The sequence below is a fragment of the Bradyrhizobium sp. BR 10261 genome, assembly GCF_019455395.1.
Lineage (GTDB): Bacteria > Pseudomonadota > Alphaproteobacteria > Rhizobiales > Xanthobacteraceae > Bradyrhizobium > Bradyrhizobium manausense.
In genome coordinates, this window is sequence record NZ_JACOFQ010000003.1 from 112315 (window position 1) to 167424 (window position 55110).

A 55110-nucleotide genomic window follows, 5' to 3' on the forward strand; every position below is an offset into this window, starting at 1 on the left:
GCGACGTCTCCAAGGATGGCGATTGCCGCAGGATCGTGGCGGCTGCGAGCGGCTGGGGCAAGCTCGACATCCTCGTCAACAATGCCGGCACCACCAAGCACGTCGCTTATGGTGATCTCGACGGATTGTCGGCGGACGATTTCCAGCGCCTGTACGGCGTCAATACTGTTGGTCCATTCCAGATGGTGCGTGCCGCGCGCAGCCTGCTCGAGGCCGGCGCGAAGGCATCGGGGCGAACCTCGGCGGTCGTCAACGTGTCCTCGGTCGCGGGCATCAACGGCGTTGGCTCATCGATGGCCTATGCCGCGAGCAAGGGTGCGCTCAATACCCTCACGCGATCGCTGGCCGTCGCGCTTGCGCCGCTGATCCGCGTCAATGCGGTCTGTCCCGGCTATATCGATACGCCCTGGTTCACCAAGGGCCGCGGCGAGGAAGGCGCAAAAAAAGTGCGTGACGCCGTGTTGGCGAAGGTACCGCTCAAGGTCGCCTCGCGTGCCGAGGACATCGCGCAGCTCGTCTGCTTCCTGGCGCTGCCGACCTCCGGCAACATGACCGGCGAAGCCGTGCGCATGGATGCGGGGATGCATTTGATTACGTAGTTTTCGGCGCGCTCTCTCCGCGTCATGGCCGGGCTTGACCCGGCCATCCACGTGTTGCCGCGCGGACCGAAAGACGTGGATGCCCGGGTCAAGCCCGGGCATGACGATGCGGAGGCAATGTGCCCTGCGGCGCTTTAAGGCGCTACCCCTTGATCACGCCACTTGCCACCAGCCGGTGCCAGATGAACAACACCACCACAGCGCCGATCGTGGCCATGATGAAGCCCGCGCCCTGATCGGGACCGTAATGGCCGATGGCCTGGCCGACGAAGGTCGCCAGAAACGCGCCGGCGATGCCGAGGATGGTGGTGAGGATAAAGCCGCTCGGATTGTTCGGTCCCGGTGCCAGAAAACGCGCGATGAGGCCGGCAACGAAGCCGACGATGATGATCCACAACAGGCCGCCCATGCTCATGTCAGTGCTCCCCTTGCCAACGGCATGATCCGGGAAAGTGTGCAGCGGTTTTCCGAAGAGATCATGCTCAAACAATAACCTAAAGCGCGATTGTGATTCATCCTAATCTCATCGCGCTTTAGATCGGAGTTCGATTAAATTCGTCCCGAGAGCTCGTTCTCGGTCGGCAGCCGCCCGTCCGGCGTCAGATGATCGACCACCTGCGGCAAATACTGGCTGAGGCCCGAGAGCAGCTCATCGCGCGACAGGCCGCTTTGAGCCGACAGGCTCTGGATCTGGTCGGCGCCGAGCGCATTGGCGAGATCGCCGGGTGCGATCGGCTTGTTTTCGCCCTTGCCGACCCAAGTGTTTGCGGTCTCGCCGTGACCACTCTGCTGGAGCTGGTTGAGGAGATCGCCGAGGCCGCCACTGAGCACGGTGCCGGCCGCGCCACCCGCGAGCAGGCCGCCGAGGCCACCCTTGAGAATATCACCGAGGCCGCCACCACCGCCGAGGGCACCACCCGGGCCTGCATTCGCAGGTGGGGGAACAGGTGTCGGCGCCGATTGCGGCGCGGCGCCAGGCTGGCTTGCGGTCATATGCTTGAATGCCTTCCAGGCGAGCAGGCCGAGGATCGCCATGGTCATCGGCGACATGCCGCCGGAGGAGGATTGTGAGCTCGGCGTGCTCGGGCCACGGGGCCCGTTCTGCATGCCGTTGAGGACATCGAGTAGACCCATGGTGCTCTCCTTTGGCGTTCTCGTTCGGCGAGCTCTCGCCGCTGACAGCGCCCCCGGAGCGAAAACATATGGGCCTCTCATGACGGTTACAAGGCAGCTGCGCCGTGGTCGCGATGGGCAGCCGGCCCCGCCTCTGCTATCGAGAACGGGTCATTCGGGGAGCAAGTCAGGTGGTGACGAATCGACCGATCGTTGTGGCAGGCGCGGGCGCCATCGGCTGTTTTGTCGGAGGTCAGCTCGCCGCTGCCGGTCGCCGGGTCGCACTGCTGGTGCGGCCGCGGGTGAAGACCGAGATCGAGCGGTTCGGCCTGCGGCTGACGGATTTCGACGGCTCCGAGACAAAGCTCGATGCGGGACAGCTGGCGCTGTCGGAGGATCCTGCGATCTTCCACAGTGCCGGCATCGTGCTTGTCACGGTCAAGAGCGCCGACACGGCTGACGTCGCGGACCAGATCGCGCAGCACGCGCCGCAGGATGCCGTGATCGTGTCGTTGCAGAATGGCGTCGGCAACGTTGCCATTCTGAACGAACGTCTCGGCGAACGCCGCGTGCTCGCCGGCATGGTGCCGTTCAACGTGGTCGCGATGGGCGAGGGACGTTTCCATCGTTCGACCTCGGGCGACATTATTGTCGGCGAGGACGCGGACAACACGGCGGCGGCGCTCTCGGTACCCGGTCTCAAGACGCGTGCCAACCGCGACATCACCGCCGTGCAATGGGGCAAGCTGATCATCAATCTGAACAATGCGCTCAGCGCGTTGTCCGACATGCCGCTCGCGGCCCAACTGGCAAGCCGTGACTGGCGACGGCTGTTCGCCGACCAGATGGCTGAAGGCCTCGCCGTGCTCAAGGCCGCCGGCATCACGCCGGCCTCGGCGACACCGATCCCGCCGGACTGGACGCCGACCTTGCTGCGACTGCCCGACATGATCTTCAACGCGATCCTCGGACGCACGATGAAGATCGATCCGCAGGCGCGCTCCTCGATGTGGCAGGATCTGAAGCAGGGCCGCAGGACCGAGATCGACTATCTGCAAGGCGCGGTCATCGCGCTTGCTGAGCAGAATAATGTCGAAGTGCCGCTGATGCGCCGCATTGTTGCGCTGATCAAGGAGGCGGAGACATCAGGCAAAGGCCCGCCGCGGCTTTCGCCGCAGCAGATTCGCGGCGTGGTTTGAGAACGACGGAGGAACCAATGAGGCGTTGCCTTAGGATCGGGCTCGCGCTGACCGCGCTCTGCGAGGCATCGACGCTCGCTTACGCGAGGCCACCGACCGTCATGAATTCTCCCGGCTATGACGCGCGCCTGCAGGAGAGCCGCAAGGCGCTGAACGGTTCGACGACAACTCCTGAGCTCGCCACTCCACCGGTGTCCAAACCTAAGCGCTCGAAGAAGATCCATACGCACTAGGATTTGGTGCGGACCTGCATCCCACTCCGTCATTGCGAGCGCAGCGAAGCAATCCAGAATCCCTCTGCGGAAAGACTCTGGATTGCTTCGCTGCGCTCGCAACGACGGATGTGGAGACAGCTTACCCCTTCTTCGCCGGCTTGCTGGGCGTCGGGCTGAACAGCTTCTTCAACTCGCTCAGACTTTCCGACAGGCGCGGCCATTCGCAGGTGAAAGAGCCCTTGGTGCAGGGCGCGCCCTTCTGTCGCAACACCTTCGGCCGCTCGACCGGAACGGGCACGCGCTCGACCTCGGTGCGCAGCGCGACCTGCTGAAGCTGCTGCACTTGCTGTTCCTGCTGCTCGTGCTGCTGCCGCGCGGTCGCCCGTGCCGCTTCATTGCTGCGGCGCTGATTGGCGAGATAGGCAGTGTAGGATTCGTCGATCCTCTTCTGCTCTTCCGGCGTCGGGTTGGGACCTGCGATGTCGAAGCTGCGATCCTGGAGGAAGTCGTAATAGGTGTAGCCGCCGCCTGCCTTGCGGCGGCCCGCGAACTTTGCATTGCAGTCTGCCAGTGCTGCGGTCTTTTCGGCCTTGCTTGCGGATCTTTCGGCAGCGTCGGCGCATTCCTCGAAATCGACAGGCGCGCGCTTCCACCATTGCGCCTGGGCATGCGGCAATGTCAGCAGAAATAATCCTGCTGCGGCAACGAGAAACTGCGCCGCGCGACGCGATGCAACTACGTCAGACATTCTAAGAGAGCATTCCTTGCGAAACTCAACCCAGACTGATTCGTGGCTGATTTTTGCCTCTTTCTCGCCGGCTTGTCACCCATGGAACCCGGGAATTTCATGGCTGGGCTGCTGACATTTTTTGCTTGACGTGGCTCGGGAGTCACAGCCCCGCAGCACATGATGCGCTTAGAATTTTATTCGGTTCGATGCGACAGGGACATGTTCGTCATGAGAGCGCTGAGCTGGATGGCTGCAATCGCTTTGGTGCTGATTTGCGGCCCTGCGCTGGCCGCGGAGGACGAGGTCCCTCACGACAAGCCGGTGAAGATCGTGGCCGATGCGCGGCTCTCGGTCGGCGGGCAGGGGCTGTTGCCGCTCTATCTCTCCAGCGACTGGTCGATGCCGTTGCCTGCGATCTCGCGCGCCGTCATCGTGCTGCATGGCCGCCTGCGCAATGCCGACGAATACTACATCTCGGCCCACACCGCGCAGGTCGCTGCCGGCGACGATGGCAAGAGCGCGCTCATGATCGTGCCGCAGTTCCTGGCGCAGGTCGATATCGACGCCCACAAGCTGCCCAGCGATATGCTGCGCTGGTCGCTGGTGGGATGGGAGGGCGGCGAAGCCGCGCTTGCGCCCAATCCGGTTTCCTCTTTCGCGGCGCTCGATGCAATCCTGGCAAAGCTCTCCGACCGCCGCATCTTCCCGAACCTGAAGCAGGTCGTGATGTCAGGTCATTCCGGCGGTGGCCAGGTCGCGCAACGCTACGCCATCGCCGGCAAGGGCGAGACCGCGCTGTCGCGTCAGCATATCGGCGTTCGCTACGTGGTCGCCAATCCGTCGTCCTATGCTTATTTCAGCGGCGAACGGCCGGTGCCGGCGATTGCCGCGTCCTGCCAGGGCTACAATGTCTGGAAATACGGCATGGACGGGCGGCCGCCTTATCTGGCGGACGCAGCGCCTGAAGCGCTGGAGCAGCGCTATGTCGAGCGTGACGTGATCTATCTGCTCGGCACGCTCGACACCAAGCCCGCGGCGGACAAGAGCTGCATGGGCGAGGCACAGGGCCCCAATCGCTACGTCCGCGGTCATGCCTATGCCGACGCGATGGCCAAGCGCGGTCACGGCACGCCCAATCACAGGGTGTGGGACGTCGCCGGTGTCGGCCATGACGGCGACAAGATGCTGACCTCGAAATGCGGCCTCGCCGCGCTGTTCGATATCCCTGGCTGCGGCGCGGAGCGCTGATCTGGATGTCTTGAAGGCTGGCATGGGCGCACGCCGAATAAGATCGTAAAAGGACCAAACGCCATGACGATTACCATCGCAGCGAACAGCGTGCCGAAACCGCCGGCCGATGTCATCAAGGGTTTCAGGAATGCGCCGACCTCCATCATTTCCGACAATCTCAGCCGGCTGCCGGGCGCGGTCGGGCTGAAACCCTATCATCGCAGCGGCAAGCTGGTGGGTGCGGCCTTCACGGTGCGCACCCGGCCCGGCGACAATCTCGCCATCCACCGCGCGCTCGAGCTGGTCGGCCCCGGCGACGTCATCGTGGTCGATGGCGGCGGTGACGAGACCCGGGCGCTGGTCGGCGAGATCATGAAAAACATCGCGCAATGGCGCAAAGCCGAAGGCTATGTGATCGACGGCGCGATCCGCGATGTCGCGGCCTTCGCCGCCGACGACTTCCCCTGCTTCGCCCGCGCGGTGATTCATCGCGGCCCCTACAAGAACGGCCCCGGCGAGATCAACGTGCCCGTTACGATCGGCGGCAGCGTGATCTCGCCCGGCGACATCGTGGTCGGCGACGAAGACGGCGTGGTGTCGTTTCCCGCCGCCGGCGCCGCGGCCCTGCTGGAGGCGGTGCGCGTCCAGATCAAGCGCGAGGACGACACGCTGAAGGCAATCCGCGAGGGCCGCTACCAGGGGGCCTACGGGAAGTCCTGAACACGGCGCCGCTTAAGTCAAGGCATGGCCGGATCGATCCTAGACCGAACTCGGCCATCGCTACGTTCAAAGTGCTTTTCGCGATCTCTGTTTCGGTCAAGGCTCTCATATTTCTTATGCTGAGGTTGCTTCGCGTGGTGAGGAATTGCTTAACTGTCTTGCCTGGCGTTCTCGTCCTGTTGGTCTCTGTCGCCTCCGCCGATAGCGAGCGGCGAATGACGGAAGAGGTCTACGCAAAAGCGAACAGTCTCTCCCCTGACGCGGTCCGAAGCCGTTTTGCTGCCAGTGGAGTGCTGCGATGCCCAGGTGGAGATAGCAGCGCTCAAGTGACTGGAGCGCGCGATGTGATCACGACCGCGGCTCACGCGTTTCGAGACCTTTGCAAGCCGCCGATGTCGCCGGACAAATGCATATTCGAGTACTATCTGGGAGCGGAGAAGCGGGCCGTTCCTTTGTCCGCAAAATTGTGGATGGGCACTTGCTTCGAACACGGGGCGAAAGCTGTTGCCGGCGATTGGGCAGTCGCAAAGCTCGCCTTTCCCGCAGAGGTCACGCCTTACGAGATCTATGAAGGGGCTGACATCCTTGTCGAGCTGGAGCGTGTCCTGGCGGCTGTCGGTTACGATATCGAGGCCGCAGGAAAGGCGGACAGATACGGGCCGTTCAACAAGACAATGCAGGAATGTCAGATCCGCGACGTAAGGGACTGGTCCATATTTGAAACGAACTGCGAGTTCACAGTCGGGGCATCGGGTAGTGCGCTGCTTCGTCTGCTGGGCGGCCGAATGACCCTGTTCGGCGTTCTCAGCGGCGACTATCACGATCAAGCATATTGCCCCCGCGGTCGCTGCGAGTTCAGGAGCCGGCAATGGTCCAGCGTATACGTGACCTTGAAAGGCGAATTCAAAGACCGGCTTCTGGCCGCGGTGAGCCAATCTGCTGCAAAATGAAACCTAGAAGGCAGCGGGGGCTTCCGATTCGGCGCTCGCTTTGATATGAACAGCTCCAGGCAACCCGTCTCATGGGCGGGTTCCGCGGTCCCGTAGCTCAGCCGGATAGAGCGGCGGTTTCCTAAACCGTAGGTCGCATGTTCGAGTCATGCCGGGATCACCATACAGATCAATGGGTTACATCGTAACGCCCTCCAGGTGACCCGGGTTTTAGGGGCAACTTAGGGGCACACAGCCCAGCTGATAGCTCAACTGCGGTTGCGGCCGGGATGGTCACAGCCCGCGCGCCGGTTCCGAAGCCCAACAGAGCCGACCGATTTGCAGGGCGCGATCCATTGCATACGCATTGCGCGCGCGCAGGACATACCCGCTTACGCTACATCGAAGAGGCTAACCGCATAAAGCTCGCCGAAAATGCGGCTGCGAAGATCATTTCCGGAACGGGTGTTGGCTCACCTTCGAAACCGGTGAGCCAAACTGACCGTCAACCCATTGAAAATACTGAAGAGGCAAGATGAAGTGGCGATCTCGGCAGGACTGATAGAACCCAGCTAATTCAATAGCTTGAGACCAAGGTTAGGCAGTTTTCCAGCCATTGCTTTCAATATAGAATTTCCGTGACTGCCTAACCGGGCTGGGCGGGTATGGGCCGGTTACTTCGGCAATCTCAGCAGCGAACTTCTTTTTGTGTTGCTCACCCTTCCTTCGTCCATCTCTCCTGATTTCATTGGTGGTACAATTTGTTTCACCAACGGAATCCTTTTCAGACTGCACATGCTCCCAAATCTCCTTGCGCCGGCTTTGTCCGAAACACAACCGCACAACCGAATAAATCTCTCTAAGGTTGCATATAGGAACAAACGGTTTCAGAATTGGAACTGTTTGTAGATGGTTTCGTTATGCCGGTCATAACGAAAGGAGGGCGCGCCGTGGCAGAGCGCCGCAGAGTAAAGCAGACCCTTTCGCTTGAAGACCGCCTTGCCGAAGAGGCGAGGCGCCTCCGCGAGGAGGCCGAATCGCTCCCTCATGGCCCTGTGCGCGAAGCCGCCCTTCGCAGGGCGCGACAGGCAGAGACTGGTTCGCACATAAGCGAATGGCTGAGGTCGCCCGGGCTGCAGGGGCCGAAATAATTATAGGAACGCCAGATTACTTTGGTACTTAGGAACCTCGCCCATTGCGGGGTGATTCGATGCTTGAAATGCTTTTGATAATGTCCGGCGTCGGGACGGCGCTGATTGCCCTCACGATAGTTGCATTTGAGTGGCGCGCGCTGGTCGGTTATTGGCGCGAGCTAGGGCGCAGGCATCCGTAAAGCTCTGGTGCTTCTGAAGGAAGGCCCCTAAGTCGACGCGCGGCCCAAGGAACGCCTCTCGGGCAAAGAGGATTGATATCTCGGTCTGTGGCGCGATGCCCTAGATCCCTCTAGCTTCGCGACATCCACCCGGGACGGTCCATCGTTCGAACGCGCGTTTGACGATGGACCGGTTCTCGCAAGCTTGCCGCAGCCTTTTTCCTAGGAACGACCGGCAAGCGACGGGATTGTTGCTGTGCTCCGGCTCCATGCCCCCGTGGCCCGGAGTAGTCCAACGGCCTCATTCCTCATTGTCCTAAACGCTAGTCGCGGTCGTGGTGGTGATGGTGTTCGTGGTGCTCGTGCCCGCCCCCACCTCCGGAATGGGCAATAGCTTTTGACGTGAGGGAGGTGGACAGCAGCATGGTCATGATGGGCGGTGTGACCGCTGCGAATTTTCCGCAAGTCTTCAAAAACTCACGCCGATCTTCGTCTTCCGAGGGCATGGAACCTCCTTTAGTTGCTAGGCGGCTGCGTTGTTCAGCTCAAGAGGCGATCTTCTGCTCAGCCTCAAGGACGCGTCCGCGAAGTGCTTCCAACTCGGCAATTTGAGCAGCGAGCGCTTCGAAGCGGTGCAGAAGAACAGCGGCAGCGGCCTCGGCTCGACCGCCGAAACTGCCCACCTCGGGCAAGTTAGCCAATTCGAATGGAGCGGCCGATCGTATTGACGCTGGGGAATTCTGGAAATGATGAAGACCAGTCATGGCCGGACCTTCCGAGCGGGCGCAAAGGAAATGAATAGGAGGGGCCGCGCCGCGCTTAGTATTTAAATCACATCACAAGTCAAAAATAATAATTTTGATTCAAAAAATAATCACGAATTATAACGCCCTAGCCGGGGGCTCCGTCGTACCTTTTCAGTGCTTTATCTCCCGCTCCTTCCAATCCGCTGTCTGCCCGAGCTGTTTAAGCCGCTCCTCAAGGTCGCGCTTTGCCGCGCTCAGTTTGACAGCAAGCGTCCGATCCACGTCCGTGTGCAGCGCCCAAAGCTCATCAATGGACATCGCGTCAAGGTGATCTCTATCCATGCCACCCCCTGCAATGCGTGCTTGGGAGATGCCCAGCTTTACACTTACAATTAAAGTTCCAATATTAAGTAATATTAAATGAGAAATATATAGGCAATTTTATGGTCGCCATATTCGCCGTCGCCTTGCTGGATGGGCATGACCTCGACGTCTGGCAGCGCCAGCGGCACGTCGTGCGGTTGAAGCGCCACACACGACAGCGGCCCGTAGTTCTCCGGCCGGAGAACAAAGACCCGGGCCCCGTAGTTCTGCGGACAAGAACATTTTGCAGGTTATATGGAACCGCATTTGTTCTCGTGGCGTGTATTTATAAGCGGAACACGTAGAAGTATGGCCCGCGTGTGAGTTGGGCCGCCTCAATCCCTTAGATAGTCCAGGAACGACTGGCAAGCGACGGGATTGGTGCTGTGCTCCGGCCCCATGCCCCCGTGGCCCGGAGTAAATTCCAACGGTCCCAGCCGCCGCCAAAAGCTGGGGCCGTTTTCTTATGTGGACCGGGCGCCCGTCGAAGGGGCGGCCAGAGCATACAGAGCTGTTGGAGCCAAATCTTTCACCGTGAAAGATTTGTTGGCGCAGCCTTTCATGCCACTATCCGATGCTGCGCCGATCGTGCGGACTGTCGCGGCACCGGCCGCAGGATCTGTCTCAGGGCAGCGCCTGCGGCCGTCGCTTGAGTGACCGCCAAGCCGGTCCGGCTCAATCATCAACTTTACACTTCGTCGCGGCGCCAACCACATTTGTCAGGGCACATTATTCGCGACCAGCCCTTTTACCGGGCCCGCGCTGGCTTCCCGCTCCAGCAAATTTGGAGGCAGTCATTTAGTGCGCGGGCTCGGAAGTTGCACTAATTGGCAAGGGCGATGTGTTTATCGGATGCCCCATTGTTCGTGAAAATACGTATTTGTTTTGATGATGACACCACAGCCGAACCTCTACAGAGGCAGCCATGACTCTTGAGCAGTTCAGGGATTCACATTGCGCGACTGAGCGCCAGGCGGCGCTTGCCAACGCATTCGATGGCGCAGTTCTTCATACAGTGAAAATGGGCACGTCTATTCGGCTCGCCTCGAAGTTGGCAAACGCGACACTGCAATTTGGCGGCTCCAGCGTCGGTCATAACAATCTCGCCAAAGCGATCGGCTGCAGCCCGCGCACGGTTGCAAAGGCAATTCGCGAATTGCTTGAGAACGATTTTATCTCGTGCGCAGGGCACACCGTAGACGGCGCGCCGATCTACATCGCAAAAATCCGGGAACACGCTGAGGCGTATCGCACGTGGCACAAGGCCCGGTGCGAGGCGCAAGCCAAAGCGTTGCGGGCGAATACTGAGTTCGTTCCTCCCGCCTACCGGACTAACCACCGAGCGCTTCCAGCAGATTCAGTTTGCTGCCGGGTAGGGCGGTGTTTCATCGGAGGAGTCTGTCGCCGACTTGCGTAAGGTGGCCAGCCTTTTGGCGGACGCGAAGGGGAACGAGAACTCCCTTACGCGCCTGCTTGATGCAAACAACATCAAGTACAAGGACCGCAACGGCCAGGTTATCAGCCTCAATCAGCTTCTTACGATAGCTGGCGGTCTGATCAACAAATTCGACTCAATTCCAGAAAAGACAAAAGCCGCGCAGATGCTTGGCCTGTCTGAGAGCTGGGTTGAAGCACTTCGCAATGGCAGCAAGTCCTTTGAGGATATCGCACAGGGCGCGAACGCTGCAGGCGCCGTGATTGACGGCGCCACTGTTGCCAAGGCCGCCGAGTTTGATCGCGCGTGGAAGCAGTCATCGGCCCAACTCGCTGCACAGTTTAAATCGACAGCAGCGGACATTGCTGGCTGGCTGGACGGTCTGATCGAAAAAGCCAACGAATTGGTGAAGACCGCGCTTGCCTCTCAGAACGTTCAGACTGGAAGCGGGCAGGAAACATTCAACAGGTGGGCTGACGCAGCGGACATCCTGCAGAAGGACTTGCGCGGTCTGCCTCAGGACGTCGACCAGGTTATCCGCGAGATAGAGCGCTACTGTCGCGAAGCCGCGCGCAAGAAGCTTGCCGTTGCAGCAATGACAAAGCTCGAAGGCGGTTTTGACATCAGATTGCCTAACCAGCCCGACGAGTTAGGCAATGATGACGGTAACTCATTGAAATCGTTGTTGGCAGAAACTGTTTGGCGATCCCGGCAGGAATCGAACCTGCAACCCTCAGAGTAGAAATTCGCTACTCATTCGGCTGATAATGGGCCGTCTGGTGCGGCCGTCGATAACTTCCGAGAAGAGCTGTTATTGGAAACTATCTTAAACACGACCTCCTTCAGGATAGGCGGCAGGTCCGGCGTCGGAGTGGCCGCAATCTTTCGGATGGTGTCCACAGGCACCAGCACTGCGAGCCCAGTTGGATCGCGCGACCGATGTCCTTTGCGGGACAGTTTATAGTACTCGATCATGCGCTCCGGCGTACGCAGATAACGGGCTCTCGCGTCAGCAAGCCAACGTCCATCAGAAGGACGCCGACAATGTCTCTCAAACAGCCACAGGATCCTCATTGCGCCCCTGTCGCCATACCCCTTTTTCTCTCAGGCCCGAGTTGGTGGTGTGACGATGAACCCGGTAATATGCACATCGTCACCATAAGCGATTGCGATCACAACTGTTAGATGAGAAGCACCTGCCGAGCACACGCGCCACCTGAGCGGGCTGCCAAGTATCTGACCCGCGCGGAGTGGGGATGCCTTGTGCATTCAGACCCGCAGCAACGGCTCGCAGACTGGTCATGCCGCTATCCTGCAGCGCCTTGATTGCGGGCATGATCTCCGCCGCACGCGAGTCGGCCCGCTGCTTGAGGGCAGTTGCGGCGGCATCCCTGCAAGAGGCAGACAGCGCACCCGGACGCTTCCCGCCGAGTTTGATGCCTCGGTCCTTGGCCGCCGCCATCGCGGCCTTAACGCGCTCGCTGATCAGGCGACGCTCCTGCTCGGCGACCAGCGCCAAGATGCCAATGGTGAGTCGGTTGGCGTTCGGCATGTCGGCTGCCACGAAGTCTACGCCAGCCCTCTCCAGCCCTAGTAGGAAGTGCGCGTCGCGGGAAAGTCGGTCGAGCTTGGCGATTACGAGCTTAGCGCCGTAGAGGCGGCACATCCTGAGCGCCTCATTGAGCTGGGGACGGTTGGCCTTCGCGCCGCTCTCGACCTCAACGAACTCCTTGAGCAGCGTCCACTCGCCGCCGTTCAGGAAGCCGGCGACCGCGTAGCGCTGAGCCTCTATCCCCAATCCTGACGCGCCTTGTCGTCCAGTGCTCACCCGCAGATAGGAAACCCACTTGCCACTGGTCATCGTCACTCTCCATCAAGCAGTCTTGAAGAGTTGTGACGGTCTTCAGTTTGACCGTAAATCTTCCTGCTCAGGTGAGCTCAGCGCTTTCTGCAGGTCACCCATCAGCGGCTCGCTCGCGCGGACTGGATGATCAATCAGTCAGAGACACACACCTCTCCGTTGCTCTTCGGCGCGCTGGGCCTCGCTAGGCCGATGGTGAGTTGGCTAGTATCCGCCGATGCCTCGACTATTCGAGGTTTTTGGTGCGGCGTCATAACCGCTATCTGATGGGGAGAAGCGGGCATCCCGGCCAAGGTTAGCTTTGGCGTAACCGAACTCTCCTCAACTTGTTCGGCTCCCAGCACTGCTACTTGATGCCGCGAGATCGGAAAGCCCGTTACTTCAAAGGTCGGAAGGCGCAACGTGCATGCATTAGCTTGATGTGACGTTGCACCGGCAATGGAGGCAATGGCAGTTGCGATCAAGATCAGATTTTTCATGATAATACCCCACTCGGATCAGAGATATTTCCATCACGAATTCCATAGTCACCTTAGTTCTAGGTCGGCGACGCAATATGTGAACTTGTTCACTAGCGGCGACGCCAATTCTGTTCGCACGCACTACTGTTCTTTTTGAAGTGCGACGCCCCCGACGGAAGAAACCCCGCCCCCAGTCATGGGAAGAACGGAAGTCTTGATTGGGGCGGGGGGCTAAGTGCACTCAAAGCGGCGGGCCGAAAGCCTGTCGCCGGTCTGAAATCCTACGCTGCTGGTTAGTTTGGTCTGTTCGGTAAGGCACGTTCGCGGAAAGTATTTTAAGACAGCGTCCTGGACCGTAGTTTTTCGGGATACTCGGCGACAAACACTAAAGGAGGCTGTTCTCAGCGGCGGTCGTTAGCCGGAGACGGCGACACGACAGCAATCGCCATCTGAGATGGAGCATCGCCGTGATCACCGCGATCATTGATCGAGAGTGCATCTCTCTCGGCCGGCCCATCGCCGAATTCAACCGGATTTCAGCGCCCCCGACGGCTCGATCTCCGATCGCCTCAACTCATCCGCCAGCCATCCGCGCTCAAGAGGCGCGCTCGGCGCAATAGATCAGAGCGAGCGCACAGCCATCCGGCGCGTGTTTTTGAAGGTGATCTTTTGGAGCCTCACGCGGCCGATCAAAAAAAGCGCCAAGGCGAGCCCGGTGGCAAATAGGCGATCTGTTGGGGATCGGCTGGTTCATGAAGCGGCATCCGGGGCTCAACATGCCAACTTGGCGTCTTGCTTCATACTTACGTGTCGGGCATCACCATGAACCCGGCGCCGAGGTTGGGCGTATGAGGTGTGTGTATGTTCGCTGTTACGGGCGAACTGGACCTGCCTTGTGTGAGGCTGGGACCGCTGCTTTCCGGACTTGCTGCCCTAAAATCAATGTTCACACGGAACCGAACTGCCAGCTTCGGCATATTGTATTTTGGAACTCGAACCCAACGGTTAGGACCCGTATCCTGAGCAGCCGAGCGGAGCCAACCAGTCGAAGTGCTGGAACTGGTTTCGCACGAGCGACCAGCGCCGCGGCGGGGGCGAGCCCTCGATGATCGCCGGCATTACCCGCCAGATCATGCGCGACCATGTGATCGATCCGAAGCGCGTATACGTCGCGGGTCTGTCGGCCGGCGGGGCCGCCGCCGCCATCATGGGCGCAACGTATAGCGACCTGTACGCGGCCGTCGGTATTCATTCAGGCCTCGCGTGTGGAGCCGCGAGCGATCTTCCCTCCGCGTTCGTCGCCATGCGACAGGGAGGCGGCTCCAAGGCAATTGCGGACGGCAAAACTTGTGTGCCGACCATCGTTTTCCATGGCGATCGCGACACTACGGTGCATCCAAAGAATGGCGATCAGATTATCGAGCAGTCCGCCAGGGCAACGAGGCCGACGACGAAGGTACTTCGCGGACGCGTACCCCACGGCCATGCCTATACGCGCACCGTCCTGATCGACGGGGCCGGTCGGGCGATTTCCGAACACTGGAACATCGATGGCGCCGGACACGCGTGGTCAGGCGGCAGCCCCGCCGGGTCCTACACTGATCCGCAAGGGCCGGATGCGACGAGGGAAATGCTGCGCTTCTTCCTCGAGCATTCGCTCGGTGGGTAGTCTGGCTTGTTCTCAGACTGACGCCGTTGAGCAGGGGTCGGGAAGATCGCCAGTTAGACGTTTGTTGATTGGAGTTGCTACCTGAAATCATCGTCGACATCGCAGAACGTGGATTGATCTCAGTTCATGCGGGACTCCAACAATGCACGGGCTTGGAACGCCACGTCACAAAGCCTGTTGTCCTTTGAGAAATGACCGTTGTGGTCGCACCCCCATTTTCTTGGAGCGTCAGATGAGCAAACGCAAACCGGCGACAGGGCCAAAGCGCGCCCGCATTCCGAAAATGGCCGCGCGGGCCCAACGGAACAAGCAGGCCATTGTTAGAAGCCCGAAAGAGAATTTACTACAATCTGCTGCGGCTGTCTCGATCGAACCGCCTCCTGAGCTTCATGATGATCCTAAACACGAGGTTCCTATCATTGCGCCTCGGGCGGATGCCTTACCAGATGACCTCAGTCAGAGAATAACGGATAGCGATCCAACGAAAGGCTTTGCTTTAGCGACGGCAAGCATGCAGGCGTATCAAGCGAAGCTTCTTGAGATAGCCGGGGCCAACGCGCAATTTGCTTTTGAATTCGGCCTGAGATTCGCCACCATCAGGTCACCAACTGAATTTTTCGGCGTCATTACGGAGTTTACAAGCAGACGGGTCGATATGTTCGCGCAGCATTCGAAAGAACTGGCGGCATATCCGTTCTGGCGCATCGAGCCGCCCCGAGAGCTCACGGCTCTGCCGGGACGATAACTGCAAGCCGCACCTGCCGCGGCAAGGATGGACGCAAATGCGGACCGCAGCTGCGGGTGATGCAGCCGGCCAGGTGGTCATACGCCATCAGTTGAAGCGTCGGCACGTCCTGGCGTTCTTCGAGAAACTGCCGCCATGCCTCGTCGGTATTGAGGCTTGCGCCTCATCGCACTATTGGTCCCGTGAGCTGGAGACATTGGGGCATACGGTGCGGTTGATGCCTCCGGCCTACGTGAAGCCCTACGTCAAGCGGCAGAAGAACGACAGCACCGACGCGGAGGCGATTTGCGAGGCGGTCACGAGACCGAACATGCGGTTCGTGCCGGCCAAGACGGTCGAGCAACAGAGCTGTCTAATGCTTCATCGTGCGCGCCATCTCTTCATCCGCCAGCAGACTGCCGTGATCAATTCAATCCGCGCCTATTTTGCCGAGTTCGGGATCGTCGCCCCTGTCGGGCGCCAGGGTGTCGAGCAGTTGCTGGAAGTCGTCGCCGACACTGATGACCGCCGGCTGCCGGAGGTGGCCCGCGCGTGTCTTGCGGCTCTCGGCAGCCAATTGCGGGCCCTGAAGGCCCAAATCCTGGAGTTCGACCGCCGCATCATCGCCTGGCATCGATCAAATGCGACGAGCAAACGGCTGGACGCGATTCCTGGCGTCGGGCCGGCGCTGGCAACGGCGTTGGTCGCGAGCGTTGCCGATGCCAACGCCTTCCGATCGGGACGGGACTTCTCGGCCTGGGTTGGGCTCGTGCCGAAGCAGAACTCGAGCGGGGGCAAGGACAAGCTTGGCAGTATCGCTGACGCTGCCGTAGTAGTACGACTGCGACACGACGAAGCTCTCGGGCGCGACGATGCCACCGAGCACGCCGTTAACGCGGGCGACCAGCTTCGCGCGTTCGCTCGTCGGTAGTTCTCGCGACGTCGGGCAAAGGCGCGCAATGCGGCGTCGATATCGAACTTCGCATCGAATCTCTCTTGAAGATCCTGCTCATATTCGACATCCAGCTCGTATCCTTTCCACTCGGTGCGCTCGTGAAAATCCTGCAACCTGCTGGCAGTCCACTCGAAGAGCCGCCATCATGCCCGCATATCCAGCTCCAAGAACCACGACGTCGTAGGCTTCATGACTTGATCCGGGTGATCGGGACATCGATTGCTTCCTCTGCGCACGCTTCTGTTTGGAGAAGAGGCTAGGCATAGCGCGACGCGGCCATGGCGAGCACTGCGACTGCGAGAAGAATAGCCGCGCCGCGATACGCCATCGCCAATTGAGATCGCACCTTTGGCTGGTCCCCCGGGGACGTCCGCAGCCTCCGCAACGCGCTACGGATGACGGTTATTTGAATAACGAGCGCCACGATTGCCGCCACGGCGCCTGCGCCCAAAAGCTGCTCCGTGGGCCCAAACGAACCCTCATGCAATGCCTTCCAAAGGTAAGCACCTGACAGCACCGCCACGGCAGCCGCGCCCAACTGCGGAGCGAACAGTTGCTGACCATCATTCCCCGTCATCCGAGCGCATGCGAAAGTCGAGCCGGCCCAGAACGTGGCAGCGAGAATGTGGAGCGAAATGGCTATAAGCAGAACCGGCTGCATAGGGATCTAGACCTTTTGCACGAAGCTATTTGGATATACATGATGTATATTGAAATTCAAGAGGCGGAACGTGCCTAAGCGTGCCTATGTCAGCGTGGCGCGGGCTGAGGCCGCCGCGGCGAAACGGAACCAGGTCGTTCAGGCCGCTGCGCGGTTCCTTCGCGAGGAGGACAGCATCACCACCTTTTCGCTCGACGCAGTCGCAAAAGCGGCAAAGGTGACGCGCTTGACCGTCTACAACCAATTCGGCTCGCGCCGTGGGCTGCTCGAAGCAGTGTTTGATGATATCGCCCGCCGGGGAGGGCTCGCACGCCTGGAGGACGCCGCTGCCCATTCCGAGCCTGAAAAGGGCCTCGAGATGATGGTTCGGATCTTCTGCGAATTTTGGGACAGCGACCCCGCGGTGGCGCGTCTTCATGACGCCATGGCGATTGACCTGGAATTCGCCCAAGCGCTCGCGGCGCGGAACGAGCGTCGGCGGCCGCTCATTGGAGAATTGATTGCACGAATAGCTGCCAAAGACACGCCGATCAGCGCCAAGCGCGATGCTGTCGATCTGATTTACGTCCTTACCAGCTGCGCGACCTTTCGGATGCTCTCGGGAGCGAGATCCGTCTCCGCCATCTGCGCCTTGCTCACGAACGCCACGAAGGCAGCGGTGGCCAAGATCAAGTGAAGGGCATACAAGCGGCCGGGTTGAATCCCGCCGTGAAAATCGACAAGCCAAACCAACCAGGTCAGTCGCAGTCGACGTACCCTGATGGAAAATCGTCCGCGGCTGATTTGCTTCGCTGGTGTGAAAATTGCTAACAGAGGCCGCCGGGCTGGAAGCGCACCTTCCAGACCGGCCATGTTTGCCTGATCCGGAGACGATGATGCCTTTCGACTTGATCCTGCGCGGCGGGCGGGTGATCGACCCCTCGCAGAAGCTCGATGCCGTGACGGATGTCGCGTTTTCGGGTGGCAAGGTCGCTGCGGTCGGCTCCGGGCTCAGGGCGGATCCGGGCACTCAAGTTCGCGACGTCTCGCAGTTCATCGTGACGCCCGGGCTGATCGACCTCCACACCCATGTCTATTGGGGCGGCACTTCGCTCGGCATCGATGCCGAGGAGTTCTGCCGCAACTCCGGCGTCACCACGTCGGTCGACACCGGCAGCGCCGGCCCCGGCAATTTCGCCGGCTTCCGCAAGCATGTGATCGAGCCGAGCCAGGTCCGCATCCTCGCTTATCTGCACGTCTCCCATGCCGGCATTTTCGGATTCTCGCACCGGATCATGGTCGGCGAGAGCGAGGAATTGCGGCTGATGAATCCGATCGAGGCGGCCAAGGTGGCGGACGCCAACCGCGACGTCATCGTCGGCATCAAGGTGCGGGTCGGGCTGCACTCCTCGGGCACATCAGGCGCCGTACCGCTCGATATCGCGCTCCAGGTCGCCGACGAGATCGGGATGCCCCTGATGGCGCATATCGATCATCCGCCGCCGACCTATGAAGAGGTGCTGTCGCGCCTTCGCCCCGGTGATGTGCTGACCCATGCTTTCCGGCCCTTCCCGAATTCGCCGGCGACCGCGCAAGGCACGGTGAAGAAGGCGGTGCTGGACGCGCGCGAGCGCGGCGTGCTGTTCGACATCGGCCACGGCAAGGGCTCGTTCGCGTTCAAGACCGCGCGCGCCATGCTGGCCAACGGCTTCTATCCCGACACCATCTCGTCCGACATCCATCAGCTCTGCATCGACGGCCCGGCCTACGACCAGGTGACGACGATGTCGAAATTCCTCTGCATGGGGATGCCGCTGTCGGACGTGATCGCGGCCTCGACGGAGAACGCCGCCATGGCGCTGCGGCGGCCCGCACTCGGCACGCTCAAGCCGGGCAGCGTCGGCGATGCCACCCTGATCTCGGTGAAGCAAGGCCAGTTCGATTACGAGGACGTCGTCGGCGAGCACCTCGTCGGCGATCGTAAGATCGTTTCGGAGGGCGTCGTCATCGGCGGCCGCTGGTGGCATCCGAACTAGGTTTGCTCGCGGTAGAATTGCAGCAACCGCGCGCCTGCCGCTGAGAGCCAGTCGGGCGCGCCAGCAATGTAGCCTTCGACCTGGCCGCTCGTCCCGACAAGATAGGTGATGGGCATGCCGAGGATGGGAAACGTCGCTGTCGATGCTTGCGCGGCTGCGCCATAGGCATCGACATAGCAGGCGAGGTTCTTTACGGCGAGGCCGGCGACGAATTCGGTGATCTTGCGCAAATCTCTCGTGTCGGTGCAGACGGCGACGACATCCAGACGGTCGCGTTGCGACCCGGCGAGGCTGGCCAGCACGGGCAGGTCGAGCCGGCAGGCCGCGCACCACGTCGCCCAGAAGTTGACGAGGGTGATGCGTCCCGGCTTTGCCGTCACCACCACGTCTTTTCCATGCAGGTCCTGAAGCCGTAGCGGCGGCATCGCCGCGCGCGGCCGCACCACGGTGAACTGGCTGCGCCCGGCTTCGAAGATCGGTGGCCAGCTTCCCTGCGCACGGCTTGCTCGCAGAGAGGCAAGAAACGCTGGCACGGCGATCAGGAGCGATCGCCGCGACAACGCGTGGCGTGGCTCACGCATGGATATAGGCCCAACCCCTCAGTTGCAGATCCACGACGCGCCCGATGCCGAAGGGCACGAGTCTCGCGCCCGGGATCAGCGCGATCGAGAGCTGCTCCTTGGCTTCGGCGATCGCCTTGGACGAAGCGCACATGCTGTAGGTGAGGTCAGGCAGCGACTGCTGCACCGTCGCCAGCGGCTCGGCCAGCGGGCTCTTGTCCGCCCTGAAGACGTCGATGCCCTTGCCATTGGCGACGACCTCGATCAGCAACTTTGCGCCCCTGTCGGCAAAGTGCTTGGCGAGATTGGCCGAATAGCTGATCGCGTGTCCCATGACATAAGGCTCGTTGCTGTCGATCAGGATCACGACGCCCTCAGCGAGGCGATCCTCCCTGGCCGCGGCTGCGCCGCCGGCCGTGAGGATCGCGGTGCCTGCGAGCAGGCCCCTGCGGGACCATCTGATGGCAGAGATCATGGTGGCGGTGCGGCCGTTTAGAACCGACGCGGCGCGATCGGCGCCTTGCTGTTGCGACCCCACAGCACGAACAGGCTGAGCGCGAGCAGCACAATGTTGAGCGGCGTCACCTCGGCCTCGCCTCGCGAAAGGTGAAAGACGAGTGCGATCACCTGCAACACCGAGCAGCCCAGCGCGGCGAGCACCGTCAGCCGCGGCAGGATCCGCGTCAGAGCCGGCAGCAGAATGCCGACCCCGCCGGCGAGATCGACAAGCGCGATGGAGCGAACGAAGGTTTCGGAATACTGGCCGGCCCAGGGCATCATGGCGGCCAGCTGGGGAATGGGCGTGGTCAGCTTGACCAGCCCCGCGCCGATGAAGGCGAAGGCGATCAGGGCCTGAGCGATCCAGAGGCCGATACGAAGGGCGCGGCCGGAGGGGGCGGTCTCGAAGGTGGTGGTCGACATGGTGGGTTCTCCAGATTGTGAGGGCTGCCACCATTTGATGGTTTCGCTTTATTTGATCATTATATGGTCCGGGAGTAGTTCATTTCCTGAATGTTGATGATCTGATGGATTCCTTGGTCAGCATGCGGGTGTTTTGCCTGGTCGCGGAGCTGAAGAGCTTTGCCGCGGCGGCCGATCGTCTGCGCATTTCGCCCGCCATGGCGAGTAAGCACGTCATGCAGCTCGAGAAGCGGCTGGGCACGCGACTGCTCAACCGGACCAGCCGGCGCGTCAGTTTGAGCGAGAGCGGCACGCTTTATTTCGAGCAGGCGCGCCAGATGCTGGATTCGCTGGACGAGGTCGAGGCTGCTGTCAGCAAGGCGACCGTCGTGCCGCGCGGCACGCTGCGGCTGACCGCGCCGGTGTGGATGGCGAACACGATCTTCGTGAGCGTGCTGGCCGACTACCAGGCGCGCTATCCCGAGGTGCGTCTCGACATCGATCTCAGCGGGCGGCTGGTCAACCTGGTCGAGGAGGGATTCGATCTCGCCTTGCGCGCGACCGGCGCACCCGACGAGGCGCTGATCGCGCGGCTCATCACCAACGTGCCCTTTTACATGGTCGCAGCACCCGCCTACCTCAAACGCGCCGGGCGCCCGAAGAAGCTGAGCGATATCGCCGGCCAGGCGCTATTGCACTATGCGCTTTATCCCGGCGAGAGTTTCTCCTTCGCGGGCGAACACGGAACTGAAACCGTCAAGTTGAACCCGGTGCTGCGCAGCGGCAACGAAACGCTGCTGCACATGGCGGCGCTGGAAGGCATGGGCCTCGCCTTCCTGCCGAAATGGCTGGTCGCTGAGGACATCGCCGCAGGACGACTGGAGCACGTCATGCCCGGGCACATCGTCTTCGTCGGCAAGCTGTTCGCAGCCTATCCGAGCCGCAAATATCTTTCCGCGAAAGTGAGGACCTTCATCGACTTCATTGCCGCCGACAAGCGAATGAAATAGCGGCCCTCTACAACGATCTCGCGATCAACAGCTTCATGATCTCGTTGGTGCCGCCATAGATCTTCTGGATGCGGGAATCGATGAAGATGCGCGAGATCGGATATTCCTGCATGTAGCCATAGCCGCCGAACAGCTGGAGACATTCGTCGGCGGTTTGCACCTGCTTGTCCGAGCACCAATATTTCGCCATCGATGCCGTGACGGTGTCGAGATCCCCGTCGACCAGGCGCTCGATGCACCAGTCGACGAAGACGCGCGCGATCATGGCTTCGGTCTTGCGTTCGGCCAGCGTGAAGGCGGTATTCTGGAAATCCAGCAGTGGCTTGCCGAACGCCTTGCGCTCCTTGGTGTACTCGGTGGTGAGCTTGACGGCGCGTTCCATCGAGGCGACGGCGCCGACCGCGAGCGCGAGGCGCTCCTGCGGCAGCTGCTGCATCAGCTGGACAAAGCCCTGGCCTTCCTCCTTGCCGAGCAGGTTTTCCGGCGGGACGGTGACATTGTCGAAGAACAATTCGGACGTGTCGGAGGCGTGCAGGCCGATCTTGTCGAGGTTGCGTCCGCGCTTGTAACCTTCGGCGCCTTCGGTCTCGACCACCATCAGCGAGATCCCCTTCGCGCCCGCTTCGCCGGTGCGGGCGACCACGATGACGAGGTCGGCGGCCTGGCCGTTGGTGATGAAGGTCTTCTGGCCGTTGATGACGTAGGAATTGCCCTGCTTCTTCGCCGTGGTCTTGACGGCTTGCAAATCCGAGCCGGTGCCGGGCTCGGTCATGGCGATGGCGCCGACCATCTCGCCTGACGCCATCTTCGGCAGCCAGCGCTTCTTCTGCTCCTCCGAGCCGTAATTGAGGATGTAGTGGGCGACGATGGCGCTGTGCACGGAGACGCCGGTGGTCAGCTCCGGCACCGTGCTCTCGAGATCATCGAGCACGGCGGCGTCGTAGGCGAAGGTTGCGCCGAGCCCGCCATATTCCTCGGGCACGCTTGCCAGCAGCGCGCCCATCTCGCCGAGCCCGCGCCAGGCGAAGCGGTCGACCATCTTCTGCTCGCGCCACTTTTCGGCATGCGGCGCCAGATCCTTGGCGAGATATTTCCGGAACTGGTCGCGGAAGACGTCGAGCTCTTCGGTCATCCAAGAGGAGCGGTAGGCCATGGTCACCCTCGGTCGATCTTGTCGCAGGCGCGTACGCATCACGCGTGCCACAACGGTCACGGCGGGCGCAAGCCCGCCCGCCGTGGTACGCCAACCCCGGGTGCCGATGCCAGTGTTTTCAGGCTGCCGGCTATCCGGCCTGCGCGGTCTTGCCGCCATCGACGACGAACTGTCCGCCCGTTGTATAGGGATGATCGTCCGAGGCGAGCACCAGGGCAAAGGCCGCGATCTCCTCGGGCGTTGCCACACGCTGCATGCCCGGAACGTGCGATTTGGCCCATTGCGCAATGGCGATGTGCCAGGCGGCATCCGGAAGATTTTCCATGCCGGCGAGCCTGCGGATGAACGGCGTATCGGTCGTGCCCGGGATCAGCGTGTTGATGCGCATGCCATACTGGGCGTATTCGAGCGCCGCGGCCTGGACCATGCCGACCAGCCCGCGCTTGGCCGCGGAATAGGCCGAACGCTTCGCCGACGTGGCGATGGCGTTGGATGACGAGGTGACGACGATCGATCCGCCCTTCTGCATCATGTGCGGAATCTGGTACTTCATCGCCAGGAACACGCCGCGCAGATCGGTATTGATCACATCGTCGAATTCGGCTGCGCTGTACTGATGCAGCGGTTTCTCGATGGAAATTCCGGCATTGTTGAAAGCGACGTCGAGGCGGCCATGAAGTTCGATCGTCTTGTCGACCAGGGCCTTGACCTCGGTCTCGTTGCGAACGTCGGCGCGGACGAACGCGGCATCGCCGCCACCGGCCTTGATCTCGTCTTCCACCTTCGTTCCGCGCTCGACATTGCGTCCGCAGAACACCACCTTGCCGCCTTCGGCGGCGAACATCAGTGCGGCGGCGCGGCCGATGCCGGAGGTGCCGCCGGTCACGATGACGACCTTGTCGGTGAAACGCTGACGGCCGCTCGGCTTCTGCTGGGGCAGCGCCGCGCCCTGGCCGAGCGCCACGCCGCCGACAAGGCCGCCGAGGGCGCTCGTCAGCATGCCCAGCACGGCGCCGCCGACCAGATGGCGCCGTTTCATCGGAGAGGACGCGGTGCTATGCTGCGTTTCGGTCATTTCGAACTCCCGGCCCGACAATCTAAACAGTGTTAAGATAGATAGCCGCCAATCTGAACAGTGTCAAGTTACGCATGACGAAACCAATCGCGCCCGCGCGCGCCAAGCCGAGCCGCAAGGTTCCGAAGCCGGAAGCCGGCTATCATCATGGTGAGCTTCAGGAGGCCCTGATCGCGGCCAGCGAGGCCATTCTCGCCGAGCAAGGCGCCGAAGGCTTCACCTTACGCGAAGCCGCCCGCCGGGCCGGCGTGTCCCCGGCCGCGCCGTCGCATCATTTCGGCAATGCGCAGGGCTTGCTGACCGAGGTAGCGATCCGCGGCTATGAGGCGCTGGCCGGCGCGCTGCGGGATGCCGCATCCCGCAAGCAGGGCGCGCGCGAAAAACTCCATGCGCAGGGCCTCGCTTATGTCGAATTCGCGCTGAAGCATCCCGGCCGCTTCCAGATGATGTTTGCCAACAAGCGCCTGGTCGCGGACGATCCGCGCCTCAGGCAGGCGAGCAGGGCGGCCGGGCACGAGTTTGAGATCATCATTGCCGAGCTTGTCGGTGGGACGCCGAAGCAGGCGAAGACCGCCGCCGCGGCCGCCTGGTCCACCGTTCACGGTTTTGCCAAGCTGGCCCTCGAGGACAAGTTCGGTTCTGTGCAGAGCGAGGCCGGCCACCGCGAGATCATGACGACCCTCAATCATGTCCTGAACTATCTCTGGCCGGCGAGCCGCTAAATGCAGATCCAGGGGTGAGGCGTCATGACGGCCAAGGCGACTGAGCTCAAGCTCGACATCGGACGCATCGGCACGGTTTCCGCGATCCTGATGCAGCCGGACAATGCGCGTGGGTGTTACGTACTGGCGCACGGCGCCGGTACCGACATGCGGCATGCGTCGATGGAAAAGATCGCAATAGGCCTCGCAGAGCGCGGCATTGCGACATTCCGCTTCAATTTTCCCTACACGGAGAACAAACAGGGCCGCCCCGACCAGCCGGCCGTCGCGCATGCCACCGTCCGCGCCGCGGTCGAGGAGGCGGCTCGGCTGTGCCCGGGGTTGAAGCTCGTCGCCGGCGGAAAATCTTTTGGCGGCCGCATGACATCGCAGGCGCAGTCCAAGGCAGCGTTGCCTGGCGTGAAGGGTCTCGCCTTTCTTGGCTTTCCCCTGCATGCCGACAAGAAGCCATCCACCGAGCGCGCCGAGCACCTTGCCGGCGTCGCCATTCCCATGTTGTTTCTTCAGGGAACGCGGGATGGCCTCGCCGATCTCGGCCTGCTCAGGCCCGTCGTCGCAGCGCTCGGGGCCAGGGCGACGCTGCATGAGATCGAAGGCGGCGATCACTCCTTCGCGGTGCTGAAGAGGTCCGGCCGCACCAACGAGGAGGCGCTCAGCGAGGTGCTCGATACGCTCGCGAGCTGGATCGACGATCTCGCCTAAGTTTCAGGCGGAGTAGAGCCCCTTGTCGCGCGCCTTCTGGATCGCGAGCGCTGCGATCAGGTCGAGCGTCGGCGTCGACAGGCCGGCGGTGCGCGCGAAGGCGGCGGGCGCCTTCACCAGCACGTCGATCTCCATAGCGCGACCGAGCTCGTAATCCTGAAGCAGCGACGGCTTGTGGTTGGGGGCGGGACCGCTGCGGGTCACGCGCTTGACCTCGGGAATGAAGTGCTGCGCGATGTCGTTGGCCTCGTTCAGCATCCGCGGAATGACCTCGGTGAAGGCAGGGTCGTCGCGCACGCCCCGCGCAGTCTGGCCTGTGAGCAGGCAGAGCACCGACAGCGACATGTTGGTCAGTAGCTTTGACCAAATCGCCTCGCGGATCTCGGCCACCGGCGGCGATTCCAGCCGCGCATCATTGAAGACGCCGCGGAGCCTGGTGATGCGCTCGCAATTGCGGTCGTCACATTCGCCGATCAAGAGGCGGTTGCGGTCCGGGGTGAGGTTCTGCACCACGCCGGGTGCCGCCACCTCGTTGGAAGAGAAGATGACGCCCCCGATGATCCGCTCCTTCGGGATGCAGGCGCGCAGGCGCCCGCCGGGATCGAGGAAGGAAATATCCGGCGGCGTCGGGTGCCGCGGCGGCAGGCCGATACCGTACCACCAGGGAATGCCGTTCTGCGCGAACACGATCGCGGTGTCGTCCTGGAGCAACGGCTTGATGCTCGAGACGAGCCCGGTCAACGCGGTGGCCTTCAGCGTCGAGATCACCACATCCTGCGGGCCGAGCTGGGCCGGATCGCCCGATGCGTTCACCTTGGCCGCAACCTCGGAATCGCCGACGCGCAGCTTCAGGCCATTGGCGCGAACCGCCTCCAGATGCGCGCCCCTCATGACGCACGAGACCTCGTGGCCGGCGCGGGCGAGCCTGACCGCGAGATGGCTTCCGACGGCGCCCGCGCCGAAAATGCAGATGCGCATATGATGTCCCGTCCCTGATCTTTGGTCGTCGCCCGGCGGCAGCATGACACAAGCCGCCATGCGATGGGCGCGACCGCCCCACGCTGGAAAGATATGGATCGGGATGCGTTGCCTCGGCCATAGTGCGCGCCATCAGAATGACCGGAGGATCGCCGATGAGTGCCAACCCTGTGCTGTGGAGCCTTGATGAACGTGGGGTTGCGACCGTCACGTTGAACCGTCCGGAGGTCAACAACGCCTATGACGGCGCCCTGATATCAGGCGTGCTCGCGGCCATGGACGATCTGGGCAAAAAACCCAACCTTCGCCTCGTCGTGCTCAAGGGCAACGGCAAGCATTTCCAGGCCGGCGCCGACCTCAAATGGATCAACAGCGTGCGGCCACAATCGCCTGAGGCCAACGAGGCGGCGTCGCGGGCGACGTTCGAGGCCGTGCAGCGGCTCAACACCTTGCCGATCCCGACCGTGGCGCTGGTGCAGGGCGGCTGCTTCGGAGGCGGCACCGGCGTGATCGCGGCCTGCGACGTCGTCATCGCAGCCGATAACGCCCTGTTCTCCATCACCGAAGTGCGCTGGGGCCTGACCGCCGCGATCATCATTCCCCAGCTCTGTGACGCCATTGGTGTACGGCAAGTCCGCCGTTACGCATTGACCGGCGAACGCTTCGGCGCCGAGGATGCCCGCCGCATCGGCCTCGTCCATGAGGTGGTGCCGCTCGCAAATCTCGAAGCCGCGGGCGCCAAGGTGGTGGAGCAACTGCTCGCCAACGGCCCGGCGGCGATGGCCGAGACCAAGCGGCTGGCGCTGGAAAGCTCGTTCGGCGGCATGGCAGTGGACGATGCGGCCTATACGCGGCTCGTCCAGCTGCACGCGCTCAAGCGCCAGAGCGCCGAGGCGGCGGAGGGGCTGGCCTCGTTTGCCGAGAAGCGCGCGGCGAAGTGGGGCGATTGGAAGGGCTGAGTGCGTTTGACTCCGCCGTCGTACCCGGCTTGGCCGGGCGATGACAGCAAGTAGCCCGGATGGAGCGAAGCGCAATCCGGGGCCGGCGTTCCCGCATTCCGCTTCGCTCCATGCGGGCTACGGCACCATTATTTACAGCGACGGCGCGAGTGACGTTTTCAGCAAGGTCAGCAGCGCCTGCACCGCGGCGGCATTGCGCCGGCGCTCGGGAATGGCGGCCTTCACCCACAATTCCGGAATCGGAAAATCGCGCAGCACCGGCTTCAGCGTGCCGCCGCGCAAGGCGTCGGCGACGAGATAATGCGAGATCAGCGCGATGCCGTTGCCGGCGATGGCGCTGCGCGCCAGCACGTGTCCCTCGTTGGAGGACAGCAGCGGGCTGACCTGGATGGTGATGCGGCCGCGCGGCCCGTCAAAGACCCATTCTGGGCCTGTTGGCATGAAGCTGAGGCAGCGATGCTCGACGAGGTCGCGCGGATGCTTTGGCGTGCCGTGCTTCCTCAAATAAGCCGGCGAGGCGCAAAGCAGTCGCTTCAACGGCACCAGCGGCTCGTCGACCACGCCGCCGAAGGCATGCGGGAAGGCGCCGATAGCGATGTCAAAGCCTTCAGTGACCGGATCGACCGGGCGGTCGATCAGCACGATCTCGAGCTTCAGCCGCGGGTTCTGGGTCTGGAAGGCGCTGAAGGCATCTGCAAGCCGCGCCACCGTCATCGAGGTCGGCGCCTTGATGCGGAGATGATCGACGAGATCATGGCCCTTCTCGCCCATGCGCGACAGCAGGTCGGTCGCATCAGTCACCACGCCGCGGGCGCGATGCACGTAGCGCTGGCCGGCCTCGGTCAGCCGCAATTGCCGGGTCGAGCGATGAAACAGCGGTGTGCCGATCCGTGCCTCAAGCTGCGTGACCCGCTTTGCCACCACCGATGTCGAGACGTTGAGCTTTCGCGCAGCGGCGGAAAATCCTGATGTATCCGCGGTGGCGAGGAACGCCTGAAGGTTCACCAGGATGTCCATGTCGACCTTTCGCGATTCGAGAAAGCTGATCGCATATTTTGGTAGATTGTAGCCCTCCGCGCGTTAATTCATAGTCCGCGCCAAGCAACGGATTTGGGGAAGGACGCGCCATGAGGGCCATGACGATCAATGAACCGGCACGACAGGTGCCGCTCTACGGCGAATATGAAATCGTCGTGCTCGGCGGCGGCCCGGCCGGCATCGTCGCTGCGGCCTCAGCCGCGCGCGCCGGGCGGAAGACGCTGCTGATCGAACGCTACGGCTTTCTCGGCGGCATGGGCACCGCGGCCGGCGTCACCAATTTCTGCGGCCTGCATGGCAATGTCTATGGCGAGGCTGTCCGGCTGGTGCAGGGCATGGCGTCCGATCTGCTGGCGCGGATCGATCATCTGGGCGGCCTCAACGCGCCGCATCTGATCCTCGGCAAGGTCTTCGCGCAGGCCTATGACACCGCGGCCTACAAGATCGCGGCCGATCAACTGCTGGCGAACCATAAGGTGCACATTCTCTTCCATGCCCTCGGGGCCGGCGTCGTGATGGGCGATGACCGCCGCATCGACGCGCTGATGGTCGAGACCAAGGCCGGCCGGCAGGCGGTGCGCGCAGAGATCTTCATCGATTGCTCCGGCGACGGCGATCTTGCGGTCTGGGCCGGCGCGCCGTTCGAGATCGGCGACGCGCATGGTCATCCGCTTTATCCATCGATGATGCTCCGTCTCAACGGCATCGATCCCGTAAGGGCGGGCGATGCCTGGCGCACCATCCCGCAATTGATGGAAGCGGCGACCGCCGCCGGCACCCACAAATTCCCGCGCAAGAGCGCGATCGTGCGGCCGCAGAAATCCGGCATAGAATGGCGGGTGAACTTCACGCAGGTGGCGCGCGAGGACGGCCACGCCATCAACGGTATCGAGCCCGACGATCTCACCCGCGGCGAGATCGAGGGCCGCAAGCAGGCGCTTGCCGCCTTCGAGTTCCTGCGCACGGTGCCCGGCTTTGAAAAGTCCTACATCGTCGATCTGCCGCCGCAACTCGGCATCCGCGAGACCCGCCGCATCAGGGGCGGCTACCAGCTCGGCGGCGAGGATGTGCTTGGCTGCGCCTCGTTCGAGGACTCCATCGGCGTCAATGGCTGGCCGATCGAGGCGCATGTTCCTGGCGATGTCGTCTTCACTTTCCCGCCGATCCCGGAATCGCGCGGCTACAACGAATTGCCGTATCGCATGCTGGTGCCCGAGGGCGTAGACAACCTTCTCGTTGCCGGCCGCTGTGCCTCCATGACCCATGAGGGCCAGTCGGCGGCGCGGGTGTCCGGGGCCTGCTTCGTGATGGGGGAGGCGGCCGGTTCCGCCGCGGCGCTGGCGCTGTCCGGAAACCGGATCCCGCGTGACATACCGGTTGAAAAATTGCAGGAAACATTGAAACAACAGGGCGCCTTCATCGGACGGGACGAGCCCGTGCCAAAGGGCCTGTAACGGACTGCAAAAGAGAATTATTGGAGGAAGCGGGATGATCGGGATTGCGCGGGTCGCGGCACTCAGCCTTTTGGCGATAATGGCGATGGGGACGGCCAGGGCCGAGGATGCGCTGAAAGCCAAGGTCGGCGTGCTCCGCCTGTCGTCCTCCGCGCCCGTTTTCATCGCGCAGGACAAGGGCTATTTCCGCGACGCCGGCCTCGACATCGAGCTGAAGTTTTTCGACGCGGCGCAGCCGATCGCGGTCGCCACCACCTCGGGCGACGTCGATTTCGGCGTTACCGCTTTCACCGCGGGTCTCTACAATCTCGCCGGCAAGGGCGTGCTGAAGGTGATCGGCGGCATGAGTCGCGAGAAACCAGGCTATCCCCTGATCGGTTATTTCGCCAGCAACAATGCCTATGCCGCTGGTCTCAAGACTCCGAAGGATCTCGCGGGCAAGCGCATCGCGATGACGCAGGTCGGCTCATCCTTCCACTATTCGCTTGGCCTGCTCGCCGACAAATACGGCTTCAAGCTGTCGGACGTGAAGATCGTGCCGCTGCAATCGCTGTCGAACGCAGCCGCGGCGCTGAAGGGCGAGACCGTGGATGCGGCCCTACTGCCGATCTCCACCGCGCGAAAATTGATGGACGATGGCGGCGCGAAATTCCTGGGCTGGGTCGGCGACGAAACGCCCTGGCAACTCGGCGCGGTGTTTGCCGCGCCGAAGACGCTGGCCAACAAGGTACTGGTGACGAAATTCCTCGGCGTGCTGGCCAAGGCCGATCGCGAATATCACGACGTGATTCTCGCGTCGATGAAGGACGGCGTCGCCCCGATCAACGAGCAGACAAAACCGCTGCTGGAGATCATCGCCAAATACACCAACCTGCCGGTCGAGCAGGTGGTCGGCAACTGCGCCTATATCGACCCAGACGGCAAGCTCGACGTCAAGAACGTCGACAACCAGATCAAATGGCTCCAGGAGCAGGGCTTTGCCGACAAGGGCTATGATGCCGATGCGATCATCGCCAAGGATTATGTGAAGGCGGATTGATGCTGAGTGCTCCTCTCTTACTCCGTCATCCTTCGAGGCTCCCACCGCGATGCGTTCGCATCGCGGTGCTCGCGCCTCAGGACGACGGGGAGAAAGCAGGGCGTAATTCATGGACCTGATCGCCAACCACATCTCGCACCACTTCGGCGATCTCGCCGTGCTCGACGATGTCTCCTTCACGGTGAGCGCCGGCGAGGTGGTGGCGATCGTGGGTCCTTCCGGTTGCGGCAAGAGCACGCTGCTGTCGATCCTCGGCGGGCTGCTGCAGCCATCCTCGGGCGCGCCCGAACTGCGCGGCGCGCCGCCGGCGGATAGCCTCAATCCGCTCACCTTCGTGTTCCAGGACTTTGCGCTGCTGCCCTGGGCCACGGTGGAGGAGAACGTCGAATTCCCGTTGCTGCACACCCAGCTTTCGGCCACGCAGCGGCGCGCGCTGGTCGAGGATGCCTTGCGTCGCACGGGGCTGACCGATTTTCGCAAAACCTATCCAAAGCAGCTGTCCGGCGGCATGCGCCAGCGCGTCGGCATTTCGCGCGCGCTCGCAGTCAAGCCCGCGATTCTGTTGATGGACGAGCCGCTCTCGGCGCTGGACTCGCAGACGCGCGAGCTCTTGATGGAAGATTTCGTTCGCCTGCTCGCCGATGGCGGCATGGGTGCGGTCTATGTCACGCATAATCTCGAAGAGGCCGCGCGCCTTGCCGATCGCATTGTGGTGCTGTCGCGGCGGCCCGGCCGTATTCGCGAGGTCGTGGCGGTTCCGATGACACGCACCGAGCGCGGCGACATCGCTGCACGTGAACAGCTGCTCGCGCTGCAGAACCAGATCTGGTCGCTGATCCGCAACGAAGCGATCGACGCCGAACGCGAGGTCCAGCATGCTTGACCGCGCGACCGAGACGTCGGCCAACGAAACCACGCGGCGCGTGCGCTTCCGCGGCGCGGGCTTCGTGCCTGCGTCGAGCCGTTTCGGCGGCTGGATCGCGCTCGCCCTCGTCATCGCGATCTGGCAGGCGGCCGGCAGCGCCAGGCTCGTCAATCCGCTATTCCTGCCGGCGCCCTCGGCGATCATGCGCGCGATCTACGAGCTCGCGATGTCGGGCGCGCTCTGGCAGCATCTCTCGGCCTCGCTGCTGCGCATCGGCGTCGGCTGGCTGCTCGGCACCGCGGCCGGCGTCGTGGTCGGCTTTGCCATCGGCCTGTCGCGCCTCGCGCGCAGCGTCGGCATCACCTTCATCTCGGCGCTGTTCCCGATTCCCAAGATCGCGCTGCTGCCGCTCCTGATCCTCTGGCTCGGCATCGGCGAAGAGCCGAAGATCGCGACGATTGCGCTCGGCGTGTTCTTCTCGACCGCGATCTCGGTCTATAGCGGTGTCGACGCCGTGCCGCGCAATCTCATTCGCATGGCGCAAAGCTTCAACGTGCCCTTTGCCACCATCGTGCGCAAGGTGGTCTGGCCCGGCGCGCTGCCCGCGATCCTCGCCGGCTTCCGCATCACGGCGTCGGTGGCGCTGCTGCTCGTCGTCAGCGCCGAGATGATCGGCGCGCAATACGGCATCGGCGCGTTCGTGCTCCAGGCCGGCAATCTGATGCAGACGGATCAACTGCTCGCGGGCGTGGTGATCCTGTCGGTGTTTGGCCTCGCAGTCGGCAAGGTGATCGGCTGGCTGGAAGTGCGGCTGTTGCACTGGCGGTAGCCAAAATCACCGCTGCAGTAGGGTGGGCAAAGCGTAAGCGTGCCCACCATTCTTTCAGGAGTCGCGAAGACGTGGGCACGGCGCAAGTGCGCCTTTGCCCACCCTACGGAACCGTCACGCCTCACGCGTTGCCGCGATCCTCGCGAAACAGATCCAGCTTCTGCTGCACCGGCCGGTCCGAGAAACTGAACAGCACCGCGTCCTCATCCGCCTCGTGCGTCACCCATTGCCAACTCGGCACCACGAACAGATCGCGCGGGCCCCATTCGAACACGGCATCGCCGATGCGGCTGCGACCCTTGCCCTCGATCGGGCAGAACACCGTCGCATCCGTCGCGCGGTAGCGCGCGGTCTTGAAACCCTTCGGCAGCAGCTGGATGAAGGTCCCGATGGTCGGCATCGCGAAATCGCCGGTCTCGGGGTTGCTGAATTTCAGCTTCAGCCCGTGACAGGCATCCCACTCCTGCCTGGTCCGCGCTTTCTCCAGTGCTTCGCGGGTGTAGGCATAGGGATAACTGAAGATCGGCGAAGTCTTCGAGGACCGCTTCATGTCGACCGGCAAGAGATTGTGGCCATAGCGGGCGAAGCTGTCGCCTGCCGGCTTGGTGATCTTCTGCTGGTCTTCCTTGGCGCCTTCCGCAAAGGAGCAGTCGAAGAACTGCACCAGCGGAATGTCGAGGCCGTCGAGCCAGAACATCGGATCACTGGTCTCGTTGGAATGATCGTGCCAGGTCATTGACGGCGTGATGATGAAGTCGCCGGGCGCCATCGCGGTGCGCTCGCCATCGACGGCGGTGTAGGCGCCCTTGCCTTCGAGCACGAATCGCAGCGCCGATTGGCTGTGCCGATGTGCGGGCGCGACGTCGCCGGGCACCACCATCTGCACGCCGGCATAGAGCGAGGTCGTGATCTTGGACTGGCCGCGCAGGCCAGGGTTCTCCAGCACCAGCACGCGCCGCTCGGCTTCCTTGGCCGTGATCAGTCGGCCTGCCTCCGTCATGTAGTCGCGGATGATTTCGAACTTCCATAAGTGCGGCCGGCAGGCGCTCTTCGGCTCCGGCGTGATCAGATCGCTCATCACCGTCCACAGCGCGGTGAGATTCTCGCCGTCGATCTTCCTGTAGAACGCCTCGCGTTCCGGCGTCTTGGTCACGGCTTCCATGGTTGCTGCTCCCGACCGTTTTGTTGATTGACAGTATACTGACGATCTGGGTAGCGTCAACTTGAGGGGTAACGTAAAAGGCAGTCATTCCGGGGCTCGCGAAGCGAAAGCTATGGTGCGCACTTGCGCACCTGAGAATCTCGAGATTCCGGGCTCGGTGCTGACGCATCGCCCCGGAATGACAAAACAGCAGGGAGGGCTTCCGATGAAGCTGCACGGCTATTTCCGCTCCAGCGCCGCCTATCGTGTCAGGATCGCGTTGAATCTCAAGGGTCTCGGCGCCGAGCATCTGCCGCATCACTTACGCAAGGGCGAGCAACGCGCGCCCGCCTATCTTGCCATCAATCCGCAAGGCCTGGTGCCGGCGCTGGAAAGCGACACGGGAGCGGTACTGACCCAATCCGTCGCGATCATCGAGTGGCTCGATGAGACTCACCCGAATCCGCCGCTCCTGCCAAGGGACCCCTTGCAGCGGGCCAAGGTGCGCGCCTTCGCGCTGGCGATCGCCTGCGACACCCATCCGGTGCAAAATTTGAAGGTGCTGGCGCGGCTGCGCGAACTTGGTTTGCCCGAGGAGAAAGTGCAGGACTGGGCCGCCTGGGTCAATCGCGAGGGGCTGTCGGCCTGCGAGACGCTGATCAAGGACGAGTCAGGGCCATTTTGTTTTGGCGCTGCGCCGTCGCTCGCTGATCTCTGCCTGGTGCCGCAGCTCGCCAATGCGCGCCGCTTCGGCGTCGATGTCGCGGCCTATCCGCGCCTGCTCATGGCCGAGGCCGCCGCCAAGGCGCTGCCGGCCTTCGCCGATGCCGCGCCGGAGAAGCAGCCCGATGCCGAGTAAGCCGCCGCCTCCGATCACGATGGACGCTGTCTATGCCGCGCCGGGCTATCTGTTCCGGCGCATGCAGCAGATCGCGGTCTCGATCTTCATGGAGGAGTGCAAGGCGTTCGATCTCACGCCGGTGCAATATGCGGCGCTGATCGCGATCCACACCCATCCCGGCATCGACGCGACGCGGCTGTCGGCGGTGATCGCCTTCGACCGCTCCACGCTCGGCAGCGTCATCGAACGTCTTCAGGCCAAGAATTTTATCGAGCGCAAGCCGGCAGCCGAGGACAAGCGCATCAAGCTGCTCTATCTGACCAAGCCGGGCGTCGCAATCCTGCGCGAGATCATCCCCGCGGTCGAACGCGCCCAGGCGCGCATGCTGGAGCCGCTCAAGCCGACGGAGCGCAAGGCGCTGATGGGGCTGATGTCGCAACTCGTCGAGCTCAACAACGAAGCCTCGCGCGTGCCGCTGCGGGCCGAGGATGCGCTGGAGCATTTGGGGAAGGTGGGTTGAGGGGAATCCTTTCGGGTGGGCAAAGGCGCCCTTGCGCCGTGCCCACCACGTCTCTCCAACAGACCGGAAGTCGTGGGCACGCTTCGCTTTGCCCACCCTACGATTGCTCGCGCCTCATGCCGTCGCCTCGCCTGCTGCGTCTCCGCCGCTCTTCTCGGCCTCGTAGCGTGCCATGAAGGCCGGCGACATCGCGCGCAGCCGGGAATCGTCGATGCGGCCGGAGCGGGTGATGTAGCTATAGGCGAAGTCCATCAGGCCAAGCTGCATGTGCTGGGCGAAATGCTCGTACCAGAACGCGCTGGTGCGTGCGGCATTGACCAGCTTTTGCACCACCGGCTTGCGCGCGGCCTGGTAGCGATGCAGCGCGGTCGACAGATGGGCATCCGATTCCAGCGCCTTGACCAGCGCGATCGCGTCCTCGATCGCAAGCCTCGTGCCCGAGCCGATGGAGAAGTGCGCCGAGTGCAGCGCGTCCCCAATCAGCACCATGTTCTTGAATGACCAGTGCTCGTTCCAGACCCAGGGGAAATTGCGCCAGACCGATTTGTTGGAGACCAGGCAGTGGCCGCCGAGCGTGTCGGCGAACACCTCCTCGCACACGCCCTTGGACTGCTCGACGTCCTTGTAGGCGAAGCCGTAGGCCTGCCAGGTTGCGTGATCGCACTCGACCAGGAAGGTGCTCATGTTGGGCGAATAGCGATAATGGTGCGCGTTGAAGGCGCCGCGGTCGGTCTTCACGAAGGTCTGCGACAGCGTGTCGAACCGCTTCGAGGTGCCGTACCAGACGAATTTGTTGGAGGAGTAGGACAGCGACGTGCCGAAATCGCCCTCATAGGCGCGGCGCACCAGCGAGTTGAGGCCGTCGGCGGCGACGATCAAATCGTGGCCGTTGAGCTGGTCGATCGTCTGGATCTGGGTGTCGAAGCGCGAGGTGACGCCGACGTCGAGCGCGCGTTGCTGCAGGAATTGCAGGAGCTCCAGCCGCCCGATCGAGGAGAAGCCGACGCCGTCGATGGCAACGCTGTCGCCGCCGAGATTGAGCGTGATGTTCTCCCAGCTCTCCATATGCGGCCCGATCGCATCGACCGTCTCGGGGTCGTCGGCGCGCAGGAATTCCAGCGCCTGGTCGGAGAACACGACGCCAAAGCCCCAGGTCGCGTCGGCCGGGTTCTGTTCGAACAGGTCGACTTGATCCTCGGGATGACGCTTCTTCCAGAGATAGGCGAAGTAGAGCCCGCCGGGTCCCCCGCCAATCACGGCGATCCGCAAATCCTGCCTCCCTAATTGGCAGTATACTTACTGTCTCAGGGGTAGACTAACGGGCTGCGGTGTCCCACGCCAGCGGAACTCAAGGCGAGGTGCGCCGCAGCACGGCCGCAGCCACCCGCCTCGCGCGTGCCAAAGCCGTCAGTTATGAATCATAGCCAAACCGCGCCGGATTGACCACCCGGGTGTCAGACGCAGCGCTTCACGTAGACCCCGTTCACCAGCACCCTGGTACAGCGAACCACTGGCACCGGGTGACGAACCACGACGGCGCCGTTCGGGCCGGCGCAACCGGCGCGGTAGACGCCGCGCGCGCACACCACAGCGTTGGCATTGGAGGATTCGAAGGTCATGGTCGCCGCGAAGGCGAACAATGCAGACGCAATCAGCAGAAATGCACGCATGTGGTCTCTCCCGGTCTTGTCGCGATTGAAATCTGATATCGGCAACGGATGAGTCGCAAGGAGCGCACGAAAATTCACGCGCCGCCCAATATCGATGACGATGCGCGCTGGCGTGCCGCTCACCGCGCAGCGAATGGTGCGAGCACGTCCTTGCAGGCGGGCGACAGCGACGCTGCATTGCCGGCGATGCATTGCACGATGCGGCCGCCACCCGGGGCGACGCCGGCACAGAGCGAGCGGATGTCCGCGCCGCAAGCGGAGCGCACGATGAACAGCTCTTCGCGCGGCAGCAGCGGGCGCAGAACGATCACGGCGGGCGCGGCGGCCGGCGCTGCTGCGGGCGCGGCGCCAGTTGCCGGCGCGGCAGTCGCTGCGCCGCCACCGGCCGCAGCGGTCACCGCTTTCGCGCAGGCCGCCGAAACCTTGGCCTTGTTCTTCTCGAGGCATTCCAGCGCGGGAGCGCCGCCCGGCGGCACGCTGGCGCAAACCTTGGGATAATCGGCGCGGCATGCGCTCTTGACCGCGGCGACTTGCGCGCTGGCCGGTTGCTTGGCCGCGGCTGCCTTCGGGGCAGCTTCGGCGGCCGGCTTCGCCGCGGGTTCGGCGGTGGGCGCCGCTTCGGTCTTTGCAGGCTCGGATTTGGCCGGCTCAGATTTGGCAGGTTCGGATTTTGCCGGTGCAGCTTCGGTCTTGGGTGCTGCCGCCGGCTCGACCGCGCGAACCGCGGTCTGGCATCCCGCTGACAGGCTCGACATGTGGCTCTGGAGGCATTGATACGCTTCGACGCCACCGGGCGTCACGCTCGCGCAATGCGCCATGAAATCCGAGCGGCATGCGGAGCGGATCGCGCTCTTCTGGGCCTCGGTCTGCGCGAACGCGCTTGTTGCAGTTGCGAAGAAAGCCGCGGCGAGCAACGCGTGACGCGTTGATGCATGTCTCAACGTTTTGAACATTTGAGTGAATTCCTGCCCTGTCGGTAACGCCGATGATTTTTGAAATGCCGTACAAATGCAATCGTCGCGAGTGATGCCTCGCGAGCGGTATCTTGGCTGCTTTGGCCACTACCGCAAGTAGATAATGCCCGCGGAATTGCGACGTAACTACGTCGCTAGAGCTTGATCATGCGCTTGCCGCGGTTCTCGCCGGCCAGCAGTCCAATCAGCGCCTTCGGCGTGTTCTGCAATCCGTCGATGATGTCTTCCTGCACCTTCAGCTTGCCGGATTTCACCCAGGCCTGCAGATCAGCGAGCGCGCGCTGGCTCTGCTTCATGTAGTCCATCACGATGAAGCCCTGCATCACGAGCCGCTTCACCACGATCAGGCCGGGCACGCCGCGCGGGCCGTGCGCCGAAGGCGTGCCGTCATATTGCGAGATCGCGCCGCAGCAGGCGATGCGGCCGTAATTGTTCATTTGTGGCAGGCAGGCTTCCAGAATGTCGCCGCCGACATTGTCGAAATAAACGTCGATGCCTTTGGGAGCTGCTGCGCGCAACGCCTTGAACACCGCACCGTCCTTGTAGTCGACGGCCGCATCGAAGCCGAGCTCGGAGGTCAGCCAGTGGCATTTGTCGGCGCCGCCGGCGATGCCGATCACGCGGCATCCTTTGATTTTGGCGATCTGTCCGACGATCGAGCCGACCGAGCCCGCGGCGGCCGAAACCACGACCGTCTCGCCCTCCTTGGGCCTGCCGACCTCGAGCAGGCCGAAATAGGCGGTGAGGCCGGCGATGCCGAACACGCTGAGCAGATGCGTCATCGGCTCGAGCTTCGGCATTTTCGTCAATTGCCTTGCCGGTACTGCTGCAAACTCCTGCCAGCCGGTATCGCCGAACACGATGTCGCCGGGCGCAAGCTCGGGCGCCTTCGAGCTGACCACCTCGGCAATGCCGCCGCCGGCCATCACGCTGTTGGGTTCGACCGCCGAACGGTAAGTCGCCCCGTGCATCCAGGCGCGGTTGGCGGCATCGAGCGAGATGTAGCGCACGCGCAACAGGGCTTCGCCGTCCCTCGGTTGCGGCAGTGCGCCATCGACCATCTTGAAGTGCTCGGGGCCGAGCTTTCCGCTCGGCTTTTCCACCAGAAGAATTTGGCGATTGATGCTCCCGGTCATGGCGTTCCCTCCCTGATTGTTTGATGTTTATTGAAGCACTTGCCGCAAACAAAACGTGCAAGCCGCATTCGTTGTGCGCTGCATGAAGGCTAGATCGCTGCGCTCCGTTTCGCAATGGGAACATCCGGCAAGCGATCGCACGCAAAGCGTGTTGCGTCGCTGTCATATCTGCGACATCATGAAGCGGTCGGTGTCGTGGGGGTCTTTCAATGTCGAACAGGTTTACGCAATACATCCTGGCCGCGATGGTGCTCGGCATCATCATGGGCTCGGCGATCTACAATTTCCTGCCCGACACGCGGGGCGACTGGGCCTCCTCCATCAACCTGATCGCCGTGATCTTCCTGCGCCTGATCAAGATGATCATCGCGCCGCTGGTGTTCGCGACCCTGGTCGGCGGCATCGCCCACATGGGGTCGGGCTCCAAGCTCGGGCGCATCTTCGCCAAGACCATGGGCTGGTTCATCAGCGCATCCTTCGTCTCGCTGCTGCTCGGCCTCGTGATGGTCAATCTGCTGCAGCCCGGCGCGAACTTCCCCGGTACGCTGCCCGCGGCGGGACAATCGACCGGCCTGCCGGTCTCGGCCTTCTCGATCGAGAAATTCCTGACCCATCTGATCCCGACCTCGATCGCGGACGCGATGGCGCAGAACGAGATCCTTCAGATCGTGATCTTCGCCGTATTCTTCTCGGTGGCGATGGGCGCATTGCCCGAGCGTTCCAAGCAGCTCCTGTCGCTGATCGACGATGTCGGCCACATCATGCTGAAGGTGACCGGCTATGTGATGCTGTTTGCGCCGTTCGCGGTCTGGGCCGCCATCACCGCGACGGTCGCCAAGAACGGCCTGCTGGTGCTCTGGAAGCTCATCGTGTTCATGGGCGGCTTCTATCTGTCGCTGTTCATCCTCTGGGGCATCCTGGTGGTCGTCGGCTTCGTCGTGATCGGGCCGCGCTATAGCCATCTCCTGAAGCTGATCCGCGAGCCGCTGATGATCGCGTTCTCCACCGCGAGCTCCGAAGCGGCCTACCCGAAGACGCTCGAAGGCCTCAACCGCTTCGGCGCCTCCTCGCGCATCTCGAGCTTCGTGCTGCCGCTCGGCTATTCGTTCAATCTCGACGGCACGATGATGTATTGCACCTTCGCCAGCGTCTTCATCGCGCAGACCTACCACATCGACATGCCGCTGGGCACGCAGCTCGCGATGCTGGCGACCTTGATGATCACCTCCAAGGGCGTCGCCGGCGTGCCGCGCGCCTCCCTCGTGGTGATCGCCTCGACGCTGTCGCAGTTCGGCATCCCCGAGGCGGGCCTGCTCATGATCATGGGCATCGACACCTTCCTCGACATGGGCCGCAGCGCCACCAACGTGATCGGCAACACGCTGGCGACCTCGGTGGTGGCGAAGTGGGAAGGCGAGCTCGGGCCCGAGCATGCGATGGGGCCGGGCGATGCGGTGCCTGAAGACATGGTGCCGGGTGAAGTGCCTGCGATGGCCGGCCATTGACGGGAGTGCGTCATGCGCCCTTTGACGGCGATTTCGAGCGGCCTGTTGCTGGCAGCGTGTCTGCTGGCGTCTGGTGCCTCTGCCCAGAGCGGCGGCAGCGAAGGGCTTAGCCCGACGCTGTCGGCCATCAAGAACGCGCACGCCGTGCGGCTCGGCTATCGCGAGAGCTCGCCGCCGTTCTCTTTCCTCGACCCGTCGGGCCGGCCGATTGGTTACAGCCTTGAGCTCTGCGAGGCCATCGTCGAGGAGATCGGCGTCGAGGTCGACGACCCCAATCTCAGGATCGACTATGTCAAGGTCACCTCGGACGATCGCATCGACGCGGTGCTCCAGAACAAGATCGATCTGGAATGCGGCTCGACCACCGCGAATTCCGAGCGCGCCAAGCGCGTCGCCTTCTCGCCGCTGATGTTCGTTGCCGGCACCAAGCTGATGGTGCCGAAGGCCTCCAGCGTCCAGCAGCTGGCGGACCTGAAGGGCAGGACCGTCGTGGTGACGAAGGGCACCACCAACGAGCAGGCGATCCACGCGGCCGACAAGAAGCTGTCGCTGGGCCTGAATATCGTTGTCGGCGCCGACCACGAGCAGTCGTACCAGATGCTGGTCGACGGCAAGGCTGACGCGTTTGCGACCGACGACATCCTGCTCTCCGGCCTGATCGTTCGCCACAAGTCGCAGGACAAGTTCCGCGTAACAGGCGATTATCTGTCCTACGATCCCTACGGCATCATGTTCCGCAAGGGCGAGCCGCAGCTCTCCGCGGTGGTCGATCGCACCTTCCGCAAGCTCGGCTCCAACCACGATCTCGTGCCGCTCTACAACAAATGGTTCATCGCCCGCATGCCGACCGGCGAGAAAATGAACGTGCCGATCTCGCTGCAGCTGGAAGAAGCGTTCAAGGCCATGGACGATTCCGCCAGCGCCAATAATTAGCTCGCGATCCCGTCATCCTGAGGTGCGAGTGGCGTGATGCGCAGCATCGCGCCGGGAGCCTCGAAGGATGCACGGCCGAGCTGGCAGTGAGGCCGTCGCCCTTCGAGGGCCGCCGAAGAAGCGGCCACCTCAGGGTGACGGGGGTGGATCCGCGCTGAGATGGGCCTCCCCAAACACCCGATCCAGCGCCGCATCATACGTCGCCTGCACCAGCTCCGGATGCAGCTTCGCGAGCGCCTCCATCATCACGCCGGAATTGATTTCCAGCACCCGCCAGTCGCCATCCACGCGCACCACGTCGATCGACGCAAAGCGGATGCCGATGGCTCGCGCAGCGTCGACCGCGAGCTTCGCGCAAGCTGCGCGCACCGCGCCGTCCGCCAGCAACACCGGCTTTGCGCCGGCATCCAGATTATGCCGCCAATCCGAGCCACGCTGCTTGGTGTAGACGATGCGGGGCACATCATCGAGCAGGATCACACGGACCTCGTCCTCGATTGCGACATAAGGCGAGATCACGAGCCCGGTGCTCATCGAAAAGACCTCGGTCGCCGCGTGGTCGAGCTCTGCCGCCGTCGTCACCTTGAATACGGAGCGCCCCGACGTGCCCTCGTTTGGCTTCACCACCACGCCCTGCGGATGGTCGTGAAGCAGCTCGAGCATGGCTTCTCGCCAGGCGGGGCCAACGACGTTCCTGCCCAGCTTCGGGTTGAGGAAGAGGTGATGGGGAATGCAGGGCACGCCTGCGAGGGACAGCGCCTCTGAAGTCGCCGATTTGTCGTTGGCGAGCCGATGCGCAATCGCACTGTTGAGGCCGATGTCGTAGCCGAAGGCGAAGCGGCGCATCTCACCGCGGCGCATCGCGATCAGCCAGCCGCCCGCGCGTACCTCCACGTCGATGCCATGGCGCACGCCATAGCTCCTGATCGCCTGGACGAAGATCCGCTCGTTGGTTGCCATGTCCTGATCGTCATGTCCTGATCGTTCCCTGGCGCCAAAAGCCGCAAAAATGCGGGAAATGCCACCAAAACGGGGTGAAAGTCAGAGCTATTCTTAATGAAATTCTCGCGAGCGCGATGGAAATTAAGTGCTGCTTTCAGGTGCGAAAGGGAAAAGAAATTGCCCTATACACGCGCCTGACAGCAGATCCTTTAATGATGTGATCATTTCCGCCGCAAATGCCTGATTGACCGGCATCAATTGCATCCGGAACGAGGTTGATTATTGGTCTCAATGGCGTAGATCACACACGCGAAATCCTCCGCCATGGCAAATGGTGTCCGCCCGTTTTCAGGGCCGGGCAACGCTTTTGCCCGAAAACCGCAAGACATTCGGAATATCGAAAATCATGAGCGCGTTTTACCGAGAGAAGGTTCTTTCCGTCCAGCACTGGACCGACACACTGTTCAGCTTCCGCGCCACGCGCGACACCGGCTTCCGCTTCCAGAATGGCCAGTTCGCCATGATCGGGCTCGAGGTCGACGGCCGCCCGCTGCTGCGCGCCTACAGCATGGCCAGCGCCAATCACGAGGAAGAGCTCGAGTTCTTCTCGATCAAGGTGCAGGACGGCCCGCTCACCTCGCGCCTGCAGAAGATCAAGGAAGGCGACACCATCCTGGTCGGCCGCAAGGCGACCGGCACGCTGATCACCGACAACCTCATCCCCGGCAAGCGGCTGATGCTGCTCTCGACCGGCACCGGCCTTGCGCCCTTCGCCAGCCTGATCAAGGACCCCGAGGTCTATGAGCAGTTCGAGAGCATCGTGCTCGTGCACGGCTGTCGCCAGGTCTCCGAGCTCGCCTATGGCGAGAAGCTGGTCGCGAATTTGCGCGAGGACGAGCTGTTCGGCGAGCTGCTCGCCGACAAGCTGATCTATTATCCGACCGTGACCCGCGAGCCGTTCCGCAATCGTGGCCGCATCACCGACCTCATCAACTCCGAGCAGATCTTCAACGATATCGGGCAGTCGCCCCTCAACATCGAGACCGACCGCATCATGATGTGCGGCAGCCCGGCGATGCTGGAAGAGCTGAAGGCGATGTTCGAGAGCCGCGACTTCGTCGAAGGAAGCGGCAACAAGCCCGGCCATTTCGTGATCGAGAAGGCGTTCGTCGAGCGCTGATCGGCGTTCGCTCTCGGTGTCGTCCTGGCGAAAGCCAGGATCCATAGCCACCGAATCAAATGTGGCGAAGGCTGGTCGTTGTCAGTCTTCGCACAGCCCCGTTTAGGGGGAATAGGTCGTGGCTTTCGCCAGGACGACGGCGATGGCTACAGCGTCCTGGCCGGCCAGCCGCTCCTTTCATCCCCGCCTCTGCTGCAGTGCGATAGCCAACCTCTCGGTGGATTGATTTTTCTCGGGCGAATTCGCTAGCCTGAAACAAGCGCTGCGTCATATCCGTATGACAGGCGCGGGCGTATCGTTCCGCCTGATGCTGGCGAGAGGGTGGGAATCGTGGCCGACAACAACAAGACGCAGGAATCGCCCAAACGTTTGCCGTTGGCGGAAGAGGGGATCATGGAGACCCTTCTGCTGCCGTTCTCGCCGCGCTTCATCGTCCTGACGATCTGCGCCGTCGTCACCGCGCTCCTGATCGGCATTGCCATCGCCGACCGCAGGATCTTCGACATCCTGCTGGTCCCGATCTGCATCTTCGGCGCGCTGACGCTGCTCGGCGTCCGCGACCTGATGCAGAAGAGCCACGCGGTGCTGCGCAACTACCCGATCTCCGCCCATATCCGTTTCCTCCTGGAGGAAATCCGCCCGGAGATGCGGCAGTACTTCTTCGAGAGCGAGAAGGACGGCATGCCGTTCTCGCGCGACACCCGTGCGGTGGTCTATCAGCGCGCCAAGATGCAACTCGACAAGCGGCCGTTCGGCACCCAGGAGGATGTCTATCGCGAGGGCTATGAGTGGATGCATCACTCGGTAGCGCCGAAGGCGCATGCCGAGGAGAAGTTTCGCGTCACCATCGGCGGGCCGGACTGCGCAAAGCCGTATTCGGCCTCGGTGTTCAACATCTCGGCGATGAGCTTTGGCGCGCTCAGCCCCAATGCCGTGCGCGCGCTCAATGCCGGCGCCAGGAAGGGCGGCTTCGCGCATGACACTGGCGAGGGCGGCTTCAGCCCCTATCACGCGGAGATGGGCGGTGACGTCATCTGGGAGATCGGCTCCGGCTATTTCGGCTGCCGCCATCGCGACGGCAGCTTCGATCCGGAGGCGTTCGCGCGGGTTGCGAGCCAGGACCAGATCAAGATGGTCGAGCTCAAGATCAGCCAGGGCGCCAAGCCCGGCCATGGCGGCGTGCTGCCGGCGGCAAAGGTCTCGGAAGAAATCTCCAAGATCCGCGGCGTCGCGATGGGCGAGGATTGCATTTCGCCGGCCTCGCATCGCGCCTTCTCGAGTCCCACGGGTATGATGCAGTTCGTCGCCGAGATGCGACGGCTGTCAGGCGGCAAGCCGGCCGGCTTCAAGCTCTGCATCGGCCACCCCTGGGAATTCCTGGCAATCTGCAAGGCGATGCTGGAGACCGGCATCTACCCTGATTTCATTGTCGTCGACGGCAATGAAGGCGGCACCGGTGCGGCGCCGCTGGAATTCATGGACCATTTGGGCATGCCGATGCGCGAGGGCGTCAATTTCGTCCACAACGCGCTGATCGGCATCAACGCGCGCGACCGCATCAAGATCGGCGCATCGGGCAAGATCGCGACCGCCTTCGACATGGCCCGCGCGATGGCGATCGGCGCCGACTGGTGCAATTCGGCGCGCGGCTTCATGTTCTCGCTCGGCTGCATCCAATCGCTGAGCTGCCACACCGACCGCTGCCCGACCGGTGTCGCGACCCAGGATCCGACCCGGGCACGCGCGCTCTACGTGCCGCTCAAGATCGACCGCGTGGCCAACTATCACCACGCCACGCTGCACTCGCTGACCGAGCTGATTGCCGCGGCCGGTCTCGAACATCCGCAGGAGCTGCGCCCGATCCACTTCAGTCAGAGGACGTCGACGACCAAGGTGCAATCCTTTGCCCAGCTCTATCCGGCGCTGCGGCCGGGCGAGCTGCTCGAAGGCACCGAGGATCCGCGGTTTCGCGATGCCTGGCGGCTGGCCCAGGCGGCCTCGTTCCAGCCGCTGCCGTGAGGGCTCCCCGCCTTGCGCCATGACGCCGCCGGGTGCGCTGCGGCGTAAATTCGTCGGCAGGTTTTGTATATTAACCTTCGTTTCAGCTTGGGGTGTAAAATGTCCCCATGGACGAAGAGCGCCGCACCAAGGCCAGGCACCGCGTATTGAAGGCCGGAGCCATTGAGTTCGGCGGCGGCGCGATTGATTGCACCGTCCGCAATTTCTCCGCCACCGGCGCCGCCCTGGACGTTACCAGCCCGGTCGGCATTCCCGAGCATTTCACCCTCAATATCAAGGCCGAGGGTGTGCACCTGCCCTGCACGGTGGTGTGGCGCAAGGAAAAGCGGATCGGAGTGCGGTTCGGGTGAGGCTTTGCGCTTGATGCGCGCGGCAAATTATCCCGTCTCCACCTCACCCCGCCGGCTCGCCAGAATCTTGTCGATCCGTCGGCCGTCGAGATCGACCACCTCGATATGCCAACCGGCGAAGTCGAAGGCGTCGCCGACATGGGGCAGCACGGTGAATTGCTGCAGCACGAGGCCGGCTACCGTGTTGTAGCGGTGATGCGGCGGCAGCTCGACGCTCAAGAGCTCGCCGAACTCGTCGACCGGCATCCAGCCCGAGACCAGCAGCGAGCCATCCGCGCGCCTGACATAGGCCGGCTCCGGTGGGCCTTCCTCGGAATGGAAGGCGCCGACGATCGATTCCAGAATATCCGCCGCCGTCACCACGCCCTCGAATGCGCCGTACTCGTCATGGACGAGACCGATATGCACCGGCGCGGCCTTCAGAATCGCGAGCACGTCGCGCGCGTCCGCGGATGCCGGAATGATCGGCGTCTCGCGCACCAGCGCGCGCAGATCGGGCGTGCGCTCGCGCATATAGGCAACCAGCAGATCCTTGGCCTGGAGCACCCCGATCGGCTTGTCGCGATCGCCGTCGCAAACCGGAAAACGCGAATGCGGGCTCTTGGCGATCAGTGCCTGGATCATCTCCTGATCGTCACTCAGGTCGATCTCGTCGACCTCGGTGCGCGGCGTCATCACCGCGCCGACCGGGCGGTCGCCGAGCCGCATCACGCCCGCGATCATTTCCTTCTCGCCGGGCTCGAGCACGCCGGCGCTTTCGGCCTCGTGGACGAGATGATGGATCTCGTCCTCCGACACTTTCTCTTCCGCCTTGCCGCCACGACCGAGCAGGGTGAGGATCAGCTTGCCGGAGACGTCGAGCAGAAACACCAGCGGCAACGAGATCCGCGCCAGCACGTGCATCGCGGGCGCAACCTTCACTGCGATGCTCTCGGGGTCGCGCAGCGCCACCTGCTTCGGCACCAGCTCGCCGACGATCAGCGTCGCATAGGTGATGATGGTGACGACGATGCCGACACCGACAATGTCGGCAATGCCCGAGGACACGCCGAGCTCGACCAGCCATTGCGTCAGCCGCTGCCCGAGCGTCGCACCGGAGAAGGCGCCGGAGAGCACGCCAACCAGCGTGATGCCGATCTGCACGGTCGACAGGAACTTGCCGGGATCGGCGGCCAATGTCAGCGCGCGCTCCGCACCGCGCACGCCTTTGGCGGCCAGCACCGACAGCCGCGCCGGGCGCGATGAGACCACCGCGAGCTCCGACATGGAGAGCAGGCCATTGATGACGATCAGGACCACGACGATGATGAGTTCGACGGAGAGCATTGACCTTCCAAGGTAAGGGAGTGTGGCGTCGGCCGGAACCGCACTGATATAGGTATTCTGGGAGGAAACTGCCGCCATTCTGTCGCATCAGCGCCGCGTTCGGGCGCCCCGCGTCCATCTGACACTCCGCGGAACTACGGAACCGTGCTTAACGGGCTCTTAGCCGCCGCCCGTTAGATTTTCTGACAATTTGCAGAAATCTGTTCGAGGACCTGAGGATGCGGATAGGGAAGCTTTTCGCGCTGTCGATGCTGACGGTGACGGTCTTTGCAGTCATCCTTGGCGCCGAGGTGCTGATACCGCAGACCCGCATCTTCACCGACCGATCCGACGCGATCAAGCGAGTCGACGCGTTCGGCACGATCCTCATGGTCAGCCAACACGTCGCCGGCCTTCGTGCCCCCTACATCTCTCCCATCTTTCAGGAGGGAGCTGCGACGCAGGCTCAGACTGACGCCACGACCAAGGCTGCGAAAGCAGCCGAAGCCTCCTTCGAGAGCGCAAGGCGCGCCTTTCTGATGCTGGATGACGGCGCTCCGATGGCCGAAAACCTCGACCGCACAGCGCGGCGGCTGAAGGAAATCACCACCGCTGCAGACCGCGCCATGAGCGTTCCTCTTGCTGCGCGCGACAGCGCCGCGATCAAGGGCTTCCTTCCCGCCGTTGCCGAGGTCATCGCCGGCATCGAACCGATCATGAACCGGCTGGAGGGAAGGGTCGTGGATGCCGATTCCTCGCTGGCGGCGCTGTTGAGCCTGGCGCGGACGGCGCAGGATCTTCGCGTCTCGGCCGGCAATCGCGCCGCGACGTTGGCCCCGGCGTTGACCGCACATCGACCGTTGGTGACGGCTGAGTTCTCTCTGATGGATCGCATGCAGGGGCGTGTCGAGGCCGATCGCGAGCGGATCGCGGCCGGCATCGACCAGCTCGGCAATCCGCCGCGCATCGCCGCCGCGTTCAAGGCGGCGAGCGAGTCCTATTTTGGAAAAGCTGCGCCGGTAGTTGAAAAGGAGATGCCCGCCGCGCGCGCCGACGGCAAGTACGGCATCACGAACGATGAGTTTGCCAACGTGATCGTGCCTGCCATCCAGATGTTCTTCGGCGTGCGCGACGCCGCCCTGGCGGAAGCGGCCGAGCGCGCCTCGGCTGCCCGCAGCGGCGCGCTGGCGATGCTCGCGCTCGCGGCCGTTGCCGTGCTGGCGTTGCTCGGCACGCTGGCCGGTGTGACCTTGATGCTGCGTCGCCGCGTTGTGACGCCGCTGGCGAAGCTGGCGGGCGTGATCGGTGCGCTCGCCGCCGGACGACACGAGGTCGAGATTCCGGCCACCGGCCGCGACGACGAGATCGGTCAGGTCGCCGGCTCGTTGCAGCATTTCAAGGATTCGCTGCTCGCCCAGAAGGCCGCCGACGAGGCGGCCGCGGTCGAGGCCGAGGCCAAGCTCAAGCGCAGCCAGCGCATGGACCAGATCGCGCGCGATTTCGAGGCGATGATCGGCGACGTGGTCAACACGGTCGCGTCGGCCTCTTCGGAGCTGGAGATTTCGGCGGGAACGCTGACGAGCGCCGCCGATCAATCGGAAAAGGTCACCGCGACCGTCGCGGCGGCCTCCGAGCAGGCCTCCACCAACGTGCAGACCGTCGCGGCGGCGGCGGAGGAGATGGCCTCGTCGGTCGACGAGATCGGCAGGCAGGTTCAGGAGTCCGCGCGCGTCGCCGGGGAAGCCGTGCAGCAGGCCGAGCAGACCAACGACCATGTCGGCGAGCTCGCCAAGGCGGCGGGGCGGATCGGCGACGTCGTCGAGCTGATCAGCCAGATCGCGGGCCAGACCAATCTTCTGGCGCTGAACGCCACCATCGAGGCGGCGCGCGCCGGCGAGGCCGGACGCGGCTTCGCGGTGGTCGCCTCCGAGGTCAAGGCGCTGGCCGAACAGACCGCCAAGGCCACCGGCGAGATCAGCCAGCAGATCTCAGGTATCCAGGCCGCGACGGAGGAGTCCGTCGGCGCCATCAAGGCGATCAGCGACACCATTACAAGGATGTCGGAGATCGCATCCGCGATCGCCTCGGCGGTCGAGCAGCAGGGCGCGGCGACCCGCGAGATTTCCCGCAACGTGCAGCAGGCGGCGCGCGGCACGCAGCAGGTTTCCGCCAGCATCGTCGACGTGCAGCACGGCGCGAGCCAGACCGGATCGGCATCCGCCAACGTCCTTGCTTCGGCCAAGTCCCTGTCCGGCGAAAGCACCCGTCTCAAGAGCGAGGTCGGAAAGTTCCTGGACGCGATCCGAGCCGCGTAAGACGCGTGCTCAGAATTCGCCGTGCAGCCGTCCCGAGAACACCGAGACCGGCCCGCGGTCCGCGTTATAGGCGGGATTGACGATGAGCTGGTAGTCGGCGGTAAACGTCAGCGCCTTGTTCAGCGCATAGGCGTAATAGGTTTCCAGCACGCGCTCGTTCCGGTAGTTGAGCGCGCCGTCGCCGATCAGCGGGCCGAGACCGCCGGCGGCGATGAAGTCACGATGGTCCTGCGAGAGGCCGTTGACGGCGCCGGCGATGGCGACGACGTCGTCCGGCCGGCCCCATTTGGTGCCCTTCACCGAGACGCCGCCGGATAGGCTGCGGTCGATATCGGTGAAGGCCATGATCTCGTTGCGACCGTCGTTCCAGCTCCAGCGGCCGAACACGCCGATGTCGTCGGTAACAGCCTGTTCGAGGTTGAGCGCATAGCCGTATTTGAGGCGGCCGCGGCGGGTCTGGGTGATGTCGACGCCGAACGCGGGGTTGTCCAGCGTCTCGCGATAGCTGCCGGAGAAGGCGCTGTTGACGAAGCCGAGCGTGCGCAGCTTGCCGGGCTGGCCGAACAGCGAATAGCGCGTCTCAAGCTCCACGACATATTCGCCACGACGGCCGATGTTCATGTCGAAATTGTTCGAGTTGGATACGGCGTCCATCAGGAAGTAGCCGCCGCGCAGCGCCCATTGCTTCTGATTCAATTCGGCGGTGGCCCCATAGCCGAGGCCGAGCTTGTCGGCGGCATAGTCGAAGGCTCCGGACGCCCAGATCGACCAGTTCATGAAGTCCTTGCGCGGATCGTGCGCGTAGGCATTGCCATCGAATACGTCGACGACGGAGAATTTGCCGACCTGCAAGGTCAGTCGCGAGATGTCGGCCTTGCCGGCGAGTTGAAGCTGGCCGCTGGCAAGCTCTTCCTGCTCGCCGCCCAAGCCGAAGGTCTGGCGCACGAACAGCCGCGAGGCGTTGAAGTGCGGGTAGGGGAAGCCGGATTTCTGCGCTTCGCCATTGGGAAAGCCCCCCGCGCCCGTGGTGTTGTTGAAGCCGAATCCCTGCAATAGCTCCGGATTGAAATAGACCTCGCCGCCGTCCCACAGCCGCGCATTGAGATAGAGCGAGTTGCTCCATGTCTCCTGCAAATCCGGCGACGTCGTCAGGCTGTTCGGTCCGGTATAGAGCGCGCTGAAGGACGGATGGCCCTGCGCCAGTGCCGTTGATTGGCCGTGGATCTCCCAGCGGCTCGATTCGGTGTCGGTGATATCCGACTTCGGATGATAGGCCGGCATATCAGGCCAATCGATCTTGCGATTGAGGCCGATCCGCAGGCTCTGGAAATCCATCGACGACGAATATTGCCCGCCGGACGGGAAGCTGACGTTGGCGTGCTCGAACTTGCTGTAGAGATATTCGAGCCGCGCGCTCCAGTGCGGCGCGAAGGCGTATTCGACGCCGCCGCCGGCGATCCAGCCGAAGCGGGTGTTCAGCACCTTCTGTTCATTGCCACCCGTCGGCGTCGAGAGAAATCGTTCGCCGGCAAAGGCCGCGCCGCCGGTCGCGTAGAACAGCCAATTGCCCGTGGTGTAACCGAGACGGGCGCGCAGGCTCGCGACATAGTCCCAACGCTCTTCCGCGCTCGACAGCGCCGTCGCAGCCGACGACACGACATGGTTGGAGGGCAGGTAGTTCGGAAAGGAGATGTCGCCCTCCAGGCCGAGCAGCAGGCCAGAGTTCAGGCGCCAATTGTAGCCGGCTTGCACGCCCCCGGTCGCGCCGGTGAAGACGTTGTTGCCGGCTGCAACGGTGGGATCGGTCAGCGTCGCCGACGAGGTGCCACGGGTCACGCCGACATGCGCGCCGATATAGAAGCCGGTCCAGTCGTAGACAGCCTTCAGCGCTGGCGCCTTCAGAGGCCGGTCAGCGGCGCGGCTGGTGGTGGGCAAAACCATCACGCCCGAGGCGATTGCCGCGGCCGTCCACAAATACCTGTAACGGTGACCTCTCAACGTCAAAACGAAACGCCCCCAAAACGCGAATGTCATCCACCCGCTGCGATATCCCTGCCGATTCGCGATGCCCTGTCATCAGGTTCCGGTTGCGCACGCCATCGGCCGAGATGATCCGGATTCGACGCGTTTCTTCCCAAGTCCCTGCACGTGCAGTGAACTTTATTGCGATTAATTCGCAATAGCAACTAGTGCAGATTGCCGCAGGTGATGGTTCGCACCTTTCTGTGACGGGGCTGCAACAACGCTTAGGGAGACAGGAACTGGATGGCGCGCGTGGAGCCCGGCTCTTGGAGGCCGGTCCGAGACTTGGTGAATGGGGTAGGGGTGGTGTCATCGCGAAGAGCATGTGGCCGGCCGCCAGCCAACGGTAGCGCCTAGCAGCCGCGGCAGATGCCCTTGATCTTCTTGTCGAGCAGCGCGTCCTCCTTGCTCGACGGACTGTTCGCCGCCGGTTTGCTCATCGCCGGAGTAAACGTCGCCGGCGTATTCCAGCGCTGCTGCCAGAGTTTTTCACCGATCGTGCAGAGAACCCGCGGCTTCTCGTCCCCAGAGGGGGCGACCGATCGTTCCGGCGTGCGGCCCGCAACCTCGAGCGCCAGCTTGGTCCGGATCGCCTCCTTGAAGTTTTCGCGGTTGGTGATCGGCACAACAAAGGAGCCTGGGCCGCCGATCACGCAATCCTCATAGTACCAATCGATATGATCGATATGCTGGAAGTCCGTCGCGTCAGCGGGTGTCGCGTTGGTCATGACCGGCAGGCCGGTGATGACGATGCCCTGCTGCAACGCTGTGTCGCGCGCTGAGGTGACCGGATCGCCGTTGCTGTTGGGACCGTCGCCCGAAATGTCGATGATGCGGCGCGACCCACTGTAGGGGTTCTGCTCGAACAGCGACGCGGCGAATTTAATCGCACTTGAAATCGAGGTACGCGAACCGCGGCGGATCGGAGCATTGCTAATTTCAGTTGCGACGGCCTCAGCCGCTTCCGGCCCGTCGATCTGTCGCCAGGGTACGATTATTTTCTGGTCGCCGGTCGACGACCATTCGAAATAAGTCAACGCGATCTTGCCGATAGGACCGGCTCGCACCGCTCGGAGAAACTCCTTCGAGACAATGGACTTGGCATAGCCTTCGCGTTGAGCCTCCAGGTCACCCGGTTCCACCGAGTAGGAAACGTCGACCGCAATTACGAGTTCGAGGTCCACGGAGGAGCGGCTGTCGCCTTGGATCGCTGTTTGCGGCCGTGAGGCCGGCTCGGAAAATGCCTGTATCGATGTCAGGATCGCAATCAGGATCGATCCAACTAAGACCCGCCAATTCACGCTCGCCCTCCAGCCACTCATCCGTATCCTGACACGCGGAACGAGCAATCGGAAGGACCGTCTGAGTCATGCTGGGCTGTTCTGCGCCCCCAAAAAAGGTGACCCGCCCGGGGGGACAACCGGGCGGGTCGGGCACGACACGGGGTGGATGAGGCGCCCGTGTCGGACGCAGGATCCACGTAAGATCGGCCTCAGAACCTCAAATCAGTAGCAGACGCGGACGCTGCCGACGTACTGGCCGAAGGCGTTGTAGCGGGGCTGCAAGCCGCAGCGGTGATAGCCGTAGTAATAGGGTTCGTTGCTGGCGGCGATCGCGGTGCCGACGATGGCGGCGGTGGCGATGCCGGCTCCGACACCCCAGCCCCAGCCGAGCGGCTTGGCTTGAGCGGTCGAGGTCGAGGAAGCGACGCCAGCGGTGATGGTGAGGGTTGCCAGAGCGACGGCGGCAATCCTGGTCTTGATCGACATGTGAAACTCCATCCGGGTTGAGGCGGTCCGTTGTGGTCCGCGTGCCCAATTGGACGGAGGCTTGCCGCATCAGGTTCGAAGATGCGCAGCCCGGCTCGGAAAACCGGCGCTTTCGCCAGTGATTTCAGATGGATGTCGGCTAGCCGAGCGGGCCCTTGGCGAGCCTGCTCACGTCGAATTTATCGACCTCGGCCAGCAGCTCGCAAAAGGCGCGCGCGCCCTGGTCGAGCAGCTGCTCGCCTTTCTCGGGCACCGCCAGCGTGGCGTTGCCGACGGCGCCACTCGCGTTGAGATCCTGCGCCTGCCAGGCAAAGGGCGCGGGCCGTTGCGTCGAGAGCCAGCGATATTGTTGCTCCATCGCGATGCTGCTCGCGGCAAAATCCGCGATCGCGTCAGCGCGCACCTGGTCGGGATAGCGCGCCAGCATGATCGAGGTCTCGACCGCGCCACCGTGAATGCCATGGCGCACTTCATCCGATGGGAACAGCTTGTCCGCAGCCGACAGCCGCGACCACGATGTCGTCACCACGAACAGTTTTTGATGCGCGCGAAGATCCTGCGCCACCAGCATCATCGCCGCGCTGTTGCCGCCATGGCTGGTGATGATGACGAGCTTTTTGACGCCACGTCGCGCGATGTCCTCGCCGATCCCGGTCCAGCGCCTCAGCGCCACTTCATTCGGCAGCGTCTGCGTGCCAGGATAGTCGATATGCTCGGTGGAGATGCCGACGCGTTCAATCGGCAGGAACGTCACCGGCACCGTCGCATGCAGCAGCTCGCGCACGCGCGCAAGATAAGCTTCGGCGATCAGCACGTCGGTCTCGAGGGGCAAATGCGGGCCGTGCTGCTCGGTTGCCGCCAGCGGCAGCACCGCGATCCAACGCGAAATGTCCGCATGGCTCGCATCGGCCCAGCGGATCTCGGTCCAGTCGCGGGAAGGCGTCATCAAGGTTTCTTTGCCCGAATTTGTCACGTAGTTTGGGTTATCAGGGGACGCGGGCCCGGCCGGTTCGCGTCCCCTGATATGTTGCGGTTTTATCGCGTTGTTGTCACATCGGCTAGAAGCGATCCACGGAGTGCATTCATGAGCCCATCCCATCTGCGGCGAGCATTAACGGCGGGCTTGCTGGCCTCTGTCTTATCGATCCTGCCGGCGCGCAGCGAGACCCTGGACAAGGTCAGCTTCGGCACCAACTGGGTCGCCGAGGCCGAGCATGGCGGCTTCTTCCAGGCGGTCGCCGACGGCACCTACCAGAAATACGGGCTCGACGTCACCATCGTGCCCGGCGGGCCGAACGAGAACAATCGGATGCTGCTGATCGCCGGCAAGATCGATTTCTTCATGGCGGCGAACACGCTGATGTCGTTCGACGCGGTGGCCAACAACGTCCCCGTCATTACCATCGCCGCGATGTTCCAGAAGGACCCGCAGGTGCTGCTGTCGCAGCCGGATGCGAAGGTCACCAAGCTCGAGGATCTCAAGCCGCTGACACTGTTCGTCTCCAAGGAGGGAATGACCAGCTATTTCCAGTGGCTCAAGTCCGAATACGGGTTCAGCGAGAAGAACGTCCGGCCCTATAATTTCAATCCGCAGCCCTTCATCGCCAATCCCAAGAGCGCGATGCAGGGCTACGTCACCTCCGAGCCCTTCGCGGTCGAGAAGGCCGCGGGCTTCAAGCCCAACGTCATCCTGCTCGCCGATGCCGGCTTCAACACCTATTCAACCTTGATCGAGACCCGGCGCGACATCGTCGAGAAGAAGCCTGACATGGTGCAGCGCTTCGTCGATGCCTCGATCGTCGGCTGGTACAATTATATCTATCGCGACAATTCCGCCGGCAATGCCATGATCAAGAAGCTCAATCCTGAAATGACCGACGATCTGCTGGCCTATTCCGTCGCCAAGATGAAGGAATATGGCATCGTCGATTCCGGCGACAGCCTTAAGAGCGGCATCGGCGCGATGAGCGACGAGCGTTACACCTCATTCTTCAACAAGATGGTGAAGGCCGGCGTGGTGAAGGGCGATCTCGACTTCCGCAAGTCCTACACACTGCGCTTCGTCAACAAGGGCGTCGGCGTCGAGCTGCGCCCGAACAAGCCGTAGCGCAAGCGTTGATGTCGTCAGCCAAACCTTCGTCGACGATCAAGGCCAGCCTGACGGCACTTGCCGTCCACCTGCGCGGCGTGACGAAGGTCTACGACAACGGCGTCATGGCGCTGGGTCCGCTCGATCTCGCGGTGCCCAAAGGCGAGTTCATCTCGCT

Annotated in this window: 56 protein-coding genes, 1 tRNA gene and 1 pseudogene (2 of these 58 cut by a window edge); 32 read left to right on the plus strand and 26 right to left on the minus strand. The window is 62.9% G+C overall.

The features are described from left to right. On the plus strand, positions 1–599 hold the 3' portion of the coding sequence (locus HYH07_RS04350; protein ID WP_220001311.1) for an SDR family NAD(P)-dependent oxidoreductase. The gene continues 187 nt to the left of window position 1, outside the view; the window shows 599 of its 786 coding nt (coding positions 188–786); its start codon lies off the left edge, out of view; it ends in the stop codon at positions 597–599. A 142-nt stretch (positions 600–741) separates the two neighbouring features. On the opposite strand, the gene HYH07_RS04355 is transcribed toward HYH07_RS04350, so the two are convergent. Both HYH07_RS04355 and HYH07_RS04360 read right to left on the minus strand, forming a co-directional pair. Beyond that, a complete protein-coding gene (locus tag HYH07_RS04355; protein WP_194465723.1) occupies positions 742–1014 on the minus strand; it encodes a GlsB/YeaQ/YmgE family stress response membrane protein in 273 nt (90 codons plus the stop codon). A gap of 134 nt (positions 1015–1148) precedes the next feature. Beyond that, positions 1149–1733 (minus strand): YidB family protein, encoded by a 585-nt coding sequence (locus HYH07_RS04360; protein ID WP_220001312.1) that lies wholly within the window; start codon positions 1731–1733, stop codon positions 1149–1151. Between the two features lie 170 nt (positions 1734–1903). Between HYH07_RS04360 and HYH07_RS04365 the strand changes: the two genes are divergently transcribed. Together HYH07_RS04365 and HYH07_RS04370 are read left to right on the plus strand one after the other, a co-directional pair. Next, positions 1904–2911 carry a 2-dehydropantoate 2-reductase gene (locus HYH07_RS04365; RefSeq protein ID WP_220001313.1) on the plus strand — a complete coding sequence of 336 codons (1008 nt, stop codon included), beginning with the start codon at positions 1904–1906 and terminating at the stop codon, positions 2909–2911. A 17-nt stretch (positions 2912–2928) separates the two neighbouring features. Continuing rightward, positions 2929–3144 (plus strand): hypothetical protein, encoded by a 216-nt coding sequence (locus tag HYH07_RS04370; protein ID WP_220001314.1) that lies wholly within the window; start codon positions 2929–2931, stop codon positions 3142–3144. Between the two features lie 121 nt (positions 3145–3265). Here HYH07_RS04370 and HYH07_RS04375 read toward each other — a convergent pair whose 3' ends face one another. Continuing rightward, entirely contained in the window at positions 3266–3874 is a 609-nt protein-coding gene (locus HYH07_RS04375; RefSeq protein WP_220001315.1) for a hypothetical protein, read from the minus strand. 210 nt (positions 3875–4084) lie between these two features. Here HYH07_RS04375 and HYH07_RS04380 point away from each other — a divergent pair, with 210 nt between their 5' ends. The 4 genes from HYH07_RS04380 (at position 4085) to HYH07_RS04395 (ending at position 6919) form a co-directional block, all read left to right on the plus strand. Then, positions 4085–5104, plus strand: coding sequence for an alpha/beta hydrolase (locus HYH07_RS04380; RefSeq protein WP_220001503.1), 1020 nt, complete (start codon positions 4085–4087; stop codon positions 5102–5104). Between the two features lie 63 nt (positions 5105–5167). Continuing rightward, positions 5168–5806, plus strand: coding sequence for an RraA family protein (locus HYH07_RS04385; RefSeq protein WP_220001316.1), 639 nt, complete (start codon positions 5168–5170; stop codon positions 5804–5806). A gap of 215 nt (positions 5807–6021) precedes the next feature. Beyond that, positions 6022–6756 carry a hypothetical protein gene (locus HYH07_RS04390; protein ID WP_220001317.1) on the plus strand — a complete coding sequence of 245 codons (735 nt, stop codon included), beginning with the start codon at positions 6022–6024 and terminating at the stop codon, positions 6754–6756. A gap of 86 nt (positions 6757–6842) precedes the next feature. Next, positions 6843–6919 (plus strand) — tRNA-Arg (locus HYH07_RS04395). A gap of 1451 nt (positions 6920–8370) precedes the next feature. Here HYH07_RS04395 and HYH07_RS04400 read toward each other — a convergent pair. From HYH07_RS04400 to HYH07_RS04410, 3 genes are all read right to left on the minus strand, one after another. After that, a complete protein-coding gene (locus HYH07_RS04400) occupies positions 8371–8553 on the minus strand; it encodes a hypothetical protein (RefSeq protein WP_220001318.1) in 183 nt (60 codons plus the stop codon). 39 nt (positions 8554–8592) lie between these two features. Next, positions 8593–8811, minus strand: coding sequence for a hypothetical protein (locus tag HYH07_RS04405; protein ID WP_220001319.1), 219 nt, complete (start codon positions 8809–8811; stop codon positions 8593–8595). Between the two features lie 153 nt (positions 8812–8964). Then, a complete protein-coding gene (locus HYH07_RS04410) occupies positions 8965–9135 on the minus strand; it encodes a hypothetical protein (RefSeq protein WP_220001320.1) in 171 nt (56 codons plus the stop codon). Between the two features lie 946 nt (positions 9136–10081). Between HYH07_RS04410 and HYH07_RS04415 the strand changes: the two genes are divergently transcribed. Together HYH07_RS04415 and HYH07_RS04420 are read left to right on the plus strand one after the other, a co-directional pair. Beyond that, on the plus strand, positions 10082–10573 hold the full coding sequence (locus HYH07_RS04415) for a hypothetical protein (RefSeq protein ID WP_220001321.1): 492 nt from the start codon (positions 10082–10084) through the stop codon (positions 10571–10573). After that, positions 10566–11333 carry a hypothetical protein gene (locus HYH07_RS04420; protein ID WP_220001322.1) on the plus strand — a complete coding sequence of 256 codons (768 nt, stop codon included), beginning with the start codon at positions 10566–10568 and terminating at the stop codon, positions 11331–11333. The genes HYH07_RS04415 and HYH07_RS04420 overlap by 8 nt, the downstream gene beginning before the upstream one ends. Before the next feature lie 411 nt (positions 11334–11744). Here HYH07_RS04420 and HYH07_RS04425 read toward each other — a convergent pair whose 3' ends face one another. Beyond that, positions 11745–12452 carry a recombinase family protein gene (locus tag HYH07_RS04425; protein ID WP_220001323.1) on the minus strand — a complete coding sequence of 236 codons (708 nt, stop codon included), beginning with the start codon at positions 12450–12452 and terminating at the stop codon, positions 11745–11747. Positions 12453–12586: 134 nt separating this feature from the next. Beyond that, complete coding sequence (locus HYH07_RS04430) at positions 12587–12931, minus strand: hypothetical protein (protein ID WP_220001324.1); 345 nt, start codon at positions 12929–12931, stop codon at positions 12587–12589. A gap of 997 nt (positions 12932–13928) precedes the next feature. Between HYH07_RS04430 and HYH07_RS04435 the strand changes: the two are divergent. The 5 genes and pseudogenes from HYH07_RS04435 to HYH07_RS04455 all read left to right on the plus strand — a co-directional run. Beyond that, positions 13929–14582 (plus strand): annotated as a pseudogene (locus HYH07_RS04435) (alpha/beta hydrolase family esterase); the annotation flags it as partial. Positions 14583–14814: 232 nt separating this feature from the next. Further along, entirely contained in the window at positions 14815–15327 is a 513-nt protein-coding gene (locus HYH07_RS04440) for a Phasin protein (protein ID WP_220001325.1), read from the plus strand. A gap of 37 nt (positions 15328–15364) precedes the next feature. Further along, a complete protein-coding gene (locus tag HYH07_RS04445; RefSeq protein ID WP_220001326.1) occupies positions 15365–16237 on the plus strand; it encodes an IS110 family transposase in 873 nt (290 codons plus the stop codon). A 755-nt stretch (positions 16238–16992) separates the two neighbouring features. Beyond that, positions 16993–17598: a TetR/AcrR family transcriptional regulator gene (locus tag HYH07_RS04450; protein WP_220001327.1), complete on the plus strand. Its 606-nt coding sequence runs from the start codon at positions 16993–16995 to the stop codon at positions 17596–17598. A gap of 199 nt (positions 17599–17797) precedes the next feature. Beyond that, positions 17798–18937: an amidohydrolase/deacetylase family metallohydrolase gene (locus tag HYH07_RS04455; RefSeq protein WP_220001328.1), complete on the plus strand. Its 1140-nt coding sequence runs from the start codon at positions 17798–17800 to the stop codon at positions 18935–18937. Here HYH07_RS04455 and HYH07_RS04460 read toward each other — a convergent pair. Genes HYH07_RS04460 through HYH07_RS04470 form a run of 3 tightly spaced genes read right to left on the minus strand, consistent with a single transcriptional unit; the run spans position 18934 to position 20418 of the window. Next, a complete protein-coding gene (locus HYH07_RS04460) occupies positions 18934–19518 on the minus strand; it encodes a TlpA family protein disulfide reductase (protein WP_220001329.1) in 585 nt (194 codons plus the stop codon). The genes HYH07_RS04455 and HYH07_RS04460 overlap by 4 nt on opposite strands. Further along, positions 19511–19972 (minus strand): DsrE family protein, encoded by a 462-nt coding sequence (locus HYH07_RS04465; RefSeq protein ID WP_220001330.1) that lies wholly within the window; start codon positions 19970–19972, stop codon positions 19511–19513. The genes HYH07_RS04460 and HYH07_RS04465 overlap by 8 nt, the downstream gene beginning before the upstream one ends. 17 nt (positions 19973–19989) lie before the next feature. Further along, a complete protein-coding gene (locus HYH07_RS04470) occupies positions 19990–20418 on the minus strand; it encodes a DoxX family protein (RefSeq protein ID WP_220001331.1) in 429 nt (142 codons plus the stop codon). Positions 20419–20522: 104 nt separating this feature from the next. Here HYH07_RS04470 and HYH07_RS04475 point away from each other — a divergent pair, with 104 nt between their 5' ends. Continuing rightward, on the plus strand, positions 20523–21407 hold the full coding sequence (locus HYH07_RS04475; RefSeq protein WP_220001332.1) for a LysR family transcriptional regulator: 885 nt from the start codon (positions 20523–20525) through the stop codon (positions 21405–21407). 7 nt (positions 21408–21414) lie between these two features. Here HYH07_RS04475 and HYH07_RS04480 read toward each other — a convergent pair whose 3' ends face one another. Both HYH07_RS04480 and HYH07_RS04485 read right to left on the minus strand, forming a co-directional pair. Further along, positions 21415–22560: an acyl-CoA dehydrogenase family protein gene (locus HYH07_RS04480; protein WP_220001333.1), complete on the minus strand. Its 1146-nt coding sequence runs from the start codon at positions 22558–22560 to the stop codon at positions 21415–21417. A 130-nt stretch (positions 22561–22690) separates the two neighbouring features. Continuing rightward, positions 22691–23635, minus strand: a complete 945-nt coding sequence (locus HYH07_RS04485; protein ID WP_228749232.1) for an SDR family NAD(P)-dependent oxidoreductase — start codon at positions 23633–23635, stop codon at positions 22691–22693. 74 nt (positions 23636–23709) lie between these two features. Between HYH07_RS04485 and HYH07_RS04490 the strand changes: the two genes are divergently transcribed. After that, a complete protein-coding gene (locus HYH07_RS04490) occupies positions 23710–24357 on the plus strand; it encodes a TetR/AcrR family transcriptional regulator (protein ID WP_220001334.1) in 648 nt (215 codons plus the stop codon). A 24-nt stretch (positions 24358–24381) separates the two neighbouring features. Next, positions 24382–25059 carry an alpha/beta family hydrolase gene (locus HYH07_RS04495; protein ID WP_220001335.1) on the plus strand — a complete coding sequence of 226 codons (678 nt, stop codon included), beginning with the start codon at positions 24382–24384 and terminating at the stop codon, positions 25057–25059. Between the two features lie 3 nt (positions 25060–25062). On the opposite strand, the gene HYH07_RS04500 is transcribed toward HYH07_RS04495, so the two are convergent. Then, complete coding sequence (locus HYH07_RS04500; RefSeq protein ID WP_220001336.1) at positions 25063–26037, minus strand: ketopantoate reductase family protein; 975 nt, start codon at positions 26035–26037, stop codon at positions 25063–25065. Positions 26038–26192: 155 nt separating this feature from the next. Here HYH07_RS04500 and HYH07_RS04505 point away from each other — a divergent pair, with 155 nt between their 5' ends. Next, positions 26193–26996 (plus strand): enoyl-CoA hydratase-related protein, encoded by an 804-nt coding sequence (locus HYH07_RS04505; RefSeq protein ID WP_220001337.1) that lies wholly within the window; start codon positions 26193–26195, stop codon positions 26994–26996. Positions 26997–27128: 132 nt separating this feature from the next. On the opposite strand, the gene HYH07_RS04510 is transcribed toward HYH07_RS04505, so the two are convergent. Further along, positions 27129–28013, minus strand: coding sequence for a LysR family transcriptional regulator (locus tag HYH07_RS04510; protein ID WP_220001338.1), 885 nt, complete (start codon positions 28011–28013; stop codon positions 27129–27131). A 110-nt stretch (positions 28014–28123) separates the two neighbouring features. On the opposite strand from HYH07_RS04510, the gene HYH07_RS04515 reads away from it, so the two are divergent. From HYH07_RS04515 to HYH07_RS04530, 4 genes are all read left to right on the plus strand, one after another. Beyond that, the gene (locus tag HYH07_RS04515; RefSeq protein ID WP_220001339.1) at positions 28124–29488 is read left to right on the plus strand and encodes an FAD-dependent oxidoreductase; all 1365 of its coding nucleotides are present in this window, start codon (positions 28124–28126) and stop codon (positions 29486–29488) included. A gap of 34 nt (positions 29489–29522) precedes the next feature. Then, complete coding sequence (locus HYH07_RS04520) at positions 29523–30527, plus strand: ABC transporter substrate-binding protein (protein ID WP_220001340.1); 1005 nt, start codon at positions 29523–29525, stop codon at positions 30525–30527. A gap of 109 nt (positions 30528–30636) precedes the next feature. Then, positions 30637–31410 (plus strand): ABC transporter ATP-binding protein, encoded by a 774-nt coding sequence (locus HYH07_RS04525; protein ID WP_220001341.1) that lies wholly within the window; start codon positions 30637–30639, stop codon positions 31408–31410. Beyond that, positions 31403–32221 carry an ABC transporter permease gene (locus HYH07_RS04530; RefSeq protein ID WP_220001342.1) on the plus strand — a complete coding sequence of 273 codons (819 nt, stop codon included), beginning with the start codon at positions 31403–31405 and terminating at the stop codon, positions 32219–32221. The genes HYH07_RS04525 and HYH07_RS04530 overlap by 8 nt, the downstream gene beginning before the upstream one ends. Before the next feature lie 121 nt (positions 32222–32342). Here the strand turns inward: HYH07_RS04530 and gtdA are convergent, their stop codons facing one another. Continuing rightward, on the minus strand, positions 32343–33383 hold the full coding sequence (gtdA, locus tag HYH07_RS04535; protein WP_220001343.1) for a gentisate 1,2-dioxygenase: 1041 nt from the start codon (positions 33381–33383) through the stop codon (positions 32343–32345). A gap of 205 nt (positions 33384–33588) precedes the next feature. On the opposite strand from gtdA, the gene maiA reads away from it, so the two are divergent. Both maiA and HYH07_RS04545 read left to right on the plus strand, forming a co-directional pair. After that, entirely contained in the window at positions 33589–34221 is a 633-nt protein-coding gene (gene maiA / locus HYH07_RS04540) for a maleylacetoacetate isomerase (RefSeq protein WP_220001344.1), read from the plus strand. Further along, positions 34211–34723: a MarR family winged helix-turn-helix transcriptional regulator gene (locus tag HYH07_RS04545; protein WP_220001345.1), complete on the plus strand. Its 513-nt coding sequence runs from the start codon at positions 34211–34213 to the stop codon at positions 34721–34723. The genes maiA and HYH07_RS04545 overlap by 11 nt, the downstream gene beginning before the upstream one ends. A gap of 114 nt (positions 34724–34837) precedes the next feature. On the opposite strand, the gene HYH07_RS04550 is transcribed toward HYH07_RS04545, so the two are convergent. From HYH07_RS04550 to HYH07_RS04565, 4 genes are all read right to left on the minus strand, one after another. After that, entirely contained in the window at positions 34838–35992 is a 1155-nt protein-coding gene (locus tag HYH07_RS04550) for an FAD-dependent monooxygenase (protein ID WP_220001346.1), read from the minus strand. Positions 35993–36177: 185 nt separating this feature from the next. After that, positions 36178–36393, minus strand: a complete 216-nt coding sequence (locus HYH07_RS04555) for a hypothetical protein (RefSeq protein WP_220001347.1) — start codon at positions 36391–36393, stop codon at positions 36178–36180. A 119-nt stretch (positions 36394–36512) separates the two neighbouring features. Beyond that, on the minus strand, positions 36513–37346 hold the full coding sequence (locus HYH07_RS04560) for a cysteine rich repeat-containing protein (protein WP_220001348.1): 834 nt from the start codon (positions 37344–37346) through the stop codon (positions 36513–36515). A 155-nt stretch (positions 37347–37501) separates the two neighbouring features. Next, the gene (locus tag HYH07_RS04565) at positions 37502–38503 is read right to left on the minus strand and encodes an NADP-dependent oxidoreductase (protein ID WP_220001349.1); all 1002 of its coding nucleotides are present in this window, start codon (positions 38501–38503) and stop codon (positions 37502–37504) included. Between the two features lie 209 nt (positions 38504–38712). Between HYH07_RS04565 and HYH07_RS04570 the strand changes: the two genes are divergently transcribed. Further along, positions 38713–40008: a dicarboxylate/amino acid:cation symporter gene (locus HYH07_RS04570; RefSeq protein WP_220001350.1), complete on the plus strand. Its 1296-nt coding sequence runs from the start codon at positions 38713–38715 to the stop codon at positions 40006–40008. 12 nt (positions 40009–40020) lie between these two features. Next, complete coding sequence (locus tag HYH07_RS04575; protein ID WP_220001351.1) at positions 40021–40941, plus strand: amino acid ABC transporter substrate-binding protein; 921 nt, start codon at positions 40021–40023, stop codon at positions 40939–40941. Between the two features lie 129 nt (positions 40942–41070). Here the strand turns inward: HYH07_RS04575 and HYH07_RS04580 are convergent, their stop codons facing one another. Beyond that, complete coding sequence (locus tag HYH07_RS04580; RefSeq protein ID WP_220001352.1) at positions 41071–41901, minus strand: RimK family alpha-L-glutamate ligase; 831 nt, start codon at positions 41899–41901, stop codon at positions 41071–41073. A 388-nt stretch (positions 41902–42289) separates the two neighbouring features. Between HYH07_RS04580 and HYH07_RS04585 the strand changes: the two genes are divergently transcribed. From HYH07_RS04585 to HYH07_RS04595, 3 genes are all read left to right on the plus strand, one after another. Then, a complete protein-coding gene (locus tag HYH07_RS04585; protein ID WP_057744545.1) occupies positions 42290–43063 on the plus strand; it encodes a ferredoxin--NADP reductase in 774 nt (257 codons plus the stop codon). Between the two features lie 393 nt (positions 43064–43456). Next, positions 43457–45082, plus strand: coding sequence for an FMN-binding glutamate synthase family protein (locus tag HYH07_RS04590; protein WP_228749233.1), 1626 nt, complete (start codon positions 43457–43459; stop codon positions 45080–45082). 107 nt (positions 45083–45189) lie between these two features. Continuing rightward, positions 45190–45432, plus strand: a complete 243-nt coding sequence (locus HYH07_RS04595) for a PilZ domain-containing protein (RefSeq protein ID WP_220001354.1) — start codon at positions 45190–45192, stop codon at positions 45430–45432. Between the two features lie 27 nt (positions 45433–45459). Here HYH07_RS04595 and HYH07_RS04600 read toward each other — a convergent pair whose 3' ends face one another. Then, a complete protein-coding gene (locus HYH07_RS04600; protein WP_220001355.1) occupies positions 45460–46758 on the minus strand; it encodes a hemolysin family protein in 1299 nt (432 codons plus the stop codon). Positions 46759–46976: 218 nt separating this feature from the next. On the opposite strand from HYH07_RS04600, the gene HYH07_RS04605 reads away from it, so the two are divergent. Beyond that, entirely contained in the window at positions 46977–49052 is a 2076-nt protein-coding gene (locus tag HYH07_RS04605; protein WP_220001356.1) for a methyl-accepting chemotaxis protein, read from the plus strand. A gap of 9 nt (positions 49053–49061) precedes the next feature. On the opposite strand, the gene HYH07_RS04610 is transcribed toward HYH07_RS04605, so the two are convergent. The 4 genes from HYH07_RS04610 to HYH07_RS04625 form a co-directional block, all read right to left on the minus strand. Beyond that, positions 49062–50993, minus strand: a complete 1932-nt coding sequence (locus HYH07_RS04610; protein WP_228749254.1) for a carbohydrate porin — start codon at positions 50991–50993, stop codon at positions 49062–49064. 434 nt (positions 50994–51427) lie between these two features. Then, complete coding sequence (locus HYH07_RS04615; protein WP_409363881.1) at positions 51428–52375, minus strand: DUF1194 domain-containing protein; 948 nt, start codon at positions 52373–52375, stop codon at positions 51428–51430. Positions 52376–52579: 204 nt separating this feature from the next. Then, positions 52580–52843: a hypothetical protein gene (locus HYH07_RS04620; RefSeq protein WP_220001357.1), complete on the minus strand. Its 264-nt coding sequence runs from the start codon at positions 52841–52843 to the stop codon at positions 52580–52582. A gap of 139 nt (positions 52844–52982) precedes the next feature. Beyond that, positions 52983–53789: a creatininase family protein gene (locus HYH07_RS04625; protein ID WP_220001358.1), complete on the minus strand. Its 807-nt coding sequence runs from the start codon at positions 53787–53789 to the stop codon at positions 52983–52985. 138 nt (positions 53790–53927) lie between these two features. Here HYH07_RS04625 and HYH07_RS04630 point away from each other — a divergent pair, with 138 nt between their 5' ends. Continuing rightward, positions 53928–54950 (plus strand): ABC transporter substrate-binding protein, encoded by a 1023-nt coding sequence (locus HYH07_RS04630; RefSeq protein WP_220001359.1) that lies wholly within the window; start codon positions 53928–53930, stop codon positions 54948–54950. A gap of 11 nt (positions 54951–54961) precedes the next feature. Next, positions 54962–55110 carry the start of an ABC transporter ATP-binding protein gene (locus tag HYH07_RS04635; protein ID WP_220001360.1) on the plus strand. It continues 667 nt past the right edge of the window, so only the first 149 of its 816 coding nucleotides appear in the window; its start codon is at positions 54962–54964; its stop codon lies beyond the right edge, outside the window.

Bases quoted from the DNA above. Each gene is read 5' to 3' on its own strand.
- HYH07_RS04405 (WP_220001319.1), bottom strand. From the start codon at position 8,811: ATGACTGGTCTTCATCATTTCCAGAATTCCCCAGCGTCAATACGATCG.
- HYH07_RS04565 (WP_220001349.1), bottom strand. From the start codon at position 38,503: ATGACCGGGAGCATCAATCGCCAAATTCTTCTGGTGGAAAAGCCGAGC.
- HYH07_RS04400 (WP_220001318.1), bottom strand. From the start codon at position 8,553: ATGCCCTCGGAAGACGAAGATCGGCGTGAGTTTTTGAAGACTTGCGGA.
- HYH07_RS04515 (WP_220001339.1), top strand. From the start codon at position 28,124: ATGAGGGCCATGACGATCAATGAACCGGCACGACAGGTGCCGCTCTAC.
- HYH07_RS04595 (WP_220001354.1), top strand. From the start codon at position 45,190: ATGGACGAAGAGCGCCGCACCAAGGCCAGGCACCGCGTATTGAAGGCC.
- HYH07_RS04355 (WP_194465723.1), bottom strand. From the start codon at position 1,014: ATGAGCATGGGCGGCCTGTTGTGGATCATCATCGTCGGCTTCGTTGCC.
- HYH07_RS04630 (WP_220001359.1), top strand. From the start codon at position 53,928: ATGAGCCCATCCCATCTGCGGCGAGCATTAACGGCGGGCTTGCTGGCC.
- HYH07_RS04580 (WP_220001352.1), bottom strand. From the start codon at position 41,901: ATGGCAACCAACGAGCGGATCTTCGTCCAGGCGATCAGGAGCTATGGC.
- HYH07_RS04460 (WP_220001329.1), bottom strand. From the start codon at position 19,518: ATGCGTGAGCCACGCCACGCGTTGTCGCGGCGATCGCTCCTGATCGCC.
- HYH07_RS04610 (WP_228749254.1), bottom strand. From the start codon at position 50,993: ATGGTTTTGCCCACCACCAGCCGCGCCGCTGACCGGCCTCTGAAGGCG.
- HYH07_RS04555 (WP_220001347.1), bottom strand. From the start codon at position 36,393: ATGCGTGCATTTCTGCTGATTGCGTCTGCATTGTTCGCCTTCGCGGCG.
- HYH07_RS04425 (WP_220001323.1), bottom strand. From the start codon at position 12,452: ATGACCAGTGGCAAGTGGGTTTCCTATCTGCGGGTGAGCACTGGACGA.
- HYH07_RS04530 (WP_220001342.1), top strand. From the start codon at position 31,403: ATGCTTGACCGCGCGACCGAGACGTCGGCCAACGAAACCACGCGGCGC.
- HYH07_RS04410 (WP_220001320.1), bottom strand. From the start codon at position 9,135: ATGGATAGAGATCACCTTGACGCGATGTCCATTGATGAGCTTTGGGCG.
- HYH07_RS04500 (WP_220001336.1), bottom strand. From the start codon at position 26,037: ATGCGCATCTGCATTTTCGGCGCGGGCGCCGTCGGAAGCCATCTCGCG.
- HYH07_RS04605 (WP_220001356.1), top strand. From the start codon at position 46,977: ATGCGGATAGGGAAGCTTTTCGCGCTGTCGATGCTGACGGTGACGGTC.
- HYH07_RS04390 (WP_220001317.1), top strand. From the start codon at position 6,022: ATGACGGAAGAGGTCTACGCAAAAGCGAACAGTCTCTCCCCTGACGCG.
- HYH07_RS04360 (WP_220001312.1), bottom strand. From the start codon at position 1,733: ATGGGTCTACTCGATGTCCTCAACGGCATGCAGAACGGGCCCCGTGGC.
- HYH07_RS04585 (WP_057744545.1), top strand. From the start codon at position 42,290: ATGAGCGCGTTTTACCGAGAGAAGGTTCTTTCCGTCCAGCACTGGACC.
- HYH07_RS04475 (WP_220001332.1), top strand. From the start codon at position 20,523: ATGGATTCCTTGGTCAGCATGCGGGTGTTTTGCCTGGTCGCGGAGCTG.
- HYH07_RS04445 (WP_220001326.1), top strand. From the start codon at position 15,365: ATGCGGACCGCAGCTGCGGGTGATGCAGCCGGCCAGGTGGTCATACGC.
- HYH07_RS04370 (WP_220001314.1), top strand. From the start codon at position 2,929: ATGAGGCGTTGCCTTAGGATCGGGCTCGCGCTGACCGCGCTCTGCGAG.
- HYH07_RS04520 (WP_220001340.1), top strand. From the start codon at position 29,523: ATGATCGGGATTGCGCGGGTCGCGGCACTCAGCCTTTTGGCGATAATG.
- HYH07_RS04490 (WP_220001334.1), top strand. From the start codon at position 23,710: ATGACGAAACCAATCGCGCCCGCGCGCGCCAAGCCGAGCCGCAAGGTT.
- HYH07_RS04485 (WP_228749232.1), bottom strand. From the start codon at position 23,635: ATGACCGAAACGCAGCATAGCACCGCGTCCTCTCCGATGAAACGGCGC.
- HYH07_RS04375 (WP_220001315.1), bottom strand. From the start codon at position 3,874: ATGTCTGACGTAGTTGCATCGCGTCGCGCGGCGCAGTTTCTCGTTGCC.
- HYH07_RS04575 (WP_220001351.1), top strand. From the start codon at position 40,021: ATGCGCCCTTTGACGGCGATTTCGAGCGGCCTGTTGCTGGCAGCGTGT.
- HYH07_RS04430 (WP_220001324.1), bottom strand. From the start codon at position 12,931: ATGAAAAATCTGATCTTGATCGCAACTGCCATTGCCTCCATTGCCGGT.
- HYH07_RS04455 (WP_220001328.1), top strand. From the start codon at position 17,798: ATGCCTTTCGACTTGATCCTGCGCGGCGGGCGGGTGATCGACCCCTCG.
- gtdA (WP_220001343.1), bottom strand. From the start codon at position 33,383: ATGGAAGCCGTGACCAAGACGCCGGAACGCGAGGCGTTCTACAGGAAG.
- HYH07_RS04440 (WP_220001325.1), top strand. From the start codon at position 14,815: ATGAGCAAACGCAAACCGGCGACAGGGCCAAAGCGCGCCCGCATTCCG.
- HYH07_RS04465 (WP_220001330.1), bottom strand. From the start codon at position 19,972: ATGATCTCTGCCATCAGATGGTCCCGCAGGGGCCTGCTCGCAGGCACC.
- HYH07_RS04560 (WP_220001348.1), bottom strand. From the start codon at position 37,346: ATGTTCAAAACGTTGAGACATGCATCAACGCGTCACGCGTTGCTCGCC.
- HYH07_RS04590 (WP_228749233.1), top strand. From the start codon at position 43,457: ATGGAGACCCTTCTGCTGCCGTTCTCGCCGCGCTTCATCGTCCTGACG.
- HYH07_RS04545 (WP_220001345.1), top strand. From the start codon at position 34,211: ATGCCGAGTAAGCCGCCGCCTCCGATCACGATGGACGCTGTCTATGCC.
- HYH07_RS04495 (WP_220001335.1), top strand. From the start codon at position 24,382: ATGACGGCCAAGGCGACTGAGCTCAAGCTCGACATCGGACGCATCGGC.
- HYH07_RS04470 (WP_220001331.1), bottom strand. From the start codon at position 20,418: ATGTCGACCACCACCTTCGAGACCGCCCCCTCCGGCCGCGCCCTTCGT.
- maiA (WP_220001344.1), top strand. From the start codon at position 33,589: ATGAAGCTGCACGGCTATTTCCGCTCCAGCGCCGCCTATCGTGTCAGG.
- HYH07_RS04600 (WP_220001355.1), bottom strand. From the start codon at position 46,758: ATGCTCTCCGTCGAACTCATCATCGTCGTGGTCCTGATCGTCATCAAT.
- HYH07_RS04510 (WP_220001338.1), bottom strand. From the start codon at position 28,013: ATGGACATCCTGGTGAACCTTCAGGCGTTCCTCGCCACCGCGGATACA.
- HYH07_RS04505 (WP_220001337.1), top strand. From the start codon at position 26,193: ATGAGTGCCAACCCTGTGCTGTGGAGCCTTGATGAACGTGGGGTTGCG.
- HYH07_RS04380 (WP_220001503.1), top strand. From the start codon at position 4,085: ATGAGAGCGCTGAGCTGGATGGCTGCAATCGCTTTGGTGCTGATTTGC.
- HYH07_RS04480 (WP_220001333.1), bottom strand. From the start codon at position 22,560: ATGGCCTACCGCTCCTCTTGGATGACCGAAGAGCTCGACGTCTTCCGC.
- HYH07_RS04625 (WP_220001358.1), bottom strand. From the start codon at position 53,789: ATGACGCCTTCCCGCGACTGGACCGAGATCCGCTGGGCCGATGCGAGC.
- HYH07_RS04570 (WP_220001350.1), top strand. From the start codon at position 38,713: ATGTCGAACAGGTTTACGCAATACATCCTGGCCGCGATGGTGCTCGGC.
- HYH07_RS04385 (WP_220001316.1), top strand. From the start codon at position 5,168: ATGACGATTACCATCGCAGCGAACAGCGTGCCGAAACCGCCGGCCGAT.
- HYH07_RS04620 (WP_220001357.1), bottom strand. From the start codon at position 52,843: ATGTCGATCAAGACCAGGATTGCCGCCGTCGCTCTGGCAACCCTCACC.
- HYH07_RS04525 (WP_220001341.1), top strand. From the start codon at position 30,637: ATGGACCTGATCGCCAACCACATCTCGCACCACTTCGGCGATCTCGCC.
- HYH07_RS04415 (WP_220001321.1), top strand. From the start codon at position 10,082: ATGACTCTTGAGCAGTTCAGGGATTCACATTGCGCGACTGAGCGCCAG.